This window comes from Streptomyces sp. RLA012 (assembly GCF_056270325.1).
The window spans coordinates 5,607,364-5,663,589 of the sequence record NZ_JBWDPA010000002.1 but is presented as its reverse complement, the minus strand read 5'-3'; the positions used below and the strand labels follow the sequence as shown (position 1 = coordinate 5,663,589).

At 72.0% G+C, this 56,226-nt stretch carries 50 protein-coding genes and 3 pseudogenes (2 of these 53 cut by a window edge); 22 read left to right on the top strand and 31 right to left on the bottom strand.

Annotated features, from left to right (window positions below; all coding sequences use genetic code 11):
- The 3 genes from RV986_RS25870 to RV986_RS25860 all read right to left on the bottom strand — a co-directional run.
- A protein-coding gene (locus RV986_RS25870; RefSeq protein WP_475919682.1) for a hypothetical protein crosses the window boundary here: on the bottom strand, positions 1–362 show its 5' portion. The gene continues 115 nt to the left of window position 1, outside the view; 362 of the gene's 477 nt are visible here — the first part of the coding sequence; its start codon is at positions 360–362; its stop codon lies off the left edge, out of view.
- A gap of 269 nt (positions 363–631) precedes the next feature.
- Positions 632–2,356 carry a methionine--tRNA ligase gene (metG, locus tag RV986_RS25865; RefSeq protein ID WP_475919681.1) on the bottom strand — a complete coding sequence of 575 codons (1,725 nt, stop codon included), beginning with the start codon at positions 2,354–2,356 and terminating at the stop codon, positions 632–634.
- A gap of 179 nt (positions 2,357–2,535) precedes the next feature.
- A complete protein-coding gene (locus RV986_RS25860) occupies positions 2,536–4,527 on the bottom strand; it encodes a VWA domain-containing protein (RefSeq protein WP_475919680.1) in 1,992 nt (663 codons plus the stop codon).
- A 243-nt stretch (positions 4,528–4,770) separates the two neighbouring features.
- Between RV986_RS25860 and RV986_RS25855 the strand changes: the two genes are divergently transcribed.
- Positions 4,771–6,846: a PhoX family protein gene (locus RV986_RS25855; protein ID WP_475919679.1), complete on the top strand. Its 2,076-nt coding sequence runs from the start codon at positions 4,771–4,773 to the stop codon at positions 6,844–6,846.
- Positions 6,847–6,946: 100 nt separating this feature from the next.
- Here RV986_RS25855 and RV986_RS25850 read toward each other — a convergent pair whose 3' ends face one another.
- Positions 6,947–7,888, bottom strand: a complete 942-nt coding sequence (locus RV986_RS25850; RefSeq protein ID WP_475919678.1) for a LysR family transcriptional regulator — start codon at positions 7,886–7,888, stop codon at positions 6,947–6,949.
- Between the two features lie 198 nt (positions 7,889–8,086).
- On the opposite strand from RV986_RS25850, the gene snpA reads away from it, so the two are divergent.
- Complete coding sequence (gene snpA, locus RV986_RS25845) at positions 8,087–8,761, top strand: snapalysin (protein ID WP_475919677.1); 675 nt, start codon at positions 8,087–8,089, stop codon at positions 8,759–8,761.
- A gap of 102 nt (positions 8,762–8,863) precedes the next feature.
- Here snpA and RV986_RS25840 read toward each other — a convergent pair whose 3' ends face one another.
- From RV986_RS25840 to RV986_RS25830, 3 genes are all read right to left on the bottom strand, one after another.
- Positions 8,864–10,846, bottom strand: a complete 1,983-nt coding sequence (locus RV986_RS25840) for an FUSC family protein (protein ID WP_475919676.1) — start codon at positions 10,844–10,846, stop codon at positions 8,864–8,866.
- A gap of 39 nt (positions 10,847–10,885) precedes the next feature.
- A complete protein-coding gene (locus RV986_RS25835) occupies positions 10,886–11,896 on the bottom strand; it encodes an endonuclease/exonuclease/phosphatase family protein (protein WP_475919675.1) in 1,011 nt (336 codons plus the stop codon).
- Positions 11,897–12,026: 130 nt separating this feature from the next.
- Positions 12,027–12,860 (bottom strand): alpha/beta fold hydrolase, encoded by an 834-nt coding sequence (locus tag RV986_RS25830; RefSeq protein ID WP_475919674.1) that lies wholly within the window; start codon positions 12,858–12,860, stop codon positions 12,027–12,029.
- A 168-nt stretch (positions 12,861–13,028) separates the two neighbouring features.
- On the opposite strand from RV986_RS25830, the gene RV986_RS25825 reads away from it, so the two are divergent.
- Positions 13,029–14,393: an aminotransferase-like domain-containing protein gene (locus RV986_RS25825; RefSeq protein WP_475924429.1), complete on the top strand. Its 1,365-nt coding sequence runs from the start codon at positions 13,029–13,031 to the stop codon at positions 14,391–14,393.
- On the opposite strand, the gene RV986_RS25820 is transcribed toward RV986_RS25825, so the two are convergent.
- Positions 14,308–15,207, bottom strand: coding sequence for a hypothetical protein (locus tag RV986_RS25820; protein WP_475919673.1), 900 nt, complete (start codon positions 15,205–15,207; stop codon positions 14,308–14,310). The genes RV986_RS25825 and RV986_RS25820 overlap by 86 nt on opposite strands.
- A 340-nt stretch (positions 15,208–15,547) precedes the next feature.
- Entirely contained in the window at positions 15,548–15,991 is a 444-nt protein-coding gene (locus tag RV986_RS25815; protein WP_475919672.1) for a hypothetical protein, read from the bottom strand.
- 379 nt (positions 15,992–16,370) lie between these two features.
- On the opposite strand from RV986_RS25815, the gene RV986_RS25810 reads away from it, so the two are divergent.
- Positions 16,371–17,651: a PP2C family protein-serine/threonine phosphatase gene (locus tag RV986_RS25810; RefSeq protein WP_475924428.1), complete on the top strand. Its 1,281-nt coding sequence runs from the start codon at positions 16,371–16,373 to the stop codon at positions 17,649–17,651.
- A gap of 87 nt (positions 17,652–17,738) precedes the next feature.
- Positions 17,739–18,809, top strand: a complete 1,071-nt coding sequence (locus RV986_RS25805; protein WP_475919671.1) for a serine/threonine-protein kinase — start codon at positions 17,739–17,741, stop codon at positions 18,807–18,809.
- Positions 18,810–18,840: 31 nt separating this feature from the next.
- On the opposite strand, the gene RV986_RS25800 is transcribed toward RV986_RS25805, so the two are convergent.
- Together RV986_RS25800 and RV986_RS25795 are read right to left on the bottom strand one after the other, a co-directional pair.
- Positions 18,841–20,148 carry an amidohydrolase gene (locus RV986_RS25800; RefSeq protein WP_475919670.1) on the bottom strand — a complete coding sequence of 436 codons (1,308 nt, stop codon included), beginning with the start codon at positions 20,146–20,148 and terminating at the stop codon, positions 18,841–18,843.
- 53 nt (positions 20,149–20,201) lie between these two features.
- On the bottom strand, positions 20,202–20,378 hold the full coding sequence (locus tag RV986_RS25795) for a hypothetical protein (protein WP_475919669.1): 177 nt from the start codon (positions 20,376–20,378) through the stop codon (positions 20,202–20,204).
- 152 nt (positions 20,379–20,530) lie between these two features.
- Here RV986_RS25795 and RV986_RS25790 point away from each other — a divergent pair, with 152 nt between their 5' ends.
- Positions 20,531–21,874 (top strand): helix-turn-helix domain-containing protein, encoded by a 1,344-nt coding sequence (locus RV986_RS25790; protein ID WP_475919668.1) that lies wholly within the window; start codon positions 20,531–20,533, stop codon positions 21,872–21,874.
- Between the two features lie 76 nt (positions 21,875–21,950).
- Here the strand turns inward: RV986_RS25790 and RV986_RS25785 are convergent, their stop codons facing one another.
- Both RV986_RS25785 and RV986_RS25780 read right to left on the bottom strand, forming a co-directional pair.
- On the bottom strand, positions 21,951–22,811 hold the full coding sequence (locus RV986_RS25785; RefSeq protein ID WP_475919667.1) for a L,D-transpeptidase: 861 nt from the start codon (positions 22,809–22,811) through the stop codon (positions 21,951–21,953).
- Between the two features lie 142 nt (positions 22,812–22,953).
- Positions 22,954–23,448 (bottom strand): annotated as a pseudogene (locus RV986_RS25780) (SigE family RNA polymerase sigma factor); the annotation flags it as partial.
- 134 nt (positions 23,449–23,582) lie between these two features.
- On the opposite strand from RV986_RS25780, the gene RV986_RS25775 reads away from it, so the two are divergent.
- From RV986_RS25775 to RV986_RS25750, 6 genes are all read left to right on the top strand, one after another.
- Complete coding sequence (locus RV986_RS25775) at positions 23,583–24,518, top strand: L,D-transpeptidase (RefSeq protein ID WP_475919666.1); 936 nt, start codon at positions 23,583–23,585, stop codon at positions 24,516–24,518.
- A gap of 247 nt (positions 24,519–24,765) precedes the next feature.
- Positions 24,766–25,410, top strand: coding sequence for a SigE family RNA polymerase sigma factor (locus tag RV986_RS25770; protein ID WP_475919665.1), 645 nt, complete (start codon positions 24,766–24,768; stop codon positions 25,408–25,410).
- The gene (locus RV986_RS25765; RefSeq protein WP_475919664.1) at positions 25,407–26,129 is read left to right on the top strand and encodes a hypothetical protein; all 723 of its coding nucleotides are present in this window, start codon (positions 25,407–25,409) and stop codon (positions 26,127–26,129) included. The genes RV986_RS25770 and RV986_RS25765 overlap by 4 nt, the downstream gene beginning before the upstream one ends.
- A gap of 83 nt (positions 26,130–26,212) precedes the next feature.
- The gene (locus RV986_RS25760) at positions 26,213–28,015 is read left to right on the top strand and encodes a transglycosylase domain-containing protein (protein ID WP_475924427.1); all 1,803 of its coding nucleotides are present in this window, start codon (positions 26,213–26,215) and stop codon (positions 28,013–28,015) included.
- Positions 28,012–28,233 (top strand): hypothetical protein, encoded by a 222-nt coding sequence (locus tag RV986_RS25755; protein ID WP_101399314.1) that lies wholly within the window; start codon positions 28,012–28,014, stop codon positions 28,231–28,233. Before RV986_RS25760 ends, RV986_RS25755 begins: the two co-directional genes overlap by 4 nt.
- Before the next feature lie 76 nt (positions 28,234–28,309).
- Entirely contained in the window at positions 28,310–30,148 is a 1,839-nt protein-coding gene (locus RV986_RS25750) for an alkyl/aryl-sulfatase (RefSeq protein WP_475919663.1), read from the top strand.
- Between the two features lie 173 nt (positions 30,149–30,321).
- On the opposite strand, the gene RV986_RS25745 is transcribed toward RV986_RS25750, so the two are convergent.
- Both RV986_RS25745 and RV986_RS25740 read right to left on the bottom strand, forming a co-directional pair.
- Positions 30,322–30,627 carry a TIGR03943 family putative permease subunit gene (locus tag RV986_RS25745; RefSeq protein ID WP_475919662.1) on the bottom strand — a complete coding sequence of 102 codons (306 nt, stop codon included), beginning with the start codon at positions 30,625–30,627 and terminating at the stop codon, positions 30,322–30,324.
- Between the two features lie 24 nt (positions 30,628–30,651).
- Positions 30,652–31,641 (bottom strand): hypothetical protein, encoded by a 990-nt coding sequence (locus tag RV986_RS25740; RefSeq protein ID WP_475919661.1) that lies wholly within the window; start codon positions 31,639–31,641, stop codon positions 30,652–30,654.
- A 142-nt stretch (positions 31,642–31,783) separates the two neighbouring features.
- Between RV986_RS25740 and RV986_RS25735 the strand changes: the two genes are divergently transcribed.
- The 3 genes from RV986_RS25735 to RV986_RS25725 all read left to right on the top strand — a co-directional run bounded on the left by RV986_RS25735 (position 31,784) and on the right by RV986_RS25725 (position 33,239).
- A complete protein-coding gene (locus RV986_RS25735) occupies positions 31,784–32,125 on the top strand; it encodes a MerR family transcriptional regulator (RefSeq protein WP_475919660.1) in 342 nt (113 codons plus the stop codon).
- Positions 32,126–32,494: 369 nt separating this feature from the next.
- Positions 32,495–32,698 (top strand): cold-shock protein, encoded by a 204-nt coding sequence (locus RV986_RS25730; RefSeq protein WP_010986199.1) that lies wholly within the window; start codon positions 32,495–32,497, stop codon positions 32,696–32,698.
- Between the two features lie 262 nt (positions 32,699–32,960).
- Positions 32,961–33,239, top strand: coding sequence for an SCO5918 family protein (locus tag RV986_RS25725; protein WP_475919659.1), 279 nt, complete (start codon positions 32,961–32,963; stop codon positions 33,237–33,239).
- A 120-nt stretch (positions 33,240–33,359) separates the two neighbouring features.
- On the opposite strand, the gene RV986_RS25720 is transcribed toward RV986_RS25725, so the two are convergent.
- The 3 genes from RV986_RS25720 to RV986_RS25710 all read right to left on the bottom strand — a co-directional run bounded on the left by RV986_RS25720 (position 33,360) and on the right by RV986_RS25710 (position 35,516).
- Complete coding sequence (locus RV986_RS25720) at positions 33,360–34,217, bottom strand: hypothetical protein (protein WP_475919658.1); 858 nt, start codon at positions 34,215–34,217, stop codon at positions 33,360–33,362.
- Between the two features lie 146 nt (positions 34,218–34,363).
- Positions 34,364–34,786, bottom strand: coding sequence for an ATP-binding protein (locus RV986_RS25715; protein WP_475919657.1), 423 nt, complete (start codon positions 34,784–34,786; stop codon positions 34,364–34,366).
- Positions 34,787–34,955: 169 nt separating this feature from the next.
- Positions 34,956–35,516: a cupin domain-containing protein gene (locus RV986_RS25710; protein ID WP_475919656.1), complete on the bottom strand. Its 561-nt coding sequence runs from the start codon at positions 35,514–35,516 to the stop codon at positions 34,956–34,958.
- 112 nt (positions 35,517–35,628) lie between these two features.
- Here RV986_RS25710 and RV986_RS25705 point away from each other — a divergent pair, with 112 nt between their 5' ends.
- The gene (locus tag RV986_RS25705) at positions 35,629–36,639 is read left to right on the top strand and encodes an FkbM family methyltransferase (protein ID WP_475919655.1); all 1,011 of its coding nucleotides are present in this window, start codon (positions 35,629–35,631) and stop codon (positions 36,637–36,639) included.
- 47 nt (positions 36,640–36,686) lie between these two features.
- On the opposite strand, the gene RV986_RS25700 is transcribed toward RV986_RS25705, so the two are convergent.
- Genes RV986_RS25700 through modA form a run of 3 tightly spaced genes read right to left on the bottom strand, consistent with a single transcriptional unit; the run spans position 36,687 to position 39,633 of the window.
- Positions 36,687–37,934, bottom strand: coding sequence for an ABC transporter ATP-binding protein (locus RV986_RS25700; protein ID WP_475919654.1), 1,248 nt, complete (start codon positions 37,932–37,934; stop codon positions 36,687–36,689).
- Complete coding sequence (gene modB / locus RV986_RS25695) at positions 37,931–38,800, bottom strand: molybdate ABC transporter permease subunit (RefSeq protein ID WP_475919653.1); 870 nt, start codon at positions 38,798–38,800, stop codon at positions 37,931–37,933. Before modB ends, RV986_RS25700 begins: the two co-directional genes overlap by 4 nt.
- On the bottom strand, positions 38,797–39,633 hold the full coding sequence (gene modA, locus RV986_RS25690; RefSeq protein ID WP_475919652.1) for a molybdate ABC transporter substrate-binding protein: 837 nt from the start codon (positions 39,631–39,633) through the stop codon (positions 38,797–38,799). Before modA ends, modB begins: the two co-directional genes overlap by 4 nt.
- A gap of 175 nt (positions 39,634–39,808) precedes the next feature.
- On the opposite strand from modA, the gene RV986_RS25685 reads away from it, so the two are divergent.
- Both RV986_RS25685 and RV986_RS25680 read left to right on the top strand, forming a co-directional pair.
- Entirely contained in the window at positions 39,809–40,312 is a 504-nt protein-coding gene (locus tag RV986_RS25685) for a molybdopterin-dependent oxidoreductase (protein ID WP_475919651.1), read from the top strand.
- A gap of 65 nt (positions 40,313–40,377) precedes the next feature.
- Positions 40,378–41,310 carry a LysR family transcriptional regulator gene (locus tag RV986_RS25680; RefSeq protein WP_475919650.1) on the top strand — a complete coding sequence of 311 codons (933 nt, stop codon included), beginning with the start codon at positions 40,378–40,380 and terminating at the stop codon, positions 41,308–41,310.
- 272 nt (positions 41,311–41,582) lie between these two features.
- Here the strand turns inward: RV986_RS25680 and RV986_RS25675 are convergent, their stop codons facing one another.
- The 5 genes from RV986_RS25675 to RV986_RS25655 all read right to left on the bottom strand — a co-directional run bounded on the left by RV986_RS25675 (position 41,583) and on the right by RV986_RS25655 (position 48,507).
- Entirely contained in the window at positions 41,583–41,978 is a 396-nt protein-coding gene (locus tag RV986_RS25675; RefSeq protein WP_475919649.1) for a TOBE domain-containing protein, read from the bottom strand.
- A 101-nt stretch (positions 41,979–42,079) separates the two neighbouring features.
- Complete coding sequence (locus tag RV986_RS25670) at positions 42,080–42,499, bottom strand: XRE family transcriptional regulator (RefSeq protein WP_475919648.1); 420 nt, start codon at positions 42,497–42,499, stop codon at positions 42,080–42,082.
- 279 nt (positions 42,500–42,778) lie between these two features.
- On the bottom strand, positions 42,779–43,489 hold the full coding sequence (locus RV986_RS25665; protein WP_475919647.1) for an RES domain-containing protein: 711 nt from the start codon (positions 43,487–43,489) through the stop codon (positions 42,779–42,781).
- 402 nt (positions 43,490–43,891) lie between these two features.
- Positions 43,892–46,330 (bottom strand): WD40 repeat domain-containing protein, encoded by a 2,439-nt coding sequence (locus RV986_RS25660; RefSeq protein ID WP_475919646.1) that lies wholly within the window; start codon positions 46,328–46,330, stop codon positions 43,892–43,894.
- Positions 46,327–48,507, bottom strand: coding sequence for a hypothetical protein (locus RV986_RS25655; RefSeq protein WP_475919645.1), 2,181 nt, complete (start codon positions 48,505–48,507; stop codon positions 46,327–46,329). Before RV986_RS25655 ends, RV986_RS25660 begins: the two co-directional genes overlap by 4 nt.
- 19 nt (positions 48,508–48,526) lie before the next feature.
- Between RV986_RS25655 and RV986_RS25650 the strand changes: the two genes are divergently transcribed.
- Positions 48,527–50,017, top strand: coding sequence for a lipase/acyltransferase domain-containing protein (locus RV986_RS25650; RefSeq protein ID WP_475919644.1), 1,491 nt, complete (start codon positions 48,527–48,529; stop codon positions 50,015–50,017).
- On the opposite strand, the gene RV986_RS25645 is transcribed toward RV986_RS25650, so the two are convergent.
- The 3 genes from RV986_RS25645 to RV986_RS25635 all read right to left on the bottom strand — a co-directional run bounded on the left by RV986_RS25645 (position 50,014) and on the right by RV986_RS25635 (position 52,408).
- Positions 50,014–50,409, bottom strand: coding sequence for a hypothetical protein (locus RV986_RS25645; RefSeq protein WP_475919643.1), 396 nt, complete (start codon positions 50,407–50,409; stop codon positions 50,014–50,016). The two genes, RV986_RS25650 and RV986_RS25645, sit on opposite strands and share 4 nt — an antisense overlap.
- A 185-nt stretch (positions 50,410–50,594) precedes the next feature.
- Positions 50,595–51,134 carry an N-acetyltransferase family protein gene (locus RV986_RS25640; protein WP_475919642.1) on the bottom strand — a complete coding sequence of 180 codons (540 nt, stop codon included), beginning with the start codon at positions 51,132–51,134 and terminating at the stop codon, positions 50,595–50,597.
- Complete coding sequence (locus tag RV986_RS25635; protein WP_475919641.1) at positions 51,131–52,408, bottom strand: XRE family transcriptional regulator; 1,278 nt, start codon at positions 52,406–52,408, stop codon at positions 51,131–51,133. The genes RV986_RS25640 and RV986_RS25635 overlap by 4 nt, the downstream gene beginning before the upstream one ends.
- A 235-nt stretch (positions 52,409–52,643) precedes the next feature.
- Between RV986_RS25635 and RV986_RS25630 the strand changes: the two genes are divergently transcribed.
- The 3 genes and pseudogenes from RV986_RS25630 to RV986_RS25620 all read left to right on the top strand — a co-directional run.
- Complete coding sequence (locus RV986_RS25630; protein WP_475919640.1) at positions 52,644–53,090, top strand: ATP-binding protein; 447 nt, start codon at positions 52,644–52,646, stop codon at positions 53,088–53,090.
- 529 nt (positions 53,091–53,619) lie between these two features.
- Positions 53,620–53,799 (top strand): FxLD family lanthipeptide, encoded by a 180-nt coding sequence (locus tag RV986_RS25625; protein ID WP_475919639.1) that lies wholly within the window; start codon positions 53,620–53,622, stop codon positions 53,797–53,799.
- Positions 53,800–54,016: 217 nt separating this feature from the next.
- Positions 54,017–54,937: pseudogene (locus RV986_RS25620) on the top strand (lantibiotic dehydratase family protein); the annotation flags it as partial.
- A gap of 284 nt (positions 54,938–55,221) precedes the next feature.
- On the opposite strand, the pseudogene RV986_RS25615 reads toward RV986_RS25620, so the two are convergent.
- Positions 55,222–55,821, bottom strand: a pseudogene (locus RV986_RS25615) (zinc-binding dehydrogenase); the annotation flags it as partial.
- 31 nt (positions 55,822–55,852) lie between these two features.
- Positions 55,853–56,226, bottom strand: the 3' portion of a protein-coding gene (locus RV986_RS25610; protein WP_475919638.1) for a Cof-type HAD-IIB family hydrolase. Its footprint extends 463 nt past the window's final position; the window shows 374 of its 837 coding nt (coding positions 464–837); the start codon falls outside the window, past its right edge; it ends in the stop codon at positions 55,853–55,855.

The following is a 56,226-nucleotide window of genomic DNA, read 5'->3' as shown; positions in this document are numbered from 1 at the left end:
ACGGTGCGTTGGAAGGGACGGACCGCGATGTCCGTGTAGGAGCGGCGGGGCAGGCTCCGCAGGAGTTTCGCCAGATGGGCCCTGGCCCGGGAGAGGACCGAGTCCGCGCCGTCCGGGACCTGTTGCTGCTCCGCCCAGGTGCCCGCGCACCAGATCTCCGAGTCGCGGTAGCGGCCCTCGGCGTCGAAGGTGTGGAGCACGGTGTAGAGGCGTTTGTGCTGCTCCCAGCCGTCGTCGGGCCGGTACCCCTCGGGGAACGCGTACGTGATCGATGCCAGGAACTGGCCGTCCGCGTAGCGACCGATGCTCTCGGTGCGGGACTTCGGCGCGTAGGCGATCGGGACGACCGGAGGGACTGCCATGGCGAAACCATACGGGTGGTCAAGAGCATGTCACCAGCGGGGTCGGTTTCCGGCCGAGGGGTGAGACGGAGGACGGGAAAGAGGGGCCCGGCACCGAAGCGGGATGCTGTTGGCGAATCCATCGACGGCGGACACCCTGCTCGGAAACCGTGAACACTTAAACGTGTAAGTGTTCACGGCTTCCGGCACACATGGGGCAGGACCGACATCACCGAATGGATTCGCCAACAGCGCCACCGAAGCGACGCCGGCCCCTCCCTACGCCGTCACTACTCCGGTGCGCCGCCGAAGCGCTCCTTGTACGACTCCAGGTCCTCGTCCGTGATCTTGGCGAAGAGGACCGGGGGAACCGTGAAGGGGGTGCCCGCGGGGACGGCGGACAGGGACCTCGCCTCGTCCGCCGAAACCCACACCGCCGTGTCGTCCGTCAGCGCGAACGCCGAACGCATCGCGCGGGAGGACGCCGGGATGAACGGCTCCGAGACCACCGAGTAGAGGTGGATCAGGTTCATCGCCGTCCGCAGGGTCAGAGCCGCGCCGTCCGGGTCGGTCTTGATCTCCAGCCAGGGGGCCTTCTCCTCCAGGTAGGAGTTGCCGGCCGACCACAGGGCGCGCAGCGCCGCCGCGGCCTTGCGGAACTGGAGGGCCTCCATCTGGGTCTCGTACTCGGCCAGCAGGCCCGCGATCTCCCCGCCGAGCTTCGCCTCCGCCTCGCCCGCCTCGGCGCCCGCCGGGACCTCCTCGCCGAAGCGCTTCTTGGAGAAGGACAGGACACGGTTGACGAAGTTGCCGAGGGTGTCGGCCAGGTCCTTGTTCACCGTGGCCGTGAAGTGCTCCCAGGTGAAGGACGAGTCGTCCGACTCGGGCGCGTTGGCGATCAGGAAGTAGCGCCAGTAGTCGGCGGGCAGGATGTCCAGGGCGTGGTCGGTGAAGACACCGCGCTTCTGGGACGTGGAGAACTTCCCGCCGTAGTACGTCAGCCAGTTGAAGGCCTTGACGTAGTCGACCTTCTTCCACGGCTCGCGCACGCCCAGCTCGGTGGCCGGGAACATGACGGTGTGGAAGGGGACGTTGTCCTTCGCCATGAACTCCGTGTAGCGGACGGGGTTCTCGCCGGAGTCCGCCTCGTACCACCACGACTTCCAGTCCCGGTTCTCCGGGTCCAGGTCCGACCACTCCTTCGTCGCGCCGATGTACTCGATCGGCGCGTCGAACCAGACGTAGAAGACCTTGCCCTCCGCCGCCAGCTCCGGCCAGGTATCGGCCGGGACCGGAACGCCCCAGTCCAGGTCACGGGTGATCGCACGGTCGTGCAGGCCCTCCGTCAGCCACTTGCGGGCGATGGAGGAGGCGAGCTGCGGCCACTCGTGCTCGTGCTGCGCCACCCACTCCGAGACCTCGCTCTGCAGCTTCGACTGGAGGAGGAAGAGGTGCTTCGTCTCGCGGACCTCCAGGTCCGTCGAGCCGGAGATGGCGCTGCGCGGGTTGATCAGGTCGGTCGGGTCCAGGACGCGCGTGCAGTTCTCGCACTGGTCGCCGCGGGCCTTGTCGTAGCCGCAGTGGGGGCAGGTGCCCTCGACGTAACGGTCCGGGAGGAAGCGGCCGTCGGCCGGGGAGTACACCTGGCGGATCGCGCGCTCTTCGATGAAGCCGTTCTCGTTCAGACGGCGTGCGAAGTGCTGGGTGATCTCGCGGTTCTGCGGGCTGGAGCTGCGGCCGAAATAGTCGAAGGCCAGCTCGAAGCCGTCGTAGACCGCCTTCTGCGCGTCGTGCGCCTGCGCGCAGAACTCGTCGACCGGGATGCCCTGCTCCTTCGCCGCCAGCTCGGCCGGGGTGCCGTGCTCGTCCGTCGCGCAGATGTAGAGGACGTCATGGCCGCGCTGGCGGAGGTACCGGGAGTACACGTCCGCCGGGAGCATGGACCCCACCATGTTGCCCAGGTGCTTGATCCCGTTGATGTACGGAAGGGCGCTGGTGATGAGGTGTCGAGCCATCGCGGGCTGCTCCCAAGTCGCTACGTGGGGTGACGGTCGGCGGCTCAGGTCGTGTCGCCGGTCGTCTTTACGAACCTTGAAATCGTAGCCGACATGGGTGGGCCGCCCGTTTCCCTTTTTCAAGGGGTGGGAAACGGGCGGCCTCCGGCGGTTCTTACGGGTTGCGGTTCTTGCGGGGTTTACGGGCGCCAGTTGACCAGTACGCCCTCGTAGACCTCCGCGTCCGTCAGCTCGCGCGGGGTCGGACCCGCGTGGAAGAAGGCCGTGTTGTCGGTCTTCAGCTTGCGGAGGTAGTCGAAGGCCTTGTTGTCGTGCTCGCCGAACGCGACGAAGGAGAAGAAGACGGTGGGGTGGCTCGCCGCCGCGTCCGTGAGGGACTGGGTGGCGGGGGTCTTGGCGTCCGGGGCGCCGTCCGTCTGGAAGATCACCAGGGCCGGGGTGGTGGGGTCGTCCGCCTTGTCGTGCTGCGCCAGCACTTCCTGTACGGCGATGTGGTAGCTCGTACGTCCCATACGGCCGAGGCCGGCGTGCAGGTCGTCGATCTTGTTCTCGTGCTCGGGGAGGGTGAGCTCGCCGGTGCCGTCGAGTTCGGTGGAGAAGAAGACGACCTGGACCTTGGCCTCGGGGTCGAGGTGGGCGGCGAGGGCGAGGGCCTGCTCGCCGAGGGCCTGGGCGGAGCCGTCCTTGTAGTACGCGCGCATCGACGCGGAGCGGTCCAGGACGAGGTAGACCTTCGCCCTGGTGCCGGTGAGGTGGTGGGTCTTGAGGGTGGTGTCGGCCTCGTTGTACGCGGTGACGAGGTCGGGGGCGTCGGTCTTGATGCGGGTGAGGGGGGTGGCGGGGGTGGTGTCCGTGGCGTCGGCCTCGGCCTCGGGTGCGGGTGGCCCCGCCGGGGGCTGATCGCCGTCGGCGGCCGCCGGCTCGTCCGCCGACGCGGCGACCGGGACGATCTCCTCGACCTTCTCGACCTCCTCGACGACGACGGGCTCGGGGGTCTCTTCGGTGACCGGTTCCGGGGTTTCCGCGGGCGCGGGCTCGGGGGTCTCTTCGGTGACGGCAGCGGGGGTTTCCGTGGCGACCGGTTCCGGAGTCTCCTCGGCCGCGGGCTCCGCCGGGGCTTCGGCGGTGGCGGGTTCCGGAGTGGGCTCGGGCTCGACGGCGACGGGCGCCTCGGCCTCCGGCTCGGCGGCGACAGGCTCGGCGGCCTTCGGCTCCGTGACCTCGGGGTCCGTGACCTCGGGCTCGGTGGCGACCGGCTCGGTGGCTACGGGCTCCTCCGCCTTCGGCTCCGTGACCTCGGGCTCCGTGACCTCAGGCTCGGTGGCTACGGGCTCCTCCGCCTTCGGCTCCGTGACCTCCGGCTCGGAAACCTTCGGGACCTCGGCGACCGGCTCGGGCTCGACGGCCGGCTCGGCTTCGACCACGGGCTTCGGCTCGGACGCGGGCGCCTCCACCACAGCCTCGGCTTCGGCTTCGGGCTCGGCGGCGGCCTTGGGCTCGGCCTCAGCCGCAGCCTCTGCAGCGACCTCGGGTTCGGCCTCCGCTGCGACCTCGGTCTCAGGCGCAGACTCGGCCTCGGCCTCGGCCGCAACCTCGGGCTCGGTCGTAACCTCAGGCTCGGGCTCAGCGGCAGGCTCAGCCTTGGCCGCGACCTCGGGTTCGGCCGCAACCTCGGTCTCAGCCTTGGACTCGGGCTCCGCGGCGGGCTCCGCCACAACCTCAGCCTTGGTTGCAGCCTCGGCCTCCGCCACAACCTCCGCCTCAGCTTTGGTCACAGCCTCAGCCTCAGCCTCAGCCTCAGCTTCGGCCTCTGCCACAACCTCCGCCTCAGCCTTGGTCACAGCCTCGGCCTCGGGCTTCGGTGCGGGCTCGGGGTTGGGGTCAGGTGGGGTGTCCGTTGGCTTGGGGACGGTGACGTTGTCGAATGCCGCGGACACCAGTTCGTCCACGACGGACGACTTGGGTTCCGGCTTGGGCTCCGGTTCCGGTTCGGACGACGGCGCGGGGATCTTTGGTTCGGCCACCTCGGCAGGCGCCGGTGCGGCCTCGGACTCGGCCGCCTGGGCCGGGACCGTGGAAGACGAAGCCTCCGTCGGCGAGGTCTCCGCGTCGGCGTCACGCCCCTGGCGTGAGCGGCCGAACGCGTTCCGCAGGAGAGTGAGAATGCCCATGTGCGCAACCCTTCGCATGAGTTGAAGCCCGTCAATCCCTGGCCAGGACGGACACGTAAGGTTAGCGGCCGTTGTCGGCGATCTTGGGCAGGGTCGGGTACCGACAGGTAGCGGTGTCAAGAGCGTTATCAAGTCCCCTGCGGATTGAGTAGGTTCACGCGCCGTTCATTCGGGCGCCGTGCCTTTGCACCCACGTCCCCCTAGCGTCACGCTCAAACCAAGGATTCGTATGGGGAGAGTAAAGTGCGCAGACTGCTGCCGTTGATCGAAACGCCCGGCTCGCATCCCGGCGGGCGGTCCGCTTTGACCTGCCGCTTCCGTTGTGGTGACGCCTGCTTCCACGAGGTGCCCAACACCAGCGACAACACGTACGTCGGTGATGTCATCGCCACTGCGCTCAGTCGCCGTTCGATGATGCGGGCCGCGGCCGTCGTCACGGTCACCACGGCGACCGGCGCGGCCGTCGTCGGTACCGGCGCCCCGGAGGCCCGGGCGGCAGCAGTGGCGCAGGCGAGCGCCACGGCCCACACGGTCGACAAGGCCGCGCGCGGTCTCCGCTTCAACGCCGTCGCCCCCAACACCGCCGACGCCGTGACCGTCCCCAACGGATATGGCCAGAATGTCGTCATCCGTTGGGGTGAGCCCATCCTCCGCGGCGCCCCCGCCTTCGACCCGGAGCACCAGACCGCCCGGTCGCAGGCGGGTCAGTTCGGCTACAACAACGACTTCCTCGCCCTGCTGCCGCTGCCCGGCGAGCGTGGACGCCAGCTTCTCGTGGCCAACCACGAGTACACCGACGAGGTGCTGATGTTCCGCGGGTACGACCCCGCGAACCCCACCCGCGAGCAGGTCGAGGTGGCGTGGGCCGCCCACGGCCTGTCCGCCGTCGTGGTCGAGGAGGACCGGAGGACCGGCAAGCTCACGGCCGTCACCCGTCACCACCTCAACCGTCGTGTCACCGCCACCAGCGAGTTCCGGCTCACCGGCCCCGCCGCCGGATCCGACCTGCTCAAGACCTCCGCCGACCCGACCGGACGCAAGGTCCTCGGCACGCTCAACAACTGCTCCGGCGGCACCACCCCCTGGGGCACCACGCTGCACGGCGAGGAGAACTTCAACCAGTACTTCGCCAACGCGAGCAGCGACACGGACAAGCGGTACGGGATCGGCACCACCGCCACCGAGCGCAAGTGGGAGCGGTTCGACAAGCGGTTCGACGTGGCGCAGGAGCCCAACGAGTCGCACCGTTTCGGCTACGTCGTCGAGTTCGACCCGTACGACCCGACCTCCACGCCCCGCAAGCACACCGCGCTGGGCCGCTTCAAGCACGAGGCCGCGACCGTGCGGCTGACGGACGACGGGCGGCCCGTCGTCTACACCGGCGACGACGAGCGCTTCGACTACTTCTACAAGTTCGTCGGCAGCAAGCGGATGCGGCACGGTTCCTCGCGCTCCGTCCGTGAGCACAACCTCTCCCTGCTCGACGAGGGGACGCTCTACGTCGCCCGGCTCACCGGCGACTCCCCGGCGGCCGACATCGACGGCAGCGGGAAGCTCCCGACGGACGGGGAGTTCGACGGCAGCGGTGAGTGGATTCCGCTGGCCACCGCCACCGCCCACGGCGCCGTCTCGCACGTGGCGGGGATGACGGCCGACGAGGTCTTCGTCTTCACCCGGCTCGCCGGTGACAAGGTAGGCGCCACCAAGATGGACCGGCCCGAGGACATCCAGCCCTCCCCGCGCACCGGCAAGGTCTATGTCGCTCTGACCAACAACACCAACCGTGGCAAGGCCGGGTCCGCGGGCGCCGACGAGGCCAATCCGCGCAACGCCAACAAGCACGGGCACATCCTGGAGCTCACCGAGCGCCGCAACCGCGCCGAGGCGACCACCTTCGGCTGGTCGCTGTTCCTCGTCGCGGGCGACCCGGCCGACCCGGCCACGTACTTCGCGGGCTTCCCGAAGGACAAGGTCAGCCCCATCTCCTGCCCGGACAACGTGGCCTTCGACCCGCACGGCAACCTGTGGATCTCCACGGACGGCAACCAGCTCGGCTCGCACGACGGCCTGCTGGGCGTGGCGACCAAGGGCGAGCGGCGCGGTGAGCTGAAACAGTTCCTGACCGTGCCGAACGGTGCCGAGACCTGCGGGCCGATCATCCAGGACCGGCGGGTACTCGTCGCCGTCCAGCACCCGGGCGAGGTCGACGGCGCGTCGGTGGAGAAGCCGGCGAGCAACTGGCCCGACGGGCCCGGAAAGATCGTGCGCCCGGCGGTCGTCACGGTGTGGCGTACGGACGGCTGCGACATCGGCGTCTGAGCCACCCCTTGTTTGGGCTCGGTTCGCCTCCGGCGCGCCCCTTCGGCTCACTCGCCGGGTGTCACCGGGTGTCACCGGGTGTCACCGGGTGTTACGGGTGTTAGGGGAGGGCTGGAACCGGGGTGTTCACACCGCTGTGTTCCAGCCACTCCCGGTACGCGGGTGCCTGCCGTGCCGTCTCCCAGTACGCCGCCGCCAGTTCCGGATAGACGCTGTCCAGGTCCGCCTCCGTACGGGCCGCGAGCAGCAGGCGTACGCCGAGGGGGTCCCCGTGCAGGCGGCGGACCGCCGTTTCGGGGCCGGACTGGCGGGTCGGCTGACAGACCGTGACGACCTCGCCGGTGGCGACCAGGGACGCCGCGGTGTGGTAGTCGCCGTGCAGGACCCGCGGGTTGAGCCCGGCCGAGCGCAGCATCCGGTGCACGGCGTCCCACTCGCCGTCGACCGTCGGGTCGATCATCCAGCGGTCCTCGGCCAGTTCGGCGAGGCGTACGACGGAGCGCGCGGCGGCCGGGTGGTCGCCCGGCAGGGACACGAACTGGGGTTCGCGCTCGACCAGGACGCGCAGCCGCAGCCCGTCCGGGATGCGCAGCGGGCAGCCCTCCACCTCGTGCACGAAGGCCGCGTCGAGCCGGCCCTCCGCGACCAGGTTGAGCAGGGCGTTCGGGGAGACGTCCATCTGGAGGAGCGGTTCCTGGCGGCGTTCGCGCAGCCGGCGCAGCCAGCCCGCGAGGGCACGGCTCGCGGTGGAGCCGATGCGCAGCTGGAGGCCGTCCGCGGCGGCGGCCCGTGCCTCCGCGACCAGGGACCGCATTTCGGCCACCAGGGGACGGGCCCGGCCGAGGACGATCCGGCCCAGCGGGGTGGGGCGGCAGCCGGTCCGTTCGCGGATGAACAGCTCCCCGCCCAGCTCCTGTTCGATCCGGCGCAGCTGTGTGCTCAACGAGGGCTGGGCGACGCCGAGTTGGCGCGCGGCGCGGTGCAGGCTGCCGGTGTCGGCGATGGCGCACAGCGCACGAAGGTGCCTGACCTCAAGCTCCATGCCTGCGGAGCCTAAGGCGATGGAAGGGCTTTCACCAGACGCACAAACCCCTTTCAAAACAGGCGAGTTGGGCGCACCGGGACGCGTCGGCGGGTTCCTCGATAGGGCGGTGCTATCGCCGATTGCCATCATCACAGCGGGCGCACAGACATCGACACTCACCGATGACGACTTCACCCCCCACATGAGGAGTCATCGATGCGACTGTCCCTGCCCCTGCTCTCGGCCGCGGTCGGTCTGGGCCTCACGGCCGCCGCGCTCGGCACGGTCCCGGCCACGGCGGCGCCCGCCCCCGTGTCCACGTCCGCCGCCTACGCGGGCTACTCCGGTTCGGGCGAGGAGGCCAAGGCCAACCAGGCGTTCTTCCAGGCGGTCATCAGGTCCGTCGCCGAGAAGCGCGCCGCGAACCCGAGCAGCGCCGCCGCCGTGACGGTGATCTACAACGCCTCGCGCGCGCCCTCCTTCAGCGCCCAGATAGCGCGCAGCACCCAGATATGGAACAGCGCGGTGACGAACGTGAAGCTCCAGGCGGGCACCGCGTCGAGCGCCGACTTCACCTACCGCGAGGGCAACGACTCGCGTGGCTCGTACGCCTCCACGGACGGCCACGGCAGCGGGTACGTCTTCCTCGACTACGCGCAGAGCCGGCAGTACGACCCGATCCGTATCACCGCGCACGAGACCGGCCATGTGCTCGGTCTGCCCGACCACTACACCGGCCCGTGCAGCGAACTGATGTCGGGCGGCGGCCCCGGCACGTCCTGCACCAACGCGATCCCCAACGCGACCGAGCGGTCCCGCGTCAACCAGCTCTGGGCCAACGGTCTCGCACAGGCACTGGACAAGGCGCTGGGCAAGACCAACGTCCGCTGACGCCGGCCCCCACTGACGTACAGCCGGCCAGTCCCACCCCCCACAGGTGCGGGCCGCTCCCTGCACGGGCGGCCCGCACCCCCCTGTCCCGGGACCGGCGGGTCAGTGCGGCGAGGCGATGGAGCGGGCCGCCGCGACCTCCTGCCGGAGCGGTTCGAGCACACTGCCCTCCGGCCCCGTGAGATCCGTACGGACCGCGACGAGGACGTCCGTCTCGCGCAGTCCGTCCGCCAGCTCCCGCAGTTGCAGTACGACATGGGCCACCTCGGCCGGGGAGGGGTGCCGGGCCCCGTGCCGGACGCGTACCCCGGCCGCCGTCGTGGCGTCCACGATCCGTTCGGAGGCGACCACGAGCGGCAGCCAGGCGGCGGCCCGCCGGCCGTTCGGCGGCGGTTCGGTCAGGGCGCGCTGGAACTCCGTACGGATGGCGGACAGGTCGCGGTAGAGGCGGCGCCGCATACGGGCGCGGGCGGCGGGGTCGACGTTCTCCCCGAAGGCGTACTCCACATAGCGGGCGGTGTCCGCGACCGTGTTCGCGAGGCGGTCGCCGACCCGGGTGTGCCAGCTCTCGGGCCACAGCAGATAGCCGGCGACGAGGGCGATGGCGCAGCCGATGAGGGAGTCCAGCAGCCGGGGGACGAGCAGGGCCGTGCCCTTGTGGTTGAGGACGTCGGACAGCAGCAGGATCACCGGGGTGATGGCGGCGGTCTGGTAGCTGTAGCCGCGTGGGGTGAGGACCGGGATGAGCGGGGCGAGGACGAACAGGACCCAGACGTCCGACCAGCCGAGCGGCACCACCTTGAGGATGCCGGCCGCGACGACGAGCCCGGCCACCGTGCCGAGCGCCCGCAGCAGCGCCCGGGAGAAGACCGACCCGAAGTCGGGCTTCATGACGAAGGTGACGGTGAGCGTGATCCAGTACGAGCGCGACACCGGGACCAGTGAGATCAGGCACTGGGCGAGGCCGATGCAGACGGCCAGGCGCAGGCCGTAGCGCCAGGAGGCGGCGGACAGCAGGACGCTGCGGGCGGCGCGGGTGGCACGGACCTGCAGAGCGGCGATGGGGGTCCCCCCTGTTCGAGCGGAGTCGAGAGCTTGGGGGATGCCGAGGCGGTCGTCGACGTTGTGCAGGAACGCCTTTCCGGTGGACCGGTCTCCGACGACCGCGGCGGCGTGGCGCAGCGCGTGGTCGACGGCGCGCGAGGTCTCGTTCGTCGGGGCCGGGAGGTCGATCCCCATGGGGCCGGTGCGGCCGCTCTCGACGGCGTCGGCGAGGTGGCGTACGGCGGCGGGGACCTCGGGGGGCAGCGGCACGCCGTACTGGTGGGCGGCCGGGGCGGCTTCGATGACGGGTGTGACGGCGTTCAGCTGGGCGAGCAGCCGGGCGAGGTCGGGGTTGCGGCCGTGGTGGAAGGCGCGCTGGGCGAGGGCGATGTCGTACGACTCGTTGAGGGACTCGGTGACGGCGAAGCGGAGGTCGGTGTACTCCTCGGTGCCGCACGCGGCGAGCAGGTCGGCGACGGTCCGGTAGGTGTGGGCGACGGCGGCCCGTTCGGGGATGCCCGAGCGCAGTGGCCAGCCGAGCAGCGCCAGTGCGAGGACGAGGAGGCCGCCGCCGGACATCAGGGCGGGCGCCAGCCACCACGGGCCGGGCAGCGGGAGTCCGGTGCCGATGGCGCAGTTGAGGAGCAGCAGCAGTCCGGACACGGAGGCCACGGCGCCGATGGTCGAGATCATCCCGGACACCAGCGCGACGGCGGTGACGGTGCAGACGGTGACCCAGCCCTGGCCGTAGACGAGCGCGCCGACCGTGACGCCGACCGCGCCGAAGAGCTGGGGGACGGCGATGGTGAAGACACGCATCCGGTACGCGTCCGCGGTGTCGCTGATGACTCCGGACAGGGCGCCCATGGAGGCGAGGGCGCCGTACGCGGGTCTGCCCGCCGCGAGGCCGATCGCGAGCGGCAGGGCCAGGGCGACGGCGGCGCGGACGGCGGCGGCCCAGGGGATGGGGGCCTGCTTCGGCCTGAGGTTCCTGACCAGCCAGTCGGGAGGGGCGAGAACGCTGGGCAACTGGCGGGGCATGGCCCCATTATGACCTCGTCACGCCTTCGCCCCGCGGGCTCATTCGCGCTGGTGGAGGGTGATGTCGACGATGAGGGCGCGGTGGTCGCTGCCGGTGATGCCGAGGAAGGTGGCCCGGTTCGCGGAGAAGTCCTTGCTGACGAGGACATGGTCGATCTGGGCGCCGAGGGCGGGGGCGGTGCGCTCGGGCCAGCTGGGCGCGCGCGGGGATCCCGCCAGCCGGGCGCTGTCGCGCAGGCCGGTGTCGAGGATGCGGCGGAACGCGGCGTGGTCCTGGGAGGCGTTGAAGTCCCCGGCGAGGAGAGTGGGGGTGTCCTGGTCCGCGGCGGCGTAGTCCCGCAGTTCCCCGAGCTCGCGCCGCCAGACGCCGACCTGGCCGGGCAGCGGCGGCATGGGATGCGCGAGCTGGAGCCGTACCGGGTGCCCTCGTACGTCGGCCACGGCGCCCGGCATTCCCATCGTGCCGGGTACGCCGGCCGCCGCCGTGAGCGGGAACCGGCTGATGATCACGGATCCTTCGGAGCCGCCGCCCTCGACGGCCGCCCGGTAGGGATAGGCACCGCCCCGGCCTTGGAAGGCGTCCTTGAGCGCGCCGGAGCAGGTGTACTCGCACTCCTCCACGAACACGATGCCGGGCTTCTGCCGCCGGATCTCCGCGACGAGCGCGCCGGCTCCCCTGCCGAACTGCACGTTGGAGGTCATCACCCGCAGCTCGGCGACGGGATTCCCGCTCGGCTCGCTGGTCCTCCCGTACGGCTCGATGTACCAGGCGAGCGCGCCCAGTACCGCCACGCCCCACACCATCCCGATCCGCCAGCGTGCGAGCACGGCGAGCAGCAGCCCGAGAGCGGTGGGCGCCAGGAGCCAGGGCAGGAAGGCGAGCAGCTGGGGCACGGGGGTGATCCCGTCGCTGTCGGCGCCCCGGCAGCCGACCACCGCGCTCACCCCGGCCAGCAGCAGCCCGGCCGCCCAGGCCCCGGCGACCCGCCCGCCCGATCGCCGCCCCGCTCTTTCCTCCGGGCCCGCCCACTCGGCCGCCGCAGTCGCCACGTTCCGGCCCGCCTTCCGCTCGTCCGCGTGGGGTGCCCGAATCCTCCCTCAAATCCTCCCTCAAAGACGGGACGGAGCGGAGGAGGGTTGCTCCTTGGGCATCTCCTCGGGCATCTCGTCAGGTGTCTCGTCAGGTTTCGCCACAGGTTTCACCACAGGTTTCACCACAGGCGTCGCCTCGGGCATCGAGTCCGTTCAGGAAGTCCGCCAGCGCCGCGTCGAACTCCTCCGGCCGCTCCAGGTTCGGCAGATGCGCCGCCGAACCGATCACCCGCAGCGTCGAGTCGGGCAGCGCCGCGTGCATCGCCTCCGCGTCCCGGACCGGGGTGTACTCGTCGTCGGCGCCCACGACGACCAGGGCCGGGACGGCGACCCGGGTCAGCAGGTCGCGGTAGTCGGGGCGTTCCGCCCGCCCCCGCAGGGCCGCCGCCGCGCCCTGCGGCGGAGTACCGGTCATCATGCGGTGTACCCGCGCGGCGACCCGGGGGTCGGCGTACGGCGCGACCATCCTGTGCAGCACCTCGTCGGCATACCCCCGCATCCCCTCGCGCAGCAGCCGGTCCGCCATGGCACCCCGCGCCTTCCTGCCCTCCGGTGTCTCGGCCGCCGGGAACGTGTCGGCGAGCACCAGCCCCCGGATCCGTTCCGGAAACAGCCGGTAGCACTCCATGGCGATCTGGCCGCCCATGGAGAGTCCGGCGAGGATGAACCGGTCCACGCCGAGCTCGTCCAGCAGTGCCGCGATGTCCTCGGCGAAGACGGAGAGCGGGGTGAGGCCGGGGACGACCGGAGAGGCGCCGTAGCCGCGCAGGTCCGGGGCGATCACCCGCCGGGACCGGGAGAAGGCGGTGATCTGCGGGGTCCACATCGTGTGGTCGAAGGGGTGGCCGTGGATCAGGACGAGAGGGAGCGCCGTGGCATCGGCGGCGCCCCCTTTGTCCTCGTACGCGAGGAAGGGTGCCATGGTCACGACCCTAGGTCCGCCCAACTCCTCGGTGCAATAAGATCTTTGCCCTCGGTGCAATCCGGCCGTGCGGTGCAATCCGGCCGTGCGGTCCGAGCAGTCGTGCGGTCCGAGCAGTCGTGCGGTCCGGAATGCCGTGCAGTCCGAACAAAGGGGAACGTTCACGTGGTGGACGACTACCGGCGCATCGCCGACCGGCTCGCGGACGACATCGCCGCCGGACGGCTCAAGCCCGGCGAACGGCTGCCCCCGCAGCGGACGTTCGCCCGGCGGCGCGGGATCGCGGGGTCGACGGCCGGGCGGGTCTACGCCGAACTGGTCCGCCGCGGGCTGGTGGTCGGCGAGGTCGGGCGCGGCACGTTCGTCCGGGCCGCCGCCCCGGTTGCCTCGGGCCGTGCCCTCGCCGAGCCGTCCCCCGACGTCCCGGCCCCGCCCGGCCAGGACGGCGCCTCGTCCGCCGCCCCCGTCAACCTGGAGCTCAACTACCCGACCGCGCCGGGCCAGTCGGAGCTGCTCGCCGCCGCCCTGATGCCGCTCCTGCGCCCCGACGTCCTCACGGAGTCCCTGCGTACGGCCGCCGCCACCGGAACGGCCGCCGCCCGCGAGGCCGCCGCCACGCTCCTGGCCACCCCGGGCTGGCGCCCCGACCCGTCCCGGCTGGTCTTCGCCGGCAACGCCCGCCAGGCCATCGCCGCCGCGCTGACCTCGCTCGTCCGGCCGGGCGGCCGCGTCGGCGTCGAGGCGCTGACGTATCCCCTGGTCAAGGAGATCGCCGCCCGGCTCGGCCGCACCCTGGTCCCGCTGGCCATGGACGACGAGGGGCTGCGCCCGGAAGCGGTCGCGGCGGCCCACCGCTCGGCGCCGCTGTCCGCCGTGTACGTCCAGCCGACCCTGCACAATCCGACGTCGGCGACGATGGGGAACCCGCGCCGCCGTCAACTGGCCGACGTGGCAAGGGACTTGGACATCCCGCTCGTGGAGGACCGCATCTGGTCCTTCCTCCACAGCGGCCATGATCCCCTCGCCGCCCACGCCCCCGAGCGCACCTATGTCGTCGACGGCCTCTCCAAGCGCGTCGCGCCCGGCCTCACCGTCGGCTTTCTCGTGGTGCCGGAGGGCCGCGTGGAGGACGTGGCGGCGGCCCTGCGCTCCGGCGCCTGGACCGCGGGCCGGTTCGCGCTGGAGGCCGCGGTGCGCTGGATCGGGGACGGCACGGTCGCGCGACTGGTCGCCGCCAAGCGCGCGGACGCGGCGGCCCGGCAGGCGCTGGTCGCCGAGCACCTGGCCGGCTTTCGCGTACGGGCCGACGCGCGGGCGTACTACGCCTGGTGGGAGCTGCCCGCGCGCTGGCGGGCGGACACGTTCACGGCGGCGGCAGCGGCGCGCGGGATCGCCGTGACCCCGGGACCGGCCTTCTCGGTCGTCCCGGCGGGCGCTGCGGACGCCGTCAGGCTCGGACTCGCGTCGGCTGCTCCGCCGAGGCTGGCCCGGGCGCTCGCGACGCTCGCCGACGTCGCGCGTACACCGTCGTGAGCAGGGCGGTCAGCGCCACCGTGACGCCGAGCGCGAGCAGTGCCCAGGAGACCAGGCGCAGGGTGCCCGTGAGGGCGTCGTAGACCGCGCCCACCGCCGTGGGGGACACGTCGGGCGGCAGGTCGGCCAGGGTGAGCCGGCGGCCGACGGAGACCGCCACACCGAGCAGCGTGGCGCCCAGTGCCGTGCCGAGCCCGGTGGCCAGTACCGCGCGTCTGCGGCACACCGCGACGAGGATGCCCGTCACGGCGAGGACGGCTGCCGCGACCGGCAGCCAGAGACCGGCGACTTCGAGCACGTGGAACCCCTCCCGGAGCTCGACCAGGTCCTCCGACGACAGCACCGTGACCTCGGTGTGCTCGATGGGGATGCGGTTCGCCAACGGCATGTGCTGGTAGGCGAGTTGACTCTTGACCTGCTCGGCGATCGGCGCGAGGTCGATCGTCACGGCCTCCTCGCGGTCACTGTGCAGGGCCCGCATCACGGCGTCGTGCGCGGCCCGGTTCGCCGCCTGCCACGCCGTGCGGAACGCCGGTGTCTGTGTGAACGAGCGCGCCGCGTCCCGTACGAAGTGGTTCACCGGCTCCTGGAGCCGTGCCCCCACGTGGACTTCGCGCAGGATCCCGTCCGTGACGGCCCCGGCGATCGCCTCCCGCACGTCCGTGTCGGCGGCCAGCGGCGCCATGGAGGTCTCGTAACGCTCGGCGTCGCCGATCCCGTACGTCGCCCAGGTCGAGAGCGCGCCGAGCGGCGCGAGCAGGCAGGCGAGCACGATCAGGACGGCCGACAGGGCGCCGCGGACACGAGGGGACACCCCATCAGGCAAGGCCGCGCGGGCGCCGGACGCGAGCCGGATGACTGCATTTGGGCGCATACGACAAGCCGAACGGGGCCCCGAACGACGGGGACGACGTCTTCTCAAGTGGAGGGCTCACCCGAACGGGTGTTTCCTGGTTCTGGGGAGAAGAAGTGGTTCGGGGGAGAAGAAGTGGCTCTGGGGGGAAGAAGGCGGAAATGCACTTCCGGCACTTCCCATGGCTCCTGGGACTCGATCCCAGGGGGTAGGTGAGTGAGGGAGGTGCACGAGGCCCCGGCAGCCTGCCGGGACCTCGTGCACCATGCGCCCTTCGCGCCCTCGGACCGGGCGCCGTCGGTCAGCTCACCGGATGGCCCGCCGCGTCCTCGTGCGTGTAGAAGCGGTAGAAGGTCCCCGCGAACACGAACGCCGCGATCCCCAGAGCCGTGAACGTGGACCGCAGCACGGAAGCACCGGTCAGGCTGTAGAGGAACCCGAAGGAGACGCCCGCGAACACGGTCCACAGCAGCGCGTGCAGTTCGCGCCTCATCACCGGTGCCAGCCAGCGGACGCCGATGTAGGCGGCCGCGACCACGATCGCGCACACGAACCCGAACAGGACGTTCCAGCCGGTGATCGGTCCGGCGTCGCGCTGGTTGGCCGCCGCCCAGTACCCGTAGAGCAGCCCGCCGACGACGGGCACCGCCCACTTCGCGACGGTGTGGGTGCGCGCGTCGAAGATGTCGGGTGCGCGGTGCGTGCGCGCCGCCCATGTCGAGCCCGCTATCCCCGCGGTCCCCACTGTCCGTACCGTTCCCGCTGTCCGTACCGCTGCTGTCGAATGCCGTGCCCCTGACGCCGATGAGGCGGCTGCCGCGTGAGTCATGGGAGCACTCCTCTCTCCTCGCCCCTGCCTTCCAGGGCACACCCCGCCGGGACGGCTGGCAAGTCGGGATGCGGTGGCCCTGGCCTCGTGTTTCGCTGAGTTTCAAGAAGCTCGTCCGCTTCGGCACCACCGGCAGGGTCGGCTGCCCGGAGGTCGCGCCCGGAGAGGCGGTGGCGCACTGACGAGGAAGGGGCGGTACGGCGACGTGGGCGCCCTGCGACGCATCCGAGACCTGTCGCCGCTGCTCGGCCCGGTACCACCGGAGCAGCGCGAGGACTCCGTCCAGCGGCAGAAGATGCTGCGGGTGCGCGGCCGCAGTGTCGCCTGGGTGCCGCCGCTGCTCCTGCTCATCGGTATCGGGCTGGCCGACTGGAACACCTCCGACCAGTTCCGGATCATCTCCTGGATCGTTCTCGTCCCGGGCATCGCGGCGGCGATCTGCGGGGTGTGGACCACCGCCCTCTTCGCATGCCTCTCGGTCATCACCTATATCGAGGTGGACGCGTCCTGGCAGCACCAGTACCGGATCGGACTGTCCGACTTCATCCTCCTCAGCGTGGGCAGTGTCCTCGCCGTCCTGGCCTGCGGGGTCCGGATCCGCGGCGAGCGGCGCATGCTGCACATGATGGACGTCGCCGCGACCACCCGGCGCGCGGTGCTGCGCCCGATGCCGCCCGGCTGGGGCGGCCTGGACCACGCGGCCGTGTACCTCGCCGCCGACAGCGAGGCCCGGGTCGGCGGGGACTTCTTCGACATCCAGCCGGGCCCCCGCGGCACCCGGCTGCTCCTCGGCGATGTGCAGGGCAAGGGGCTGGGCGCGGTGGAGACGGCGGCCGCGCTGCTCGGCACCTTCCGAGAGGCGGCGTACCACGAACCCGCCCTGAGCACGGTCGCCGACCGGCTGGAGGTGCGGATGCTCCGGCACATCGGCTACCGCAGGGAGGTCGGCTGCGACGACGTCGACCGCTTCGCCACCGCCGTCCTGGTCGGCTTCCCCGACGACGGCCGGGACACCGTCGAGGTCGTCAACTTCGGCCACGAGCCGCCGCTGGTGGTCGCCCCCGACGGCGTACGCACCCTGCCGCCGGGCCACGGACTCCCACTGGGCCTGGCCGAGTTCACCGCCGACCCGCCCCTGGTCCTGAGGGTCCCGCTGGCCGTCGGCGAGACCCTGCTGCTGGTCACGGACGGGGTGACCGAGGCCCGCGACGCCGACGGCGTGTTCTTCCCGCTCCTCGACCGGGTGGTCCGCGCCGTTGCCGAGGACCCGCGCGTCGCCGAGCCGCAGCATCTCGTCGAACTCGTCCGCGACTGCACACTGCGCCACTGCGGGGGGCGTCTGGCCGACGACACGACGATCTTCGCGGTACGGCGGCAGGGGACTCCGAAGGGCACGGCGAACGGCACGGCCGACGGCACGGCGAACGGCACGCCGGACGGCACGGCGAACGGCATGTCGGACGGCACTGCGGACGGCATGTCGGACGGCACTGCGGACGGCATGTCGGACGGCACGGCGGACGGCATGTCGGACGGCACGCCGGACGACACGGGCGGGGGCACAACCCAGCCATAGGAGGGCGTTTGCCCGGCCGCCGTCCCCTCTTTGCAGGCGCAGCGGTTACGGTGCTGGCGTACGTGATCGATGGGGAGGGAGGGAACCATGCCCGGAACCGTGCTGCTGCTGGCGGCCTCGCCGGTGGGCAAGGGGTGTCTGGTGGACGCGGCGTCCGTACTCCCCGTACTCGCTGCGGTGTCCCCCGCGGTGCTGTCCGGCACGGACACCGCGAACGTGGTGGAACTGGCCGACCCCTTGGAGCCGCAGGCGGTACTGACCCGGCTGCGCGCGGCGGCCACGGCCTCCGGCCCGCTGACGATGTTCGTGACGGGCCAGCTCCAACTGGACCGCCGTCAGCGTCTGCCCCACCTCGCGCTGGCCCGCACCACCCCGGCGACCGTCCGCTACACGGCCTTCCCCTGGCACTGGATCGCCGAGGAACTCCGGCTGCGGCCGCCGGGCTCGACCGCGCTGCTGGTCGATCTGCACGCCGACGCGGAGACCTGGGAGCACCTCGCCACCAGCCCCCTCACCATCGGGGCGGGCGTCGGCCTGTACGGGAGGATCGCGCCGCCGCCGCCCCGGCGCACGGTGGCGTCACCGGCGTACATGAAGGCCGTCGCCACGATCCTGCGCAGCGGGCGCAGGCCCGAACTGCCGCTGCTGCACGAGCAGTCGCTGGCCCGCGTCGCGGCCGAGGGCGGGGCGCAGGCCGGGATCGTGCTGGCGGCGGACGCGCGGATTCCGCAGGTCCCGGACCCGCATGCCGCGATCACAGCGGCCGCGCAGGCGGGCCGGCACGACGAGGCCGCGGCGCTGGCCGCGCGGTGGGAACAGGAGGCGGTCCGCACCCGGGGCGCCGCCTCCGAGGAGGCCCTGCACTGGGCGGAGGTCCGCGCGGACCTGGCGATGCTCGCGGGCGACCCGGTCGGCAGCTGCCGGATCTGGCTGGCGATCGCCGGCCACCGGCTGGAGGCGGGGCAGTCCTCCGACACCCCGGCCGTGGAGTCCGCCGTCGACCGGGCCCACCACCAGTGGGGCCAGATCGACGACTACGCGCGGGCCGTCGAACTCGGCTCCGCACTGGCCGAGTTGCGCCTGCGGGTACCCGGGCGCCGGCAGGGCGCGCTGGACCATGTGCAACGACACCTCAGCCGACTCCAGGCACGGGTGTGATTTTTGGGGCGCGTGGGTGCCACGGCCCCTGTCAAGAGCCTCCCCCCGGCCTGACGAGGTACGCGAGCGCGCCGGACACCAAGGTCCGTACGCCCGGTGCGAGCGTCGCCAGGTCGGGGGCGAAGTGCGGGCTGTGGTTGCTGGGCACGGCCGCGAACTTCTCCATGAGGTCGTTCCCCGGAGCCGCGTCCCACACATCGGCCGGGGTGCTGGTCACGAACCAGTAGGAATACGGGATCCCCCCGTCTCCGTCTCGGCCTCTGTCTCCGTCCCCGTGCCCGTGCCCGTCCCCGTCTCCGTTCGCGAGCCGCGGGAAGTCCTCGCTGCCCATCGCCGGGCCGGGGTCGAGGATCGTCCCGGCGCCGAAGACCTCGCCGTGCACGGCGGCGGTACGCCGGTCGGTGTCCGGGTCGTTGACGGTCACCGGGAAGCTGTTGCCGACGACGACGTCCGGCTCGCGCGGGCAGCCGGCGGCCACGCACTCGCCCCCCGCGATCCGCCGGACCGCGGCGATCATCCGCTCGCGCACCTCGTCCGACTGCGTACGGATGTTGAGGGCGATCCGGGCCTCGGCGGGGATGATGTTGTGCCGGGTGCCCGCCTCGATCCTGCCCACGGTCAGCACGGCCGACTCCCGCGCCGCGATCTCCCGGCTGACGACGGTCTGCAGCCGGGTCACGATGTACGCGGCGGTGACGACCGGATCGACGGTCGTCTCCGGACGCGAACCGTGCCCGCCCCTCCCGTGCACGACGATGTCGATGTCGGTGGAGGCGGACATGATGAGACCGGGCCGATGGGCGTAGAACCCCGTCGGACCGGGCGCCGCGTGCTGGGCGAGCAGCACGTCCGGCCGCGGGAACCGCTCGTACAGACGGTCGTCGACCATCGCCGCCGCGCCCTCGCCGGTCTCCTCGGCGGGCTGCCCGAGCACGAGGAGCGTCCCGGACCAGGTGTCGCGCCCGGCGGCGAGCGCCCCGGCCGCGCCCGCCAGCCAGGTGACGTGCAGATCGTGGCCGCAGGCGTGCATCACGCCGGGCGTCCGGGAGGCGTACGGCAGTCCGGTCTCCTCCTGCACCGGCAGCGCGTCCATGTCGGCGCGGAGCAGGACGGTCGGTCCGGGCCCGTTCGACAGGATCCCGACGACTCCGGTGCCGCCGATGCCGGTGACCGTGTCGAACCCGGCCTTGCGGAAACGTTCGGCGAGCGCGGCGGCCGTCCGGTGCTCCCGCATCGACAACTCCGGGTTCCGGTGCAGGTCCCGGTAGAAGTCCGCCAGGTCGGGGACCGGGAGGTCGGCGGTGAGGTCCAGCGCGATGCGTGCGGCAGGCGAGGTCACGGAGCCAGCGTAAGGGCCGCCGGCGGGACGGGGGGAGTCCCGCCGGCGGCAGTCTAGTGAGTAGCGGTGGGGCCGGCGTGGTGGGAGAGCGTGGGGTCGGTGTGCTGGAAGCCCTCGGCCGGATCCGAGGCCCGCGCGGGCCCCGCATTCGCTGCCAGGACCAGGGCGGCGACGGCGATGACGGCTGCGCCGAACCCTCTGAAGTAGCGCGCGGAAATACGTCGGAGCATGGCGACCTCGCAACAACAGCGGCGTATTAAGCAGGCTTAATCCGCCGCTTAACGTAGGGGGTTCGGGCCTCAAAGAGCAAGAGGGGCAAAGGGAGTTGGATATTAGTCAAAAGTCGGCGCGGCGTAAGTGGAGTTAATGGCATGCTTAATCCATGGCGGAGCGTGACGGCCCGGAGGTCATCGGGCGCAGGGTGCAGCAGCTGCGTACAGAACGCGGTCTGACACAGAAACAGTTGGCGGAACCGGCGTACACGCCCGCCTATATCTCGACTCTGGAGGCGGGGCGGGTACGCGCCTCGGAACCGGCCTTGCGGCACATCGCCGAGCGGCTCGGGGTGGCGTACGAGGAGATCGCGACGGGGCGCCCCGCGCACCTCGCCACCGGTCTGCGGCTGCGGCTCACCGACGCGCAGCGCACCCTCGCCACCGGCGAGGCCGAGGTCGCGGCGGAGCAGTACGCCACCCTCCTCGCGGAGGCGGACGCGCACGGGCTCGTCGCCGAACAGGCCGCCGCGCTGCTCGGGCTCGGCGAATGCGCCCTGGAGACCGGGGACCTGGAGACGGCGCGGGAGCGGTTCGAGGCCTCGGAGCAGCGCCTCGGGGACGCGCCCCTGCCCAACCGGGTCCCCGCCCTGCGCGGACGCGCGGTCTCCCACTACCTCGCCGGTGAACTCCGGTACGCCTGCTATCTGTTCGAGTCCACGCTCGACGAGCTCAACCGGACGGGCATGCACGACCCGGACGCCCTTCTCCTTCTCTACACGGGTGTCATCGCGCCGTACATGGACATGGGGGCGCATGCCCGCGCCGCCCAGGCCGCCGAATTCGCCCTCGCCCTCGCCCCGCAGGTGGGCGACCCGGCGCTCGTCGCCCGGATGCACCGCTCGGTGGCCCGCACGATGATCGCCGAGGGCCGGATCGCCGAGGCCGACGCGTCCCTCGCCAAGGCCTCCGAGCTCTACCGTCAGCTCCAGATCCGCACCGAGCTGGCCAACTGCCACTGGATGCGCGGCTACTTGTATGCCCAGAACGGTGAACTGGAGCGGGCCGAGAGCGAGTTGAGGGAGGCCCAGGCCATGCTCTCCGCCAAGCGGGCCGCCCTCTACACCAGCCAGGTCGCCGTGGAGCTCGCGGACGTACTGCACCGGCGCGGGAAGTCGGACGAGGCGGCGTCGCTGTTGCACGAGGTGCTGGGGGATCTCAGTCCCGAGCGGGGCGCCGTGCACTCGGCCGGCGCGCACCGGCTGCTCGGCATCATCGCCGAGGACGCCCGGGACACCGAGTCCGCCGAGGAGCACTATGTGCGGGCGCTGAGCCTTCTGGAGCGGGCGGGGGCGGCGGGGGACCTCGCCGATCTGTGCCGGTTGCTCGGGGATCTGCTGCGGCGGACGGGGCGGGTGGAGGCGGCCCTCGACGCGTACCGCACCGGGCTCGGCCACCGCACCGCCCCCGGCACCACCACCCTGGGCCCGGCCCCGGCCCAGCCCCCGCTCTGACCTCGCCGGCCACCGTCCCCGCGGCGGGCGGCCGGGGCGGAGCCCCGGATGCCCCGTCCGCCTGCGTGGACGAGCTCTACCCGGCCGGTACGGCGGCCGTGGCGGTCGGTTCCGGCCGCACGGTCGCCATGGACGGCTCGGACGCCACGGTCGCCATGGACGCCTCGGTCGCCACGGACGGCTCGGACGGCTCGGACGGTACGGGCGAGTCGACGATCCGACCGGACGAGGCCGAGGTGCCTCCGACACCACCCGGCAGGGCCGAGTCGGCGGCGACCGACGGCACCACGTCCGTGCCCGTGCTCGGGTCGACCGCCGAGCCCGCGATCTCGACCACCGCGCCCGGCATCAACTCCTCGTACAGCCACTGCGCGTCCGCGCGGCGCAGGCCGATCCAGCCGTTCGTGGCCTCGTAGTTCCCGGGGGCCTTCTCCTCGGCCGTGAGGGCTGCGATGAAGTTCGTCTTCCCGTCGTAGGCGCGGAGGCCGATCACATACAACATTTTCGTCACGTACTTGCCCTCCAGCGCGGACACCGCCTTGGCCTCCTCCTTCGTGACGACCGTCATCCGTCCCGTCGGCGTGGGGTAGCGGACGGTGCCGGAGGAGATCGGCAGCTCACGGCCCGCGACGGTCAGCACGCGCCGCGCCAGGTCGACGGTGGCGTCGGGCGCGGCGGGGGTGCTGGGCGGAGGGGTGGGCGCGGCGGTGGGGCTCGCGGCCGGGGAGGGGCGGGTCTCGTGGCCGCCGCCGACCAGGTTCAGGGTCACGACCAGGGCCAGGCCCGCGGCGGCGCAGGCACCGGTGACGGTCACGGCCGTACGGCGGCGGCGTCGGCGGCGTACGGCCCGCAGGCGGATCTCGGCGCCGGGCACCGGCGGGGGCGTCTCGGCACCCTGGGCCAACTCGCGCAGGTTCGAGGCGAGTTCATCGGACACGGTCGTCCTCCCTCTTCCCCTCGTCTGCCGGGCCCACGGTGTCCGCGGAGTTCCTGGAACCCGCGGAGTTCCTCGATCCCGCGGAGTTCGCGCCGCCCGCGGCGCCCGCGGACGGCTTTCCCCTGTCCGCGCTCTTCTTCCCCCCGTCGGGGGTCTCCCACTCGTCCGCCGTCGCCAGCGTCCGGGCCAGCGCCGCCCGGCCGCGGGACAGACGGGCCTTGACCGTGCCCACGGGAGCACCGGTTTCGGAGGCTACCTGCTCGACGCTGAGGTCGCACAGATGGTGCAGGACCAACGCCATCCGCTGCGCCTCGGGCAGCGTGCGCAGCGCGGCGACCAGCGCGGTGCGCTCGGGGTCGGGCCCCGGCGTGTGCTCGGGCGGCGGGGTGCGGCGTACGAGCTCCAGCCAGCGGCGCGCACGGCGCCAGCGGCTCACCGCGAGCCGCATCGCCACGGTCCGTATCCACGCCTCCGGCGCGCCCTCGGCGAGGAACTCCCGACGCCGGCCCCAGGCCCGTACGAACGCCTCCTGTACGACGTCCTGCGCCTCACCGTGGTCCCCGGTGAACGCGTAGAGCTGGCCGGTCAGCCGGGGGAACGCGGCGGCGTAGAACGCGTCGAACTCTTCCTCGGTCATGCCCCCCGTCTCTTCCTCGGTCATGCCCCCGCCGGTCATTCCGGAATTTCCGCTGCCCCGTGCAACCCGGTGGTCCGTGCCGTGCGTACAGGTCCCGTACGTCGCACATCGAAACACACCGCAGGGGGATCAGGATGACCAGCAGAGCCAGGAGCCGCCGCTTCGCGGCGAGTTGGGCGGCGGCCGCCGTGTGCGCGCTCGCGCTCGCGGGCTGTTCGAAGGGGGCGACGGAGAGCACGGGGATCAAGGCCGACACGGTGGCGAAGCCGGATACGGCGGCCGGCGACACACCGACACCGCGGCCGACCCGGGCCAAGCCCCTCGCTCAACTGCCCGGCGCACACATCAACATCGCCGACGGGCAGACCGTGGGCGTCGGCATGCCGATATCCGTCACCTTCGACCATGCGATACCGGCTGCCCAACGGGCCGAGGTGGAACGGCAGCTGAAGGTCGACACCGATGTCGAGGGCGCCTGGAGCTGGGTCAAGGACCGCAATCTGTCGGCGGGGCAGCGCGTGGACTTCCGGCCGCGCGCGTACTGGATCCCGGGCACGAAGGTCACCGTCCGCGCCGGGGCGGACATCACCCGGCACTTCACCGTCGGCCGCTCGCTCGTCGCCACGGTCGACGTACGCACCCACCGGATGAAGGTCGTCGAGGACGGGCGGACGCGGACCGTCCCGATCACCGCGGGCGCCCCGGGCATGGACACCTGGAACGGCACGATGGTCGTCTCCGACAAGGCGACCAAGGTCTTCATGAACTCGCGGACCGTCGGCTACGGCGACGCCTACGCGGGCTATTACTACTACGCCGTCCACCTCACCACCTCCGGGACGTATCTCCACCAGAACCCGAAGGCCAATACGTACGCGGGGTACCAGAACGTCACCCACGGGTGCGTCGGACTGGCGACGGACGGCACCGCCAAGAAGTTCTACGACGAGGTCATCCCCGGCGACGTTGTCACGGTCGTCGGCTCCAAGGACACGGTGGCCGTCGGCAACGGCTACGGCGACTGGAACGCGAGCTGGGCCCGGTGGCAGGCCGGCAGCGCGCTGAAGTGACGCGCGAGACATGACCGTTGGTGTCATCACCCCTGAAGGAGTTGTCCGTTCATGACCCGGATCACGACTGGGATGCAGAGGCCGGTGCCCGCACCCCGGAACCGCGGTTGCGCAGCGTGGAAGCTCCACGCCCAGCCGAAGTGAGCCCGCGGGCGGGGGAGCCGGGTGTTCAGGTCTCGACTCCCCCGCCCCGCCCCTCCCCCCCCACGCACCCCCCCACGCACCCGACACCGAGGGACCGCCGGCCGTGCCGCACACCTCCACCTCCGACGCCACCGCTTCCGGCGAGGCCACCGCCACCGCCTCCTCCGTCGTACCCGCCAAGGACGGCGCCTTCGCCGCGTACGCCACCACGGCCTGGCCCCGTCTGGTCCGCACCGCGCACCTGCTCACGGGCGACCTCCAGGAGGCCGAGGATCTCGTCCGGACCACGCTGGCCAGGGTCTGTGCCCGCTGGCGGCGCATCCCGCGCGACGACGTCGACTTCTACGTACGGCGCTCGCTGGTCAAGATCAACCTCGGCCGGACACGGAAGAGACGTGCCGTCCGCCTGCTGATGCCGTTCCTGCCCCGGCGGGTGCGGCAGCCCGAGCCGGGCCCCGCGAAGGCCGGCGAACGGCGGGCCGCGCTCGACCGGGCGCTGGCCACGCTGTCGGCACGGCGGCGGACCGTGATGGTGCTGAGCCACTGGGAGGGCCTGGGCGAGGCCGAGATCGCGCAGCTGCTCGGCTGCTCGGTCGGCACCGTCAAGGCGCACGCCCGGCGCGGCCTGGCGGCCCTGCGCGCCCACCCTTCCCTCGCTTCTGCCCTCGCTGCCTCCGCCGCCTCCTCTGCCGCCTCTTCTCCCACCTCCCCCACCCACCGGCACCCCGTCTCCGGAGCCCGTTCATGAATCGTCACCGCAAGTCCCCGCGCCCGTCGGTCGAGGCCGAGCGGCTGCGCGAGGTGTTCGGCGAGGCCGCCTACGACATCACTCCGTCGGCCGTACCGCTGACCGCCATCGAGCGCGCGGGCCGACTGCGCAAACGGCGCCGTACGGCCACGGTGGTCGGATCCGCGTGCGCGCTGCTGGTGCTGCCGGTGGCCGTGGTCGCGCTGCGCGAGGTCGTGGCCTCGGGATCGGCCGAGGGGGTGACGTCCCCCACGGGCCTGGACGGCTCCGCCGTGGCCAAGGGCACGGTGCGGGTCGTCACCCCCGGGGAGCGGGTCGAGGTGCGGTCCGGCATCAAGATCTGGCTCACCGAGGACGGCGGTCACTGGATCTCGCCCAGCACCGTCGGGTCGCTGTTCGTCAGCGTCAAGAACGGCAAGGTCGACCTGAGCGAGCCCGGCGTCTCCGTCCAGCAGGAGGGGGCCGACGACCGCGCGTACTTCCTCTCCGGCATCTACCACGGCAACGCCGACGCGGCCCGGGTCGAGATCGAAACCGCCGCGGCCAAAGTGACGGGCACGGTGCTCACCCTCGCGGGCAGCCCGCACTGGGGGGTCTGGTACGCGATGGTCGGCGACACGGACGCCGCCGGGGCCCGCGTACCCGCCGCCATCGCGAAGAGAGTCACCGTGTACGACGCGGCGGCCAAGGTGATCGCGAGCACGGGGGCGGCGCGATGAGGGGCGGGAGCAGCAGCCGTGGCCATGGCGGTGGCAGTGGCGGTGGCCATGGTGGTGGTGGTGGCGGCGGTCGGGCCATGGCCATGGTCCGGGGCGCCCGGGCGGGCCTGCGCCGCCGTCTCGTCAAGCGCCGTATCCGTATCCGCCGCACCCGCGGCCGCCGGCTGCGCCGCACGCTCATCGTGCTGCTCACCCTCCTCGCGAACCTCGTGGGCGCGGCCGTGGTGGCGTACCACCTGACGAAGATCCCCGAGCCGCACCCGGAGACGGCCATGCAGAGCACGGTCTTCGTCGACGACCACGGCGACTACCTGGGCCGGCGCGGCCCCGTGGACCGGCAGGAGATACCCCTCTCGCAGGTCCCCCGGCATGTGCAGGAGGCGGTGATCGCGGCGGAGAACCGCTCCTTCCGCACGGACACGGGCATCTCGCCGAAGGCGATCGCCCGGGCGACCTGGGCGACGGTGAGCGGGGGCGACCGGCAGGGCGGTTCCACGATCACCCAGCAGTACGTGAAGAACGCCCTGCTCAGCCCGGAGCAGTCGCTGTCCCGCAAGGCGCGCGAGGCGCTGATCTCGATCAAACTGGACCGCACCCGTTCGAAGGACGAGATCCTGCAGGGCTATCTCAACACGGTGTACTTCGGCCGGGGCGCGGCCGGCATCCAGTCCGCCGCGCGGAACTACTTCGGCGTCGACGCCAAGGACCTCACGGTGAGCCAGGGCGCGGCGCTCGCGTCCATCATCAACATCCCCTCGTACTACGAGAAGGCGGGCTCGGACCCGAAGGTGACGGCGAAGCTGGTGGACCGCTGGGAATGGGCGCTGGACGCGATGGCGGACAGCGGCGCGATCACGTCCGCGCAGCGCGCCGCGGCCCGTTTCCCCGCGTTCCGCTTCTATCCGCCGGGCGACACGGACGGCCAGCGCCAGTACCTCATCGACGCGGCCGCCTCGGAGGCCGCCGACCGGCTCGGCATCACCGAGGACCAGCTCGCCCGCGGCGGTTACACGGTCCGTACGACCTTCGACCTGACGGCGCAGGACGCGGCGGCGGAACTGGCCGCGGACGGCACCGAGGAAGAGAAGTCGGGGAAATCCGGGAAAACGGCGGAGAAGACCGACGGAAAGACACCTGACGACAAGCAAACGGTCGACAAGGAAACCGAGGACCAGACCGGGGCCGAACCGACCGGGTCCGAGCCGGACGGCGATGTCCAGGTCCACACGGCCGTGGTCGCCGTGGTTCCCGGTGACGGCGCGGTCCGCGTCCTGTACGGCGGCGCCGACTACGCCCGCCAGCCCTTCAACGACGCGCTGCACGGAGCGGTCGAGGCCGGGACGGCGCTCCAGCCCTTCTCCGGCCTGAGGCTGGCATCTCCCCTCAGCGCGCTTGCCCGCACCGCGGCCCCCACCCCGCTCCAGCTGGCCTCCGCGTACGCCACGGTGGCGGCGTACGGCGTCTACGCGAAGCCGTACACGGTTGCGAAGATCACCCGTGCGGACCACACCCTCTACGAGGCCCACCCGCGTACCCGTACGGCCATGCCGCGCGCCGGCGCGGAGACGATCGCCAAGTACATGCACAGCCGGCTGGACAGTCCGTTGGCCGGCTACACCGGCGCCGCGGGCCTGCGTACGCTCTGGCGGACGAGTTACGACGATCACCTCGCCCTCACCGTCGCCCTCTTCGCGGAACACCCGGCCAAGGGCAAAAAACCGGCTCTCCCCGCGCCCCTCCCGTACACGGCCCAGAGCAGTTCTCTCTCCCTGTCCCAGGGCGTCTGGTCCAAGATCACCGGCGCCGCCGAAGGCCACGATCCGGCGGCGGAACGAAAACTGGGGCTCCCAACCGGCCAAACAAAGCCCATACTGGCTACACGATGACGAAACCCTCCGCGCCCCGGCGCCACCTGCCCACCAGCCCCTTCGCTGCCCCGGTCGTCCCCGTGGCCAAGGAATTCAGCCTCGGAGACCGCGTCTCCCACGACCAGTTCGGTCTGGGCACGATCATCGGCGTCGAAGAGGGCATCGCCATGCTCGTCGACTTCGGCTCCCGCCAGGCCCGCATCCTCAGTCCCTACACCCGGATGGACCGGCTCTGACGCACGTCAGAAGCACGCACTTCACGAACGGCCCGTTCCACTAGCCGCTCGCCACTCCCCGGCAGAGGCTGGACGCATGACCGTCCCGGCGCGTGATGACCTTCCTTTCGACGATCTCACGGACTTCGAGAACGCCGATCGGGGGTTCATCGCGGCGTTGGAGCCGAGCCTGGTCCGCGATGCCGAAGGGCGGACCGTCTACGACGGGGACGCGTACGCGTTTCTGGAGGGCGACTGTCCGGCGACCGCCCATCCCAGTCTGTGGCGGCAGTCGCGGCTGTGCGCGCGACAGGGGCTGTACGAGGTCACCGAGGGCGTGTACCAGGTACGCGGGCTCGACCTCTCGAACATGACCCTCGTCGAGGGCAAACGCGGTGTGATCGTGATCGACCCGCTGATCTCGGCGGAGTGCGCCTCGGCCGCCCTCGCGCTGTACCGCGAGCACCGGGGGCCGCGGCCCGTGACCGGGCTCGTCTACACCCACTCGCACGTCGACCACTTCGGCGGCGCCCGCGGAGTGCTGCCGCACGGGAGCGAGAGCGGGCAGCCGGTGCTGGCGCCCGAGGGATTCCTGGAGCACGCGGTCAGCGAGAACGTCTTCGCCGGCAACGCGATGCTGCGGCGGTCCGCGTTCATGTACGGCTCCCGGCTGCCCAGGGCGCCGCGCGGGCAGATCGGCACCGGGCTCGGCACCATCACCTCCAGCGGCACCGTCACGCTCATCGCCCCGACCGTGGACATCACCCGGACCGGGCAGGAGGAGACCGTCGACGGCGTACGGTTCGTCTTCCAGCTCACGCCCGGCACCGAGGCGCCCGCCGAGATGAACTTCCTGCTCCCCGAGCAGCGCGCCCTGTGCGTGGCCGAGAACGCCAGCCACACCCTGCACAACGTGCTCACCCTGCGCGGCGCCCCGGTCCGCGACGCGCGCATCTGGGCCCGCTACCTCGACGAGACGATCGATGTCTTCGGGGACGCCTACGACGTCGCCTTCGCCTCCCACCACTGGCCGACCTGGGGGCGGGCCCACGTGGTCCGGTTCCTCGGCGAACAGCGCGACCTGTACGCCTACCTGCACGACCAGACCCTGCGCCTGCTCAACAACGGCCTGACCGGCCCCGAGATCGCCGAGGAACTGCTGCTGCCCCCGGCGCTCGAAAGGTCCTGGCACGCGCGCGGCTACTACGGCTCCGTGAGCCACAACGTCAAGGCCGTCTACCAGCGGTACATGGGCTGGTACGACGGCAACCCCGCCCATCTCTGGGAACATCCGCCCGTCGCACTCGCCGAGCGGTACGTGGAGCTGGCGGGCGGGCCCACGGAAACCCTGGTCAAGGCCCGTGCGTACATCGACGCCGGCGACCTCCGCTTCGCCGCCACCCTCCTCAACCACCTGGTCTTCGCCGACCCGTCGAACACCGCCGCCAAGGACACCCTCGCGGGCGTCTACGAACGGCTCGGACACGGCGCCGAGAACGGCACCTGGCGCAACTCCTACCTCACGGCCTCCCTGGAGCTGCGCGCGGGCACGGCCGACATCGAGTTCGACACCACGAGCACCGAAGTGACGTCCGCGCTCACCGTGAGCATGCTCCTCGACTCGCTCGCCGTGCGCATCCACGGCCCCCACGCCTGGAACGAACACCTCACCCTCGACCTCGTCGTCATCGACGAACAGCGCCGCCACCGCGTCAACCTCCACCACGGCGCCCTCACCCACCGCGGCATGCCGATCCACCACACCCCCAAGCCCCACGCGGACCTGACCCTGACCCTCACCCGGCCGGAACTGCTCGGGGTACTGGAGGGCAAGGGCCTCGCGGGCATCGAGTCCGACGGCGACACCGCCGTCCTGACCCGGCTGCTCTCGTACGTCTCCGAGCCCGACAAGGCCTTCCCGGTCGTCATGCCGTAGCCCGTACGCCTCCGGCCGCAGTCCTCGCTCCCCGCTCCTCGCCAGCGGCGCTCGTACGGATTCCCCGGCTGCTTCACCTTCGTCACCGAGGCCGCGTCCAGCACCGGCGGCCACGCCGCGTCCGAGCCTGCCCTTGGGGTGCCAGGTGCCGGTGACGGTGACCCAGGTGTCGTTCACGGGGCGTCGGCGCCACGGATCTCGATCTTGTACGTACTGGCGTCGGCCGCACAGCACGTGATGAGGAGCCGCGCCAGATACCAGGTGCCGTTGTCGCCCCGATCGACGAAGCCCGTCATCCGGACCGTACGGCCCTTCAGCGAACTGCCGCTGTCGTAGACGGCCCGGGAGGTGAACTGGCCGAGCGTGAGGTCCACGGGGCCGGCGGCGGGCAGCGCCGGGAAGGTGCCGACCCCCTGCGCGGCCCGCTGCGCCGCCTCCCGCCCTCGCGCGATGGCTGTCCGGCTCCGAAGACTAGCCATATGCGCTGCGCGGGCCCTGTGCGTTCAGTTGCCTTGGGCGGTGTCGGGGCCTTCCGTGTCCTCGGTGTCTTCGGTGGGGGTCTCGGCAGGGGCTTCGGTCGGGGTTTCGGTCGGGCTTTCGGCGGGGCTCTCGGAAGTCGGGCTGTCGGAGGTCGGGCTGTCGGTGGGGGGCCGGCCCGCGAGGACGTCCTGGAGGCGTTGGGTGCCGAGTTGGACGGCCAGCTGGGTGGACTCCGCCGCCGCCCCGCCGAGGCCTCCGTTGGTGAGGGAGACGGCCCGGTCGCCGACCCGCACGGCGGCGAAGTCCAGCGTCAGCGTGGACACCTTGGCGTTGCCGTCGTCACCGGCGGCGGTCCGACCGCTGATCGTCATCCGCAGACCCTCACGCGCGTCGCCCACCCCGGGCAGCGCCGCCGGTACGACCGTCACGTTCTGCAGCCCGCCCCGCGCATCGGTGGACGTGAACTGCGCGCACTTCGCGGGCAGCGTCCGCAGCCACGCCAGCTTGGCGTCCACGTCCTCCGCAGCGGCGTACGCGGCGACCTGGTACCGCAGTTGCGCCGCGTTGTCGCTCTCGTCGAGGCCCACGACGGCCCGGGGCCCCTTCGGTTCCCCCAGCAGATCCTCGGCGTACAGGCCGTCGAGCAGCCGCTGACAGTCCGGCACCGCCGTCCTTCCCTTGAGGAGCCCGTCCCGCCAGGTCGCCCCGCCCTGCGTCGCGGACCACCGGTCACCCAGCTCGGCCTTGCCGATCAGCGCGGCGGAGGCCTGGGCGTCCGTGAGTGACGGGGTCACGGAGGCGACGGGGGACTCCTGGACCGCGGGGGAGGCGGCGGACGTGACGGATGCGGGCGATGCGGGCGATGCGGGCGATGCGGGCGATGCGGGAGACGCGGAGGACGTGGGGATCCGCGCGGTCACGCTCCCGCCGACCCCGTGGAACGAGCACGCGGCCGCCGACACCAGGACGCCCGCGGACATGGTGAGGATGCGGAGCCGGGACGGACGTTTCATGGCGGAGGCCTCCTGGGGCGTACGCGATGGTGTTCTCCTACGCCACCACCGGGCCCGGCGGGCCACCAGCGCACCGGGCCGTCCGAGTGAGCGGCCGGGCTCCGTGCCGTCAGGGGGATCTGCCAGAGTGGGAGAGGTGCACGTGCCCCAGGGAACTCCCGCCGACCCCACCGACCGTTTCGAGGACGACGACTACCCCGCGTACACGATGGGTCGCGCCGCCGAGATGATCGGGGCCACCCCCGCGTTCCTGCGTGCCGTGGGCGAGGCCGGGCTGGTCACCCCGCTGCGGTCGGAGGGCGGCCACCGCCGCTACTCCCGCGCACAACTGCGTGTCGCCGCCCGCGCCCGCGACCTGGTCGACCAGGGCACCCCCGTCGAGGCCGCCTGCCGCATCGTCGAGCTGGAGGACGACCTCGCCGAGGCCCTCCGCCTCAACGCCCGACTCCGCCCCACCCCGTCTCACCCACCGCGTGACGCGTGACCCCACGTCCTCGCCCTCGCCCTTGCCCACGCCCTTGCCCAGGCCCGCCTCCACGGTCCGCGCCGGCCGCGATCGACGGCCCGGGGCCGAATATCTGTCGCGGCCGCGACAGAAAATGGTTCGGCCGGATGGGCGTTTTCTTATTCCCCGGGGTGGGGTGAGATAGTGCGCGCCCCTCGGCGGCCATGGCGTGCTAGTGTCGATATCAGTTGCAGTTGTGGTTCCCAAAGTCTTGGAGCGTTCTTTCCGGTCCGTACCGGTCGGTCGCTTCTGAATTGTCCGGTGCTTTTATCCGGATGGGGCAATCATTGCGGCGACGCGGACCCGCACAGTGTGGGTCCTCGAGCTTTGCCCCGAAGGAGATTTGATATGGCTACTGGCACCGTGAAGTGGTTCAACGCGGAAAAGGGCTTCGGCTTCATCGAGCAGGACGGCGGCGGCGCCGACGTCTTCGCCCACTACTCGAACATCGCCACCCAGGGCTTCCGTGAGCTCCAGGAAGGCCAGAAGGTGACGTTCGACGTCACGCAGGGCCAGAAGGGCCCCCAGGCGGAGAACATCGTCCCCGCCTAGTCCGGGACCCGCTGACGCCTGACTTCCGAGTCGGCTGACGCTTACAGGTGGCCGGGACCTGCACCATGAGGTGTGGGCCCCGGCCGCCTGCTTTTTTTGTTCTGTCCGGTTCGGTCCTGGCAGGGTCCAGTCCCCGTCTCAGTCCCCTTCCCCGTTCCCGTTCCGGATTGAATTTCTGGCGAATTCTCTGTCCGCCGTGCCCTTTTTCCGGTTCGCCGTGCCCACTTTCCGGCCCCCGGAAACTTCATCCCGCGGAGACACCATGCGTTGTGTGATCGCCCGTTTCCCCTTCGACCTCATCAAGAGCGAGGTCGAGCACTCGATGGCGGGCGTCCAGCCCGAGCCCGTCACCAGTGCGTCCGTGGTCATCGGCCCGCACGCCTATCCCGTCAAACAGGTCGGGGAGGTCATCACCAAGCAGGACCGCCGCGACTTCACCGAGTTCGAGGTCGCCCGCGCCCTCACCCGACTGGGCTTCGTCTGCAACCCGGTCGCCACCCCGGCCCGCACCGCCGTCCCCAACTGGGCCGAACTGGCCTAGCGCCATGGCCGTAACACCAATGGCGTAGCACCAATCCCGTAGCACCATCCCGTAGTGCCCATGCCGCAGCGCCATGACTGAACCACCCGCCGGTCGTGCACGACCGCGGGGAGCAGTCCCTCAGCCCCTGGTCCACGGTGTGCCCGGGACGCCTGTGCCCACATGCTCCGCCACGAAGTCCACCGTCGCGTACTGGCCCGGTGACAGGCGGGCCGTGATGCGGCGGAGGTTGCCGTCGGTGTCGATCCAGTAGGTGAGCGGGGAGGCGTCGGAGGCGGTCGCGGAGGCGCTCGGTCGGGGGCCCGGGCCGACGAAGACGCCGTAACCGTGGCCGCCGAGGCGTTCGTCGCGCAGCCACAGGGGGCCCGAACGGGCGAGGAGCCGGGCGTCGTCGGGGCGGTCGGCGGCCACGGACAGGACCATGCGCAGCGCTCGGTCCAGTGGGGCGCCGGAGTACGGGCGGCGGGTCCACTGGTCGCGCTTCAGGGTGCGGGCCTTGCGGGCGGCCTGGGCGGCGGTCGTCACGATGTCCGGGGCGGGCGGTCGAGCCGTCGTACGGCCGGGCTCGGCACCGGGCGCCGGGGCCGGTGGACGAGCGATGGCGATGCCTTCCGGATCCCAGGCGAGCAGGCCCTGTAGGGTCCGCGCGTCGTCCACCACTTCGTACGCTCCCACGGCCCGGCGCACATGATGGTCGACCACCGCGTGCACCGTGACCGTCCCCTGTCCCGTGCTCGCCACGGGCAGCCGCACCGTGACCTCGGAGGGGCTGGCCTCGTACGTCCGGAAGCGGGCCAGCGCCATGCGCTGGGCCTCGTCCGCGGAGACCGGGCGCGGGGCCGGGTCCCCGCCGCCGGAGAGCAGGAGCAGGAGGGCGGTCAGGGCGGCCGCCACCGCCGTCGTGGCGGCGACGGCCGCGACCCGGACCTTCGTGGGACGCAGAACGTGTGTGGGGCGCGTGGGGCGAGAGAAGCGCATGAGACGTCTCTACACGCGGGCGGGCCTCCTGCCGGACGACTCAGGCGGACGGCCCTCCCCGCGTCACCCTCCCGGGTGAGGTGGGTGAGGTGTGAGGCGGGTGCGGTGGTCAGCGGGTGACGGCGGCAAGGGGAGTCATGCCGCTGCTAGACGGCCAGTATCGCGCGGACCGTTTTGCCGCCGATGCCGGTGTTGACGACCTCCAGGCGGTGGGCCAGTTGCTGGACCATCGCGAGGCCACGGCCGCTCTCCGCGTCGGTGTCCACCAGTCCGACCCGGGGCCGGCCCGGACTGTCGTCGTGGACCTCGACGGTCACTTCGCCGCCGTGCCCGAGCTGCAGCCGCAGTCGGCAGCCAGTGTGGCCGTGCCGGACGGCGTTGGCGACGAGTTCCGACGCGATGAGCGTGGCGTCATCGACCTGGTCGGCGGTCGGCGCAGCCGTCCGCGGACGCGGCCGGGTCAGGAACGCCGAAGTCAACCGACGGGCTCTGCCCGCCGAAACGGCCGCGCGTGGCAATGTGTACTCCACGCGGGCGGTCTGCCGGACGGCGCGCTGCTGCGCACGCATGACACCTCACTTCCCCTCCCAGGACAACCAGTTCCCGGCGGCCGGCCCCCCGCCGGCCGGGACCCACGCGAAACGGTGCGTGGCCGGTCCTGCCCCCGGGTGATGCCCGCCCCCGGCGATCGGCAACCGGGGGCGGAGGTCACAAACCCGCCAAGGCTTTACAACGGCCTCATGGGTGACAAGTGCCGGAGTCAGGATCGGAGTCGGAGTCGGAGTCCGGGTCGGAGTCAGGTTCGGGGGCGGGGGCTGCGGCGGCACCCGGAGGTGGGCCGGCGAGCCGGAAGTCCTCGTAGTCGAAGCCGGGGGCCACGACGCAGGTGACCAGCACCTCCTGGCCGGTGCTCGGGCGGGCGGACTGCCAGCTGCCGCCGGGCACGAGGAGCTGCGGCCGTTCGCCGTCCTCGACGGCGGGGCCCAGGCGGACGACCGTCGGCCGAGGATCCGGCGCGTCGCCGTCGCCGCCGAGGAGGAGGTCGAGGGGGCCGCCGCGGTGCCACAGCCACAGTTCGTCGGAGCGCACCGTGTGCCAGGCGGAGGTTTCTCCGGGGGCGAGCAGGAAGTAGATGGCGGTGGCGGTGGCGCGGGGTCCCGGGTAGCCGTCGGGGTGGAAGGACTGCGCCGCCTTCCATGTCTCCACGAACCAGCCACCTTCCGGGTGCCGTTGCATGCCGAGCACCGAGGCGAGCTCGGGCCTCGGCGCCGGTGTCTCCGGGTCGGTGCTTTCGTTCACTCGCCGTCCTCTCGGTTTCACTCGCCGCCCTCCTGATTTCACTTGCCGTATCCCCTGCCGAAAGTTGTCCGACAAACTCCCATGCTTCACACGAGTCTGAAAGGGTGTGGGGATGGCGACCCTTTACAGAAGAATGCTCGGTCTGCTTCCCCGGATAGGAGTGCAGACTCTTGATCTCGGTTCGGGTGCGGCGGTGCTCTACCGGCGCGGCAAGCGCACCCGCGTGCCCGTGGGGCGCACCGCCGATCTGATCGCCCGCGGCAGTGGAGAGTACGCGGTCACGCCGGTGGGCGCGGAGGCGAAGGCGGACATGTGGATCGTCGCCAGGGAGCCTTCGTCGCCGGGTGACGTCTGGGGCAGTGTCGCCTTCGGTGAGTCCGGTGGGCGTCTGCTGGTCGACGAGACGGCGTCGGCGGCCGACGAACGCCGCTTCCAGCTCGCCGCCGCCGAGTACCTGTGTACCCAGCATGTGACCGCCCTCCTGGCGAAGTACCAGGTGAACTGTGTCTTCGACGTGGGCGCCAACGCGGGCCAGTACGGCAGGCGGCTGCGCAAGCTCGGCTACACCGGCCGGATCGTCTCCTTCGAACCCACCGCGGACGCCTTCGCGAAGCTGGAGCGTGCCGCGAAGAAGGACGACGACTGGATGGTCTTCAACGTCGGGCTCGGCCGTGCGGACTCCGCCCAGTCCATCCACGTGGGCTGGAACACCATGAACTCCCTGCTCCCGCCCAGCGACTACGGCAAGGACCGCTATCTGCGGTTCGCGAAGACCAATACCGAGGAGATCGAGATCCGCCGTCTCGACGGCATGATGCAGAAGGCGCTCGACGGGATCGCCGACCCGCGGCCGTACCTGAAGATGGACACCCAGGGCTACGACCTGGAGGTCTTCGCGGGTGCGGGGGAGCGGATCGCGGAATTCGTGGGTATGCAGTCGGAGGTCGCGGCGCTGCGGCTCTACGAGGGCAGCCCCCGGATGAACGAGGCGATCGCCACGTACGAGGGGAGCGGGTTCGAGATCTCGGGCATGTACCCGGTGACGCGGGAGGCGAGTACCGCGCGGGTGGTCGAGTTCGACTGCGTGATGGTCCGCGCGGACGCCGTACCCGAGGAGGATTAGCCCGGATTAGCCCGGATTGGCCCCTCTCTCTGGTCAGGTCCCTCGCGTCATGCCGGGTAGGCGTGCGTCTGGGCGGCCTTCACCGTCGCCCAGACGGGGGCCCCGGGACGCAGGTCGAGTTCGGCGGCGGCGACGGTCGTCAGGTCGGCGGCGAGCGGGAGTTCGCCGCCGAGGTCCGCGCGGATCTGGTCGCCGTGGCTCTCCAGGCCCGCGACCTCGCAGCGCCACAGGTTGCGCGCGCTGGAACCGGTCGGGCGGTCGCGGTACAGGGTGACGGCGCCGGGCGGGAACGCCACGAAGACGGGACCGGTCAGGTTCTCGGTCGTGGTGATCTCCGGGCCCGCGTCCAGCCGCACGGTGTGGCCCTCGGCCGTGCCCCGGTAGAGGTTGAGGCCGACCAGCTGGGCGATGTAGTCCGTGCGGGGGTGGCGGGCGATGTCCGCCGGTGTCCCCTCCTGGACCATCCGGCCGTGCTCGACCACGACCAGCCGGTCGGCGAGCACCATCGCGTCCAGCGGGTCGTGTGTCACGAGTACGGCGACGGCCTCGAAGTCGCTGAGATGGCGCCGGAGTCGGGAGCGGACGTCGAGGCGGGTGCGGGCGTCGAGCGCGGCGAGCGGTTCGTCCAGCAGGAGCAGCCGGGGGTGGGTGGCCAGCGCGCGGGCGAGGGCGACGCGCTGCGCCTGTCCGCCGGACAGCCGGCGTGGCTTCGCTCCCGCGTGCTCGGCCAGCCCCATCCGGTCCAGCCAGGCGGCGGCCTGCGCGCGTGCCGCCGCCTTGGGAAGGCCCTGGCAGCGGGGCCCGAACGCCACGTTGTCCAGGGCGCTCAGGTGCGGGAAGAGCAGGTAGTCCTGGAAGACGACGCCGACCGGGCGGCCCTCGGGCGGGGTGCGCTCCAGGTTCGCGCCGTCCAGCCGGAGCCGACCGCCCTCCGACAGCGGGGTGAGCCCCGCCAGCGCCCGCAGCGCGGTGGTCTTGCCCGCCCCGTTCGGCCCGAGCAGCGCGACGACCTCGCCGGGGGCGACGATCAGACTGACATCGAGCTGAAACGCACCCCGCCGGACAACCAGCCGAGCGTCCAGCCCCTCGCCGGAACCCGGCCTGCCGCCCCGGGCCGGGCTCTTGTCGGTGGTCGGACCTTTGCCGGACGCCAGGCCGTTACCGGCGGCAGCCCGCGGGTCGGCGGCAGCCATTGCGTCGGCGGCAGGCCGTGCGTCGGCGGCGGGCCGCTCGTCCGAGACGGAGCTCTGGTTCGAGGCCGGGCTCTGGTTCGCAGGGGGCGTGGTGTCCGTCATGTCGTCGCCGTCATCCAGCGGTCCCGTAGGCCTGCCAGGACTGCGATGGACACCGCCAGCAGCACCAGGCTCAGGGCGATCGCCGCGGCCGGGTCGCTCTGGAGGGCCAGGTAGACGGCGAGCGGCATGGTCTGGGTGCGGCCGGGGAAGTTCCCCGCGAAGGTGATCGTCGCGCCGAATTCGCCCAGCGCCCGCGCCCACGCCAGTACGGAACCGGCCGCGATCCCGGGCGCGATCAACGGCAGGGTGACCCGGCGGAACGCGGTGAACCGGGAGGCGCCGAGCGTCGCGGCGGCCTCCTCGTAGCGCGGATCGGCCGCCCGCAGGGTGCCCTCCACGCTGATGACCAGGAACGGCATCGCCACGAACGCCTCCGCGACCACCACCCCCGCCGTGGTGAACGGCAGGGTGATCCCGAACCACGAGTCCAGCCACTGCCCGACGACGCCGTTGCGCCCGAGCGCGAGCAGCAGTGCCACGCCGCCCACCACGGGGGGCAGTACGAGGGGCAGGGTCACCAGGGCCCGGACGAGGCCCCGGCCGGGGAAGTCGGTACGGGCCAGGAGCCAGGCCAGCGGCACCCCCAGGACCAGACTCACCCCGGTCGCCGCCGTCGCGGAGAGCAGGGACAGCTGGAGCGCCTGCCAGACGGCCGTACTGGTCAGCTGGTCCGGCAGGCTCCGCCAGGGAGTCCGGACGAGCAGGGCGATCAGGGGCAGGAGGAGGAAGGCCAGGCCGAGCAGGGCGGGGAGGAGAAGGGCGAGCGGGACGCCGGTGCGCGGCCCGCCGGTCCGGACGCGCCGACGCCGCGGCCCACCACTGAGGGTGTCGGCCACGGCGTCGGACACGTCCGGCTCGATGGTCACGGCAGCAGGAATCCCGCCGCGGTCAGTACCTTCTGCCCCTCGGCGGACTGCACGAGCGCGATGAACGCCTTCGCGGCCTCCGCGTTGGGCGCGTCCTTGAGCAGGGCGATCGGGTATTCGTTGATGGCCTGCGCCGACTCGGGGAACTCCACGCCCTCCACCTTGTCACCCGCCGCCTTCACATCGGTCTTGTAGACGACGGCGGCGTCGGCCTCCTTCAGCTCCACCTTCGTCAGGGCGCTCTTGACGTCCTGCTCGTACGAGACCGGGGTGAGCTTCAGCTTGCTCGCGTCCAGCGCCTTCTGCGCGGCGGCGCCGCACGGCACCGTCTTGTCGCAGAGTACGACCTTGAGGCCGGACTTGGTGAGGTCCTTCAGGGAGGCGACCTTGTCGGGGTTGCCGGGCAGGGTCGCGATCTCCAGCTGGTTGCGCACGAAGGTCGCGGGCGTGCTCGCGGCGTCCTTCTTGTCCGTCACGATCGCCATCGTCTTGGGGCTGGCCGCGGCGAACACATCGGCCGGGGCGCCCCCGGTGATGCCGGCGGCGAGCGTGTCGCTGCCGCCGAAGTTGAAGGTGACCTTCGTGCCCGGGTGGGCCGTCTCGAAGTCCTTGCCCAGGGTCGTGAAGCTCTCCTTGAGCGAGGCGGCGGCGAACACGGTCACCGTCCCGGAGAGCTTCGGCGACGAGGAGGCCGAAGTGTCCGACTTCGGGGAGGAGTCGGAGCTGGAGTCGGAGTCGGAGGACGAGCAGGCGCTCAGGGCGAGCAGCGCGGCGGCACCGACGCCCGCCACGCGCAGAGTGCGGGTCCGGGTCCGGCGCGCGGATCGGGTCATCACGGGTCTACTCCCTCGGAAGCCTCAGGCATGCTGACGCCGATCATACTTCCGCAGATGCGACCCGGAAGTCTCCTGTGGCATCGCATGAGCTGCACGATCGTTGCATGGATGTACGCATGTGCGTTTGTACGGGGGCGCTGTCCGGGTAGCGTCATTCGGGAGGTGGTGCCCAGTGAGCCCGTCCCGCGGCCGGTCCCTGACCGAGCAGCCCGCTCACTCGCTCGCGTCCGTCGCGCTGACCGGAGACCTCGCCCGCCCGGCCCGGCTGACCGTGCCCGACCTGCTGGCCTGGCCCCAGCACCGGGTGCGGGTCAGCTTCGAGTGCGCCACCAGCGGCGTACAGCACCACCGCTTCGAGGGACCCCTGCTGCACGACGTGCTGCACGACGCCGGACCCGGTTTCGACCCCGTCCGCCGCAAGGACCGGCTGCGCTTTCTCATCGCGGTGACCGGGGCGGACGGCCATCACGCCCTGCTCACCTGGGCCGAGATCGACCCGGACTTCGCGCACGCCCCGGTCCTCCTCGCGGTCGGCATCGACGACACCCCGCTGGACCGCGCGGGCCCCCAGCTCGTGCTGCCCCAGGACCGCTGCGGCGCCCGGCACATCAGCGGCATCAACGCGATACGGCTGGACGGGCGTTACCCGTCATGGACGCGACCGCCAAGAGAGTGATGGACAGCGTGATGGACGTGGTGCGCACGCGTCTGCGAGCCTGACCCGCCGAGGGGAGGCCGCGGATGCTGCTGCGTCAGCTGGAGTACCTGGTCGCGCTGGCCCGGGAGCGGCACTTCGCCCGCGCGGCGGCCGCCTGCTTCGTCTCGCAGCCCTCGCTGTCCGCCGCGATCCGCCGCCTCGAACACGAGCTGGACGTGCCGATCGTGCGCCGGGGCAGACGGTACGAGGGGCTGACCCCCGAGGGGGAGGTGGTACTCGCCTGGGCGCACCGCATCCTCGCCGAGCGCGACGCCCTGCACCAGGAGCTGTCGGCGCTGCGCGGCGGTCTGACCGGCACCCTGCGGCTGGGTGTCGTCCCGACCGCGCTGCCCGCCGCCTCCCTCCTGACCACCCCGTTCTGCGACCGCCACCCGGGGGCCCGGGTCGCCATGGAGTCCCTGTCGTCCGCCGAGATCACCCACGGGCTCACCGAGTTCGAGCTCGACGCGGCGATGACGTATCTCGACGACGACGAGCTCCGTCACGTACGACGCTTCCCGCTCTACGAGGAGCGGTATGTGCTCCTCACCCCGGTGACCGGTCCGCTCGGCGCGGCGACGACCGCCCGCTGGGCGCACGCGGCGGCCCTGCCCCTGTGTCTGCTGAGTCCCCGGATGCGCAACCGGCGGATCATCGACGAGTGCTTCGCGGCGGACGGCGCGCGGGCGACCCCGGCGATCGAGTCGGACAGCGTCGCCGGGTTGTACGCGCATCTGCCGGGCGGCCGCTGGTCCAGCGTGATCTCGCATGCCTGGCTGCACATGTTCGGGGTGCCGGAGGGGATGCGGGTGGTGCCGCTGCGGGGGCCCGCGCACGGGCCGCGGGTGGGGCTGGTCGTGGCACGGGACGATCCCCCGTCCGTCCTGGCGGAGGCGCTGTTGGCCGTGGCCCGGGAGGCGGGGGTACGGGACGCGCTGGACGCCCTGCTCAACACCTACCTGGGCGGCGGGAGATGAGGGAGCCCGGTGATAGCCGCCGGCTATCCCGGCATAGCGAGGTTCGCTTTGACCGGCGCGTTCGGTCCCGAGGATGGTGAAAGCACCTTTCCGCCGACGGAATTGGCGGAATTGGCGGAACTGACGGGATTGACGGTCAACGGGATTGACCGTCGACGGAGTTGAGGAGAGCCGCGTCATGGCCAAGGTGCTCTGCGTGCTGTACGACGACCCGACCGACGGATACCCGACGACGTACGCCCGCGACGATCTCCCCGCCCGCTCGGACCCGCTCAGACCCGGTCGATGTGCACGTTCGTCGACTTCACGCGGGCGGTGGCCTCCATGCCGACCTCCAGGCCGAGTTCCTCGACCGCCTCCCTGGTCAGCAGGGAGACCAGCCGGTGCGGTCCGGCCTGGATCTCCACCTGGGCCGCCACATCGCCCAGCTTGACGGCGGTGACGATGCCCGGGAACGCGTTGCGCACGGAGGTGTAGGAGGCGTCCTCCTCACCGCTGCCCCCCTTGGCGAGATCGACCGAGAAGGCCGCGAGATCCCGTCCGTCGACGACGCGCCGCCCGCCGTCGTCCCGGTGCGTGGCGATCCGCCCGGCGTCCGCCCACCGCCGTGCGGTGTCCGGGCTCACGCCGAGCAGCCGGGCCGCCTGACCGATGGTGTAAGACTGCATGCGCGCCAAGATAGGCGCGAAATCCTTGCATATGCAAGCAAGCGCTGTGAAGGGTGCGTCGTCGTACGCGGCACTGCGCAGCCCTGGGCGGCCGTACGTCGCTACAGGTCACCCTTGACGTACGAACGGGCCGCCGCCATGACGTCCTTATGTCTGTCCTCGGCTATGGCCTGCAGCGGTGAGTCGTCCTCCAGCTGCGGATTCATACCGATCATCCAGGCGCGAGCCGTGTGACAGTTCTCCCGCAGCTCGATGATCTGGAACACCTGGTAGGCCGCCCGCAGGCGCAGCTCGGAGTCGATTCTCGGGCTGTTCTGGGAACTGGCCCACTTGCCGACCTGCTTCGGGTCCTCGATACCGGCGATGAACGCGGTGAGCTTCTGGCCGAAGTTGTCCTGGAGGAAGCGCGCGATGTCGGCGACCGACTTCTGGACCGTATGGGCGTGGGCGGTCGTCTCGGTGACGGTGTCGGCGGCGCTCTTGGTGACCGTCTTGGCTGCGGGCTCTCGCAGTGGCTGCATGATTTCCTCGCTTCCTGACGGTCACGAATGGGGTAAGGCGCGGGGTAACACGAGGGGTGACAGACAGAGTGTCAACATGGCTTCTCCTCAGTTGTGTTGAGGGAAGTCTACCCTTCAGAGGGTCTCCCACTCCACCATTTTCCCCCCTTGAATCCCCGGTGCAATCCCACCCTGTGAGGGACCTGAGGCGTGTGACCTGGGGTTTTCTCCGGCGCCGCTGGTGGACGTCGAACGGAGCTCCGCCCGTTCGGGCGACACGGGTGGGGCCAAACGCCCCGTTCAGAAGATTCGCAGGCCGTACTCCGCGGCGACCGCGCGCAGTTCGGGGGACTCCGGCTGGATGGGACGCCGCTCGGCCTCGACGAGATCGACGTCGTGGAAGATGGCCCAGCAGGTGCGCCCGCCGTATCCGGAGCGGTAGGCGATGCCCTGGGCCAGGCGGTGGCCGGCGTGGTTGCGCTGGGCGACCGTCCAGGCCGCGATCTGCCGGGCGAGCCGGCGGTCGCGTCCGTGGATGTGCCGGTCGGTGAGCGGGGGTTCGATGTTCCACGCCGTCAGCTCGCCCCGGAGTTCACGCGCGAGGACGGCCCGGGTGGCCTCCGCGTCGACGTCGAGGAACTGCGCGTCCTTGGCGGGTTCGAGTCTGACCAGGATGTGGTCCTCGCGCCAGCCCGAGGCCAGATGGCCGACCCTCATGTGGCTGGGCCGCTCGTCCCACTCGTGGCCGATGAGGCCGCGCAGCTTCGGGTGGACGCGGAAGGGCGCGAGCGCCTCGGCGTAACAGCCCGCCGGGTCGCTGGCGCAGTACAGCATTCCGTAGGTGGCGAGGCTGAAGCGGCCCGCGCTGGAGCCCTGGCTGGTCTCGGGTTCGAGCCGGTTGTACTCCCTGGGGTGGTTCTTCTTGCCCAACCGCCACACTCCGCGCTCCGGCGCCGGGACGAGAGAAGGTAAGTGGGCCGCGGTCACCGCCGAAGGGCTGCTGTTCATCATGGTCCTCGCTGCTGAGCCTGCTGAGCCTGCTGAGTCGGTGGGTTGCGGCCGCCGCCGCACTGCCGGGGTGCCCGCCGTCCGCCGTGTTCCGCTCCGCCGGGGCGCCCGTCGGGGCGGGGGCCTGCGGAGGCGCACCGTACATGCCGTACGGGGCGCACGGGCCCGGTGTCCCGCACGAGCCCCGTGTCCCGCATGAGTCCGGTGTCCCGCGCGAGTCCGGTGTCCCGTGCGTTGCGCGTGTTCCGCGTGCTCCGCGTGTTCCGCCGGAACATGCGGGCGATCATTCTTCCGCAGTGCGCGGCCGTGGGTGTCCGCTTCCACGCCGTGGCGGGGGCGCGCGAGGGGGGCGCTGGGGCATACGGGAGGCGCACGCACACGATCGGTGGCCCGGCGGGTGGCGGATCAGCGGCCCTCCACTCGGATCTCGAACACGCATACGCCTGCTGCCCCGGCCGCGAGGAGGACCGGGTGCTCCGTCCGGGGGCCGGCCGTCCGCCGGACGTCGAGCGCGCCGAGCGGGTTGCCCGTCACGATCCGCAGCAGGTGCGACTGGGTGGTGACGTCCCAGAGGTGGATGGTTCCGCCGGGTCCCGTCGCCGCGAGACACGGCCGACCGGTCGCGGTGCGGAAGAACGCCAGCGCGGTCACGGGCCCGTCGCCGCTGTCCAGCCGACGGCCGACCGGCCGCCGGCCGGCGGGGTCCCAGAGGCGGACCGTGCCGTCCTCGCCGCCGGACGCGAGAAGGACGTCACGATCCGGCTCGTCGACGGGCACGGCGGCGACCGCGTGCACCACCCGCTGGTCGCAGTGCAGCCCGGGTCCCACGGGCAGCAGGCCGGCCGGGTCCCAGAGCCGTACGGTGCCGTCGGTGCCCGAGGACACGATCAGCGGGCCCTGCCCCGTGCCCCCGGCGTCGAGCACGGCGACGTCCCGGACGCTCAGCATGTGGTCCTCCCAGCAGGCCAGCGCGCACATCCGGTCGAGATCCCAGAGGCGTACGGTGCCGTCGGCGCTCCCGGTGACCAGCAGGGTCCGCCCGTCGTGCGGGAAGACGGCCATCGACCGCACCGGAAGGCTGTGGCCGAGCAGCCCGGCCCGCCGCGCCGGGGCGGTGCGGGAGCCGCGGTCCAGGGACCACAGCTGCACCCCGGCGTCGCTGTGCGCGGTCACCAGCAGCGGTTCGCCCCGCACGAGCGCCGAGGCGAAGGCGGTCACCGTGCCGTGGCCCGCCGGGAGGGCGAGGCCGCGGCCGGTCGCGGTGTCCCAGAGCGCCGTACCGGATTCGTCGGCCACGGCGATCAGCGGCGCTTCGGCGGCGGGGTCCGGCCCGCACAGGGCGGCGGCCGTGACGGGCCGCCGGACGCCGCGCACGACGGAGACGCCGTGGCCGCCGAGCTTCCAGCGCCGCAGGGTGTGGTCCGATCCGGCCGAGACCAGCAGCGCCTGGGCCCGCGGGGTGCCCGGCAGTTCGGTCAGGGCCACGGGAGGGGCGGTGTGTCCTTCGAGGGCGCCGCCGATCGGCCGGCCCGTCCGTGCGTCCCAGACCCGCAGGGTGTGGTCGCTTCCCGCGGAGACCACCGCCGCCCGGCCCGCCACGGTCAGGGCGGCGAGGGCGATGGCGGGCCCGGTGGGCGGAGTCCGTGCGACGGCCGTCTCCCGGCCCGTCGAGGCGTCCCGGAAACCGATGTACCCCGAGTCGTCGCAGACCGCGTACCGTCCCGGCGCGGGCAGATCCACCACGGCCCGTACCGCTCCCTCGTGCTCGGCGGTGTGGAGGGTGCGGCCCAGCCGTGGATCCCAGATGCCGACCCGCCGCCCCTGGGCGACGGCCAGCACCATCTCCTCCCTGCCGCCCGTGCCGCCCGTGCCGCCCGTACCGGTTCCCGTTCCCCTGCCGATTCCGCTGAGCAGGGCCGGAGCCGCGTCCAGCGAGGGCAACGGGGTGTCGACGGGCCGGAAGGTGCGGGGGTCCAGCGCGCCGAGGTGCCCGTCGCTGTGGGCGACGAGGACGTACGCGGCCCCGTGCGCCGGTGCGAACAGGGTGAGGGCGCTGACCCAGGTGCCGGGGCGGTGGGCCGGTTCGGTGAGCAGCTGGCCCCGGGTGAGGTGCCAGACGCGTACCGAGCCGTCCGTGCCCGCGGAGAGCAGCAGGTCGTCGGGGAGCGGCAGCAGGTGGGTGACGGCACCGCCGTAGGTGTGCAGCGGTGCCAGGGCGGGCACACCGTGCGGTTCCCAGGTGCGGATCGTGCCGTGGCTGTCGCCGCTGATCAGCAGGGAGCGGCCGTCGGTGGTCCTGGTGTGGGCCAGCGACTCGAAGCGCGCGTCGGAGACGGCCAGCACGTTGTCCTGCGCGGTCCAGTCGCTCCACAGCGGTGTGATGCGCGAACCGGGTGGGCGGGTGTCCGGCGGGGCGTCGCCGCCGAGCGGGGTGCGGGGGCGGGTGGCCGCGTGGTGGGCGAGGTGCAGGCTCGTCAGCCGGGAGTCCGGACCGGCGTCGCCGATGAACGGCTCGATGCGCGCCCACGCCTCCAGCCACTCCTGCCGCTGTGCGGCGCCGCTCTGCCGCAGCAGCGTGCGGACGTTCGCGCTGGACTCCCAGGGCAGTACGGCGAGCGGTACGTGGGTGTCGTCGAGGACGTCGCCCAGGGCCGCGTGGTGGGCCAGATGGCGGCTCAGATAGGGGTGGGGCGGGATCGTGGGGTCCGCGGCGACGAGCTTGGCCAGTGCCTTGGCGATGAGCCGGTGGGCGTCGTCGGCGTCGGCCCACGCCTTCGCGTCGCTCGCCTGCGAACTCCCGCCGCCGGTTCCACTCGTGTCGCCGGTTCCGCTCGTGTCGCTCATACGGTGTCGTCCCGGAGGCGTGCCAGCAGATCCTGCCCGGGATCCTTGAGGATCTCGGCCAGGGCTTCGTGGGCCGGCCGGTACACCCGCCGGTCGTCCTCGTGGTCGTGGGCCAGATATCCGGCGAGCCGGCTCTTCAGCAGGTTCCCGATCATGCGGTCCGGGTCCTCGATCCGTCGGCCGAGCAGCGCACCGGCCACCGTCGGCCACACGTCCGACCAGGGGATGCCCGCGCCCAGCGCGAACGCGGCGGCCCTGAGCAGCGCGAGCGCCACCTCCGCGGGGAGCCCCTCGTCCTCGACGAGCGCCAGATCGCGCCGGAGCAGTCCGATGGTGCCCGCCTGCAACAGGCCGAGCCACTCGGGGTTGCCCGCCAGCGCCTCGGGGTCGGACGCGTGGTGCAACTGCTCGCCCGCCAGCCGGGCGTCCAGGAAGGAGGGCCAGACGCGCTTGGCGACGGTCCGCGCCGCCTGCCGGGTGCTGTCGCCGCCGGACGCCTCGGTACCGATGAGCGCCTGGACGTAGTCGGCGATGTCGCTCTCGCTGTCCGCCTCATCGGTGCGCAGCACGGAGGAGCCGGGGAAGACCTCGCGCAGCGCGTCCAGCAGCCCGGGTTCCTGTTCCGCGGGGACGGCAGGGGTGTCGCCGTCCGTACGGGGACGGGTGCTGCGTACGCCGACCAGCAGACGCAGCGGCCTGTGCGGCTCCGTACGGCGCTGGCCGGGGAGTGCGGGCAGGGCGGGGGAGCTGTCGCAGTAGGAGTTCAGCGGTGCGAGTACGTCGGTGACCACGCGGAAGGGTTCGGCGGCCTCGTCCAGGCCGTCGAGGACGAGTGTGACCGTGTCGCCGGGCTCGTCCAGATACGCGGTCAGCTGGGCGCGCCGGAGTTCCACGGGGTCGTCGGTCGGTCCGGCGGGGTGCGGCTCCAGCTCCAGGGCGCACAGCAGGTCGCCGAGTATGTCGCAGGCGGTGCGGTGGCGGGCCAGTACGGCGGCGGTGACGGAGTCCTCGGGCGGGACGGTCTCGGGTGCGGCCGAGCGCAGGGCGCGGCCGTAGCGGGGGTCGTCGCGGAACAGCGGGTCGCTGAGTGTCACGGCCCGGGCCAGCACGGCCGACTTGCCGCTCCCGGCGGTTCCGGTGAGCAGGAGCACGCCGCGGGGCCGGGTGAGGAAGGCGGTGATCGCGCCGCCCAGCCCCTCGCGCCCGCTGAAGTACCAGCCGGGGTCGGTCTCCTGGGGGCGGCCGCTGGCCCGGTCGAGCCAGTGGTCGACCTCGTCGGCGGGGGTGGCTACCTGGCGGCGGGCGGGACCCACCAGTTCGCGCACGGGCCGGTAGCCGGGGTTCGGCAGACAGGGGGTGAGGGCGGTCTGGCCGCCGCCTTCGAGGACGCGCCTGAGGCGGTGCTTGCGCCGCGCGGTGTCGGTGCCCAGTTCGCTCTCGAACTCCGTCATCAGATGGGCCACGCTCAGCCAGGGCGTGGTGATCTGGGCGGTGGTGCGCAGCCGCTCCAGGACCCGGCGCAGCACCGAGGGGAACTGCCGTACCTGGACCAGCTGGTCGTGGGCGCAGGTGGCGACGACGTCCAGGCTGCCGGTGGTGCGGCGGCTCAGCGGGATCTCCTGGTGCAGTTTCTTCAGCTCCTCGGCGATCCCGTCCGCGTAGCAGGTGTTGATGACGACGAGCACGTGTTCGGCGCGGGAGTCGAGGGCGGCGGCGACGATCTCGCTGGTGCGGATGGCCGTGGCCAGCTGGCGCCGGGGCTCGGTCTTCGGCAGTTGCAGGAAGTGGGTGCGTGAGGCGCCCAGTTGGCCGTGCCCCGTGATGAAGAGGACCAGGGCGAGGCCGCCCGTCTCGCGCACCTTGGCCTCGTGCAGGAACCGCTCCACGTCGTAGCGCTCGTGCAGCTCGGGCGCGGGCACGTGGACGAAGGGCTCCGGCGCCTGGGGGGCACACCACCAGTCGGTCACGACGGAGAGCTGTTCGTCGATGCCGGCCGTGAACTCCTCGTCCCCGTCGCCGTAGTCGCGGACGGCGAGCGTCAACAGCGTGCGCCCCGTGGACTCCTCGGCCATGGGGTCCACGGGATCCATCGGCCCACGGACCGTCGTGGACTCCGCCGTACCGCTGGTGTCACCCGGCTCCCCGATCCTGACAAGCCCGCCCACCCGCCCTCGCATGGTCTCTATTCTTCCCGCCATGAGTGAGCCGTCGCAGCCCAATACCGCAGGCCGCCGTCACGCGGAGCGGCCGTACCGTCCGCCGGGTCTGTCCCCGAACACGACGCAGGACGCCGTCGTCGTCGTTCCGGGCATCATGGGCAGCGAGCTGTACGACACCGCGACCGACTCCGTCGTCTGGGGTCTCGCGCGGGCCGGCTGGCTGCTCAAGGCGTGGACGGCGCCCCGGGGCCTGCGCGCCCTGCACCTCACGCCGGACGAACGCGAGGGCCGCCTCGGCCGGGTACGGGCCCGGCGCCTGCTGAGCACCCCCGCCTGGAGCCCCTTCCTGCGCGGCATCGAGCCCTACGGCGACCTGGTCGCGACGGTCACCCGGAGCGTGGCCGCCCCGGACGCCGTGCTGCCCTTCGCCTACGACTGGCGGTTGTCGGTCGCCACGAACGGGTGGTTTCTCGCCCGGGCGGCACGCGAGCACCTGGAGCGGTGGCGGCGGCATCCCGCGCACGCGCTCGCCCGCAGGCACCGCGTCGACGAGCGGGAGGGACGGCTCGTGTTCGTCGCGCACTCCATGGGCGGACTGCTCACCCTCGCCGCCCTCGCCGACGGCCCCGACAGCGACCTCGCGGCCGACACCCGGGGGGTGCTCACGCTCGGCACCCCCTTCCAGGGGGCGGTGGCCGCGGCCGAGATCCTCAACACCGGCCGGGGCGCGCCGGTCCCGCTGCCGCACGGCAGGCTCAGGAGACTCGCGTACACCATGCCGGGGCTGCACGACCTGCTGCCGACGTTCCCCTGTCTCGACGAGGGCCTGAACATCCGCCGGCTCAGCCCCCCGGACATCGCCGACCTCGGCGGCGACAAGGACCTGGCCGACGAGTCCCAGCGGCTGCACGACACCCTGCGCGGGCGCGGGCTGCCGGGGCACCGGGCGGTCGTGGGCATCAGCCAGCCCACGCCGCAGTCCCTGACGCTGGACCAGGGCGTGGTGCTCGCCTCGGAGCACTGCTACCGCGAGCACGGCGACGGCGAACTGATGCGGGACGAGAACGGCGCGCCCCGCCGCTTCGACGTGGGCGGCGACGGCACCGTGCACAAGGAGTCCGCGTCCCCGACCCGCGTCGTCGTGCCCCTCGCGCTGCAGCACGGCGCGCTGGCGAAGGGGGAGGCCGCGCTGGAGGCGGTCACCGCGTTCCTGGAGGAGGACGAGCACCTGGGTCCCCCGCAGGCCGGAGCACGGGTCGGGCTCGACGTCCCGGACTTCGTCACCCCGGGCACGCCGTGGACGGTCCGGGTGCGCGGCGTCGACAGTCCGGCGGGGCTGGACTGCGCGGTCGAGGAGGTGGACGGGGGCTTCACCCGGCCCGCCCGGCTGTACGGCGACGACGACCACCTCGCGGCCCGCGTCACCGTGCCCGCGCCCGGCCTGTACCGGGTCACCCTGGACACCGGCGATCCCACCCCGCTGACCCAACTGGTCCTCGCGGCCCCGGACGAACAGGAGGACGGCTAAAGCCCGGGAGGACGGACATCGTCCGCGTCCACCGCGGGTGGGGCCTGGCCGACCTGCCGAAGACCGGCCGTGTCCGCTTCCGCCGGACCGAAGACCTCCCCGTTGGCAAGCGCGCCGACAAGGGCAACCGGATCACTGGTGCGCGGCTGGTCAAGGACCCGCTCGGCCGGCACATTGCCTTCCGCGTCCAGACCCTGGAACCCCAGCCGGAGCCCCACCAGGGGCCGGAGGTCGGCATCGACGTGGGCGTCACCGGGCCCCTCGCCCTCTCCGACGGCCGGGCACACGAGCACGGAGAGTGGCTGACCAGGCAGGAGCAGGCCGAGCTGCTGGGCCTGGAGCAGCGCGCCGCACGGCGCAAGGCACACCGCAAGCCCGGCGAACCCGCCCACTCGTTAGACTCCTCTGAACGCCGTACCCACCCCGCCGCAATCGGGGTGGGCACGGCCGGAGTTGTCCGAGGTCAGCCGCAGAGGGACCCCGCAAGGAGCCGGTGCAGCGTGCCGGTCATGGCGGTCGCGTGTTCGACTGGGACATCATCGGGCAGGGGGCGCGCTGCCTCGATGCGTGCTGCCGGTCAGCGGGTGGCGAGGATCATCACGGTCAGGACCGGCGAGGCCGGTGACGGCTGGCTCTGCCCGATGTCCTCGTACCCCCACGACTTGTAGAGCGCGTGGACCTTTCCGTCGCCGGCGGCTGGGTTGACCATGAGCGTGACGTAGGGCTCGTCGCGTGTGGCGAGGAGGGCGTCGTGGATGCGGCGGGCTGTGCCGGTCTTCCGCCAGGTCGGCCGGACGCCGATCTCCTTCAGGGCCACGGCTGGGCGCTCGGTGTACTTGTCCGTCGGCGCCGGGCTCGTGCGTTGCCAGTAGCGGTCGCCGTGCTCGATGGTGTTGCCGTAGGCGTAGCCGACCGGACGGCCGTCCGCGCACGCGAGGACGGCCACGAACCCCGGCTCGGTGCCGTGCCGGTCCAGGCGCTCGCCGAACGCGGTGACCGCGTAGTTCGGCAGGTGGAGGAGCGGGGCGCGCACGTCGGCGTACACGTCGAGGAGGTCGCCGCGGACGGTGTCGAGGGTGGTGAACGTGCGCAGTTCGATGGCGGGCGCCGTGGTCATGCGGCCATCCTCCAGGTGGCGGCGTGCTCGGTCCAGGTCTGCACGCTGCTGCCCGGCGCGGTGGCGCGCAGTGCGGCCCCGAACTCTTGCAGCATGCGCGTGACCCGGGCGTGTTGGGTAGCGGCGTCGGAGGGGACCTTCATCGCCGTGGCCGTAGCAGCTTCGGGGGCGCCCTGCGCGAGCTGGGCGTGTGCGAGCCGGGTTGTGGTGATGGCCCGGGACCGGACCATGTGGGGCCGGAGGGCGGACAGGCAGCGGTGGGCGTGGAACTCGGCGGTCGGGTAGTCGCCGAGCGCCATGTGCGCGGACAGGGCCAAGGAGTCCAGCTCGGCCTGGTCGTAGAAGGCGAGCATCCACACCGGCCGGTAGTCGGCGGGGTCGGCGCGCAGCATGGCGTCCTGCGCCTGGTCGAGCGCACGGCGGGTGCCGGTACGGTCCTGTGCCGCGCCGTGGATGGCCGCATGCCGGGCCAGGCCGAGAGATGCGAACAGGGGGTCACGGCGTGTGAGGTGCAGGTTGCGGGCGACGTCGTTGGCGGCGAACGCGTCGGCGGGGCGGCCCATGTGGCGGTACATGGCTCCCGCGTGGCTCCAGATGCGGAACTTGATCGCCTGATCGCCGGACATCTCGGCGAGGGCCTGGGCTTCGCGCATGTGCGCCTTCGCGTCGTCGTAGCGGCGGCCGTCGATGGCGGCCCACATGGCCGAGGAGCGGAATGCCGCTGCTGAGGCGTAGAGGTTGCTGCGTACGCGTTGGGTGGCGCTGCCGGCGTTCTGGAGGTTCAGTGCCTCGTCCGCGAGTGCGGCGGCCCGCTGTTCGATGCCGAGTTGTCCGCCGTGGCGGTGGTCGCTGGCGATGATCTCGGCGAAGCGCTTCTGTAGACGGTCGACGTCGCTCATGCCGATACGGCGGGGCGATGCGGTGCCAGGGGCTGCTGCTGCGGCAGCCGCCGCGATGCCGCCGACGAGGGTACGGCGCTTCATGTCGGGGTCCTCCTGCTGCGGTGGGGCTGGGGTGGACGGAGTCCGACCCCGTGGCACGAACCCTAGAGCGATGGCGGGCAGTCCGGTGACGTCCTGAAGTGCTCTGCGGGTAGCCGATTTGGGCCACGTGACCCGGCCCGCTTTCCAGGCCCGGATCGACGAGCCGTCGAGGCCGCCGGGTCGCCCGGTTAACTGCTCAACGGCCCTGTTCACAGCGTCAGCCAGGCTGTTGGAGCTGTAGCCGTGTTCGTCCATCCACGCCTCAAGAGTGGTGTTGCGCGTGGTGCCCATCTCTGCACGGTAGCCCTCACGCCCCCCTGCCCGCCAGGTAAACGGGAGGCCAAATCACCCTAGGTCGTTGCGTTGGGTGACCACCCGATCGCCCTAACCAGCTTGCCGAGAACGGGAGTTGTCTGGTTACTGGTCGCCCGTCACCCCCGTGCGGGCGGCTGTTGACGGCCCGGTTCGCTCCTGACGCCTTCTTGGGGCGAGCCGGGCGCCGAGACAACGAGAAGGCTCCACCCCAATGACGAGTCTCAGTACGCCAGTTCAGGCCGCCCCCACCGGCCACCCCGCCTACAGCCAGACCTTCCCGTGCCAGCCGTCCACGGCCGAGATCGGCCGCAGGCTCGTCCGTGACGCCCTCGGCGTATGGCACCTCGACAATCTCGCCGACCGCGCCGCTCTGATCATCTCCGAACTGATCGCGAACGCCGTCAGGCACACCCCATGCCACTCGATCCGCCTGGTTGTCGGGCGGCCGAGCGCGACTCGGGTGCGTGTCGGGGTGGTGGACCGGGCGCCCTCGCGTTTACCGGTCCTCGGTCCGCCCGATGAGGACGATGAGTCAGGCCGCGGCCTGCTCCTCGTCGACGCAGTCGCCGACCGTTGGGGCTATGACCTGCGTGGCTCGGGCAGGCGCCCATGGGGCAAAGAGGTCTGGGCCGAACTCCTCATCAAGGGCGACGAGTGAGCACCGCGGGCGCGGTGACCCCGCCCCTCCCGGACGTCGGCCGCCTCCGGCCCCGCCAGCAGATGGCTATGGAGTGCGCCCGCTGCGCCCGGTCTGGGGGCGAGCGGCCGGGTGTGGGGCGACGTGCGCTACCTGGGCCTGTTGTTCCGGCTCTGGGTCTGCGCACCCGACTGCCAGGCGGTCGGCTCAACCATCCCGAACGCCTAGGACAGGAGAAGACCTCCCCCGTGGAGTGGCGATGGATCACCGGCGATTGCCGGCTCGGGTGCGAACGCACCGGAGTGCTGGTGATCTGGCTCGGCCCGGTGCAGTGGGATGGGCAACACGCCCCGTACTACGCCTGCGAACCGTGCCTCAACCGCCTCAAGGCTCAGGCACTCGCCCACCTCATGGAGCGGCGACCAGCTACCGCCTGATCTGACTCCCGTCACAAGACTTCCCAGCACCAGGTAGGCGGTCCTCCGAGGACTCGTGACCTCTCGCTGGGAGTGCATCACAACATCCCGACCATTCAGAGGAGTTGATTGGCATGACACGCAACACCGTAGTTCCCAGCCGTACCCAGGCGCACCCGCAGACCCCGGCGGCATCGGACGGCTTCGACCTGGACGTCTCCCTCGTCGAGATCGCCGACCCGGCGGGCCTGGTCAACCTGACCGACGACAACTGCGGCACCACCTGTGGCGCCTGCACCACCAACGTCGCCTGACCCGCACTTCAGGTCTCTCCCGGCTGGTGCCGTCGCGCCCCGCGGCGCGGCGGCACCAGCCGCCCGTCCCTCGCCTCCGGAGGTAGTGGTGGTTGCTCCGTCCACAGCGTTTCGAACCGGTACTACGGCACTCGTACGCGCCGTGGCCCGGCCGTCGCTTTCGGTTCCTCCGTGCCCTGACCCCGATGACCGCTCGCCCAGCAGCACGGCGGCCTGTGTGACGTGGCTGCGTGCGGTCTGGGCGAAGAGCGACGTCGCCGAAGCGTTGCAACACTCCAGCCCGGTCCTGGCCGTACAGGTACGGGCCTTGTTCACGGCCGAGAAGCCCTCTGCGCGGGACGTGCGGCGCGCGACGATGTCCGTAGCCCGCTACTTGCTGCGATCCGAGCACCGGGCGACGCCATTCGGCCTCTTCGCCGGCGTAACCACTGCGGAGTTCGGACCGCAGGCGGGTGCAGAGTGGGGCGTGGAACACGTGGCCGTCGGCCACGCGGGCGCGGAGTGGTTGGCAGCCGTCGTCGAGCGGCTGGAGTCCTGCCACGACCTACTCGAACGGCTGCCGGTAGTCGTCAACAACACCGTGACGAGCCGGGGGGACCGACTCATCGTGCCGTTCCAGCCGGACGTTCAGGACGATCGGACTCGCGCGGTCGAGGCGTCCCTGGCCCTGACCGAGCCAGTGCGCGCGGTCCTCGCCGCGACCAGCGCGCCGATCTGGTTCGGCGCGCTGGAGGACAAGCTGCGGGCGGAGTACCCCGCAGCCGAGCCAGAGAAGACGCGTCGTCTACTGGGAGAGCTGATCCGGCGGCGGGTGTTGATCACGAGTCTGCACGCCCCGAGCACCGAGACCGACGCCCTCGGGTATCTCCTCGACCAGCTCGACGCAATCGACGCCGGTACTCTCGCCCCGGTCGCCGAGACGGTGCGCGAGCTCCGCGCGGTCCGGGCGGGCTTGGAGGAGTGCGTCACGCGCGGCGGCCGGGACACCGTTGCAGCGCGGATGCGGGCCCTCGTACCCGGCCTGCGCCGCCACCCTGTCGCACTCGATCTGCACCTGGACGCGCAGATCGTTCTGCCGAACGAAGTGGCACGCGAGATCGAGCGCGCCGCCCTCATCCTGACCCGGGTGAGTACTCGCCTCTGCGCGCCAGCGACAACGTGATCAGGGAAAGCCTCGCACGCCCCTCCGATCTCACACGTACAGCCCCTATGGAGAGAGCCTGATGGACGCACAGACCCCTTAGCAGTCCTCCTGTTCCAGCACCGCCCGGCATGTGGGGCGATGCTGGCGTATCGCGGGGAGTGGCGACATCGTCCACTCGTCCTCGATTGCTTCGTTTTTACTCTCAAGGACGTCGTGCGGGACGGTGCGTCGATATTGGGGGTGGTCCTGGTCCATCTGGAGGGCCGCGTGAAGATGAACCGGGTAACGAGGAGCGGAGCGAGGTTGTGGGAGCCCCAGCCCAGGGCGGAGAGCACATGGCCGGTGTAGGTGCGCACGGCGGTGAACGAGGCGTCGAGGCTCGCGCCGCCGAGCGTGTCGAAGACGATGTCGAACCCCTCCCCGCCGGTGTACCGGCCGACGTACTCCTCCACCGAGGTCGTGGTCCGGTCGATGGGGGTCGCGCCCAGCTTCTCGATGGCCGACAGGGAGCGGGGCGATCCGGTCGCGAAGACGTCCGCGCCGCGCGCCCGCGCGATCTGCACGGCCATCCGCCCGACGCCGCCGGCCCCGCCGTGCACCAGCCCCCTGTGCCCGGCGCGCACCGCGGCCCGGTCCACCAGGCCCTCCCAGGCGGTGATCACGGCGAGCGGCAGGGCCGCGGCCTGCCGCGGGTCCAGCGCGGCGGGCCGGGGTGCCGGCAGCCGGGCGTCGACCGCGGCGTACTCGGCGAGCGAGCCCCGCAACTCCCCCACGCCGCCGGTGAGGCCGTACACCGCGTCTCCCGGTCGCAGGCCGCTGACCCCGGGGCCGACCCGCGCGACCACACCGGCCAGGTCGAGCCTGAGCACGGCGGGCAGCCGGCTGCCGGCGTGTGCGGCCTCCCGCGGGTCAGCCGGTGGGCAGGTGCAGCAGGCGGGTGATGGTGTCCAGGACGCCGTTGTCGTTGTTGGAGGGGGCGAGATGGCGGGCCCGGCCGATGATGTCCGGGTGGGCGTTGGCCATGGCGAAGGACCACTCCGCGGTGTCGAGCATTTCGAGGTCGTTGAGGTAGTCGCCGAACACCATGGTCTGCGCGGGTGTGATGCCCAGGTCGCGCTGGAGGCTGCGGACGGCGGTGCCCTTGTTCGCGGTGACGTTCATGATGTCGACCCAGTGCCGGCCGGAGACGACGACCTGGTGGGTCGAGGCGAAGGGCTTCATGGCGGGGGCGGTGGTCAGCTCGACCGGTCCGAAGTCGAAGAGGGCGACCTTGAGGATCTCGT

What these genes read in the sequence shown, in the direction of transcription:
- RV986_RS25850 (WP_475919678.1), bottom strand. Translation starts at nt 7,888, where the DNA reads ATGGAGCTTGAGGTCAGGCACCTTCGTGCGCTGTGCGCCATCGCCGAC.
- RV986_RS25730 (WP_010986199.1), top strand. Translation starts at nt 32,495, where the DNA reads ATGGCTACTGGCACCGTGAAGTGGTTCAACGCGGAAAAGGGCTTCGGC.
- RV986_RS25860 (WP_475919680.1), bottom strand. Translation starts at nt 4,527, where the DNA reads ATGGGCATTCTCACTCTCCTGCGGAACGCGTTCGGCCGCTCACGCCAG.
- RV986_RS25640 (WP_475919642.1), bottom strand. Translation starts at nt 51,134, where the DNA reads ATGACCACGGCGCCCGCCATCGAACTGCGCACGTTCACCACCCTCGAC.
- snpA (WP_475919677.1), top strand. Translation starts at nt 8,087, where the DNA reads ATGCGACTGTCCCTGCCCCTGCTCTCGGCCGCGGTCGGTCTGGGCCTC.
- RV986_RS25750 (WP_475919663.1), top strand. Translation starts at nt 28,310, where the DNA reads ATGACCGTCCCGGCGCGTGATGACCTTCCTTTCGACGATCTCACGGAC.
- RV986_RS25810 (WP_475924428.1), top strand. Translation starts at nt 16,371, where the DNA reads ATGCTGCGGGTGCGCGGCCGCAGTGTCGCCTGGGTGCCGCCGCTGCTC.
- RV986_RS25760 (WP_475924427.1), top strand. Translation starts at nt 26,213, where the DNA reads ATGGTCCGGGGCGCCCGGGCGGGCCTGCGCCGCCGTCTCGTCAAGCGC.
- RV986_RS25655 (WP_475919645.1), bottom strand. Translation starts at nt 48,507, where the DNA reads ATGCGAGGGCGGGTGGGCGGGCTTGTCAGGATCGGGGAGCCGGGTGAC.
- RV986_RS25635 (WP_475919641.1), bottom strand. Translation starts at nt 52,408, where the DNA reads ATGGGCACCACGCGCAACACCACTCTTGAGGCGTGGATGGACGAACAC.
- RV986_RS25740 (WP_475919661.1), bottom strand. Translation starts at nt 31,641, where the DNA reads ATGAAACGTCCGTCCCGGCTCCGCATCCTCACCATGTCCGCGGGCGTC.
- RV986_RS25700 (WP_475919654.1), bottom strand. Translation starts at nt 37,934, where the DNA reads ATGACGGACACCACGCCCCCTGCGAACCAGAGCCCGGCCTCGAACCAG.
- RV986_RS25680 (WP_475919650.1), top strand. Translation starts at nt 40,378, where the DNA reads ATGCTGCTGCGTCAGCTGGAGTACCTGGTCGCGCTGGCCCGGGAGCGG.
- RV986_RS25625 (WP_475919639.1), top strand. Translation starts at nt 53,620, where the DNA reads ATGACACGCAACACCGTAGTTCCCAGCCGTACCCAGGCGCACCCGCAG.
- RV986_RS25830 (WP_475919674.1), bottom strand. Translation starts at nt 12,860, where the DNA reads ATGGCACCCTTCCTCGCGTACGAGGACAAAGGGGGCGCCGCCGATGCC.
- RV986_RS25665 (WP_475919647.1), bottom strand. Translation starts at nt 43,489, where the DNA reads ATGATGAACAGCAGCCCTTCGGCGGTGACCGCGGCCCACTTACCTTCT.
- RV986_RS25675 (WP_475919649.1), bottom strand. Translation starts at nt 41,978, where the DNA reads ATGCAGTCTTACACCATCGGTCAGGCGGCCCGGCTGCTCGGCGTGAGC.
- RV986_RS25725 (WP_475919659.1), top strand. Translation starts at nt 32,961, where the DNA reads ATGCGTTGTGTGATCGCCCGTTTCCCCTTCGACCTCATCAAGAGCGAG.
- RV986_RS25720 (WP_475919658.1), bottom strand. Translation starts at nt 34,217, where the DNA reads ATGCGCTTCTCTCGCCCCACGCGCCCCACACACGTTCTGCGTCCCACG.
- RV986_RS25840 (WP_475919676.1), bottom strand. Translation starts at nt 10,846, where the DNA reads ATGCCCCGCCAGTTGCCCAGCGTTCTCGCCCCTCCCGACTGGCTGGTC.
- RV986_RS25755 (WP_101399314.1), top strand. Translation starts at nt 28,012, where the DNA reads ATGACGAAACCCTCCGCGCCCCGGCGCCACCTGCCCACCAGCCCCTTC.
- metG (WP_475919681.1), bottom strand. Translation starts at nt 2,356, where the DNA reads ATGGCTCGACACCTCATCACCAGCGCCCTTCCGTACATCAACGGGATC.
- RV986_RS25790 (WP_475919668.1), top strand. Translation starts at nt 20,531, where the DNA reads ATGGCGGAGCGTGACGGCCCGGAGGTCATCGGGCGCAGGGTGCAGCAG.
- RV986_RS25765 (WP_475919664.1), top strand. Translation starts at nt 25,407, where the DNA reads ATGAATCGTCACCGCAAGTCCCCGCGCCCGTCGGTCGAGGCCGAGCGG.
- RV986_RS25745 (WP_475919662.1), bottom strand. Translation starts at nt 30,627, where the DNA reads ATGGCTAGTCTTCGGAGCCGGACAGCCATCGCGCGAGGGCGGGAGGCG.
- RV986_RS25715 (WP_475919657.1), bottom strand. Translation starts at nt 34,786, where the DNA reads ATGCGTGCGCAGCAGCGCGCCGTCCGGCAGACCGCCCGCGTGGAGTAC.
- RV986_RS25775 (WP_475919666.1), top strand. Translation starts at nt 23,583, where the DNA reads ATGACCAGCAGAGCCAGGAGCCGCCGCTTCGCGGCGAGTTGGGCGGCG.
- modA (WP_475919652.1), bottom strand. Translation starts at nt 39,633, where the DNA reads ATGACCCGATCCGCGCGCCGGACCCGGACCCGCACTCTGCGCGTGGCG.
- RV986_RS25795 (WP_475919669.1), bottom strand. Translation starts at nt 20,378, where the DNA reads ATGCTCCGACGTATTTCCGCGCGCTACTTCAGAGGGTTCGGCGCAGCC.
- RV986_RS25705 (WP_475919655.1), top strand. Translation starts at nt 35,629, where the DNA reads ATGGCGACCCTTTACAGAAGAATGCTCGGTCTGCTTCCCCGGATAGGA.
- RV986_RS25670 (WP_475919648.1), bottom strand. Translation starts at nt 42,499, where the DNA reads ATGCAGCCACTGCGAGAGCCCGCAGCCAAGACGGTCACCAAGAGCGCC.
- RV986_RS25630 (WP_475919640.1), top strand. Translation starts at nt 52,644, where the DNA reads ATGACGAGTCTCAGTACGCCAGTTCAGGCCGCCCCCACCGGCCACCCC.
- RV986_RS25650 (WP_475919644.1), top strand. Translation starts at nt 48,527, where the DNA reads ATGAGTGAGCCGTCGCAGCCCAATACCGCAGGCCGCCGTCACGCGGAG.
- RV986_RS25660 (WP_475919646.1), bottom strand. Translation starts at nt 46,330, where the DNA reads ATGAGCGACACGAGCGGAACCGGCGACACGAGTGGAACCGGCGGCGGG.
- RV986_RS25805 (WP_475919671.1), top strand. Translation starts at nt 17,739, where the DNA reads ATGCCCGGAACCGTGCTGCTGCTGGCGGCCTCGCCGGTGGGCAAGGGG.